The organism is Mycobacterium sp. 1482292.6, from assembly GCF_001672995.1.
In the GTDB taxonomy this organism is placed as follows: domain Bacteria; phylum Actinomycetota; class Actinomycetes; order Mycobacteriales; family Mycobacteriaceae; genus Mycobacterium; species Mycobacterium europaeum_A.
In genome coordinates, this window is sequence record NZ_LZKV01000266.1 from 1 (window position 1) to 41,978 (window position 41,978).

The 41,978-nt window shown below is 67.2% G+C and carries 38 protein-coding genes and 1 tRNA gene; 26 read left to right on the forward strand and 13 right to left on the reverse strand.

What is annotated here, in order from left to right; translation table 11 throughout:
* A partial coding sequence (locus A5624_RS26770) for a DUF222 domain-containing protein (RefSeq protein WP_197519044.1) occupies positions 1-454 on the reverse strand: 454 nt, incomplete at its 3' end.
* A gap of 333 nt (positions 455-787) precedes the next feature.
* Here A5624_RS26770 and A5624_RS26775 point away from each other — a divergent pair.
* The 3 genes from A5624_RS26775 to A5624_RS26785 all read left to right on the forward strand — a co-directional run bounded on the left by A5624_RS26775 (position 788) and on the right by A5624_RS26785 (position 5,899).
* The gene (locus A5624_RS26775) at positions 788-1,939 is read left to right on the forward strand and encodes an exonuclease SbcCD subunit D (protein WP_066873543.1); all 1,152 of its coding nucleotides are present in this window, start codon (positions 788-790) and stop codon (positions 1,937-1,939) included.
* Positions 1,936-4,557 carry an AAA family ATPase gene (locus A5624_RS26780; RefSeq protein ID WP_066873546.1) on the forward strand — a complete coding sequence of 874 codons (2,622 nt, stop codon included), beginning with the start codon at positions 1,936-1,938 and terminating at the stop codon, positions 4,555-4,557. The genes A5624_RS26775 and A5624_RS26780 overlap by 4 nt, the downstream gene beginning before the upstream one ends.
* A gap of 97 nt (positions 4,558-4,654) precedes the next feature.
* Positions 4,655-5,899, forward strand: coding sequence for an alpha/beta hydrolase (locus tag A5624_RS26785; RefSeq protein WP_066873549.1), 1,245 nt, complete (start codon positions 4,655-4,657; stop codon positions 5,897-5,899).
* On the opposite strand, the gene A5624_RS29655 is transcribed toward A5624_RS26785, so the two are convergent.
* From A5624_RS29655 to A5624_RS26805, 4 genes are read right to left on the reverse strand one after another with little or no spacing between them, the layout of a single operon-like run.
* Positions 5,886-7,520, reverse strand: a complete 1,635-nt coding sequence (locus A5624_RS29655; protein WP_197519045.1) for an ABC transporter family substrate-binding protein — start codon at positions 7,518-7,520, stop codon at positions 5,886-5,888. The genes A5624_RS26785 and A5624_RS29655 overlap by 14 nt on opposite strands.
* 52 nt (positions 7,521-7,572) lie before the next feature.
* On the reverse strand, positions 7,573-9,408 hold the full coding sequence (locus A5624_RS29660; protein WP_066873552.1) for an ABC transporter ATP-binding protein: 1,836 nt from the start codon (positions 9,406-9,408) through the stop codon (positions 7,573-7,575).
* A complete protein-coding gene (locus A5624_RS26800) occupies positions 9,405-10,331 on the reverse strand; it encodes an ABC transporter permease (protein WP_066873555.1) in 927 nt (308 codons plus the stop codon). Before A5624_RS26800 ends, A5624_RS29660 begins: the two co-directional genes overlap by 4 nt.
* Positions 10,328-11,305: an ABC transporter permease gene (locus A5624_RS26805; RefSeq protein ID WP_066873628.1), complete on the reverse strand. Its 978-nt coding sequence runs from the start codon at positions 11,303-11,305 to the stop codon at positions 10,328-10,330. The genes A5624_RS26800 and A5624_RS26805 overlap by 4 nt, the downstream gene beginning before the upstream one ends.
* A 213-nt stretch (positions 11,306-11,518) precedes the next feature.
* Here A5624_RS26805 and A5624_RS26810 point away from each other — a divergent pair, with 213 nt between their 5' ends.
* Positions 11,519-12,010 carry a carbonic anhydrase gene (locus A5624_RS26810; RefSeq protein WP_066873558.1) on the forward strand — a complete coding sequence of 164 codons (492 nt, stop codon included), beginning with the start codon at positions 11,519-11,521 and terminating at the stop codon, positions 12,008-12,010.
* Between the two features lie 4 nt (positions 12,011-12,014).
* Here the strand turns inward: A5624_RS26810 and A5624_RS26815 are convergent, their stop codons facing one another.
* On the reverse strand, positions 12,015-12,455 hold the full coding sequence (locus A5624_RS26815) for a PaaI family thioesterase (RefSeq protein WP_066873561.1): 441 nt from the start codon (positions 12,453-12,455) through the stop codon (positions 12,015-12,017).
* Positions 12,456-12,639: 184 nt separating this feature from the next.
* On the opposite strand from A5624_RS26815, the gene cysD reads away from it, so the two are divergent.
* The 3 genes from cysD to A5624_RS26830 are packed head-to-tail and all read left to right on the forward strand — an operon-like array spanning position 12,640 to position 15,966.
* Entirely contained in the window at positions 12,640-13,581 is a 942-nt protein-coding gene (gene cysD, locus A5624_RS26820) for a sulfate adenylyltransferase subunit CysD (RefSeq protein ID WP_156749234.1), read from the forward strand.
* Positions 13,581-15,422: an adenylyl-sulfate kinase gene (gene cysC / locus A5624_RS26825; RefSeq protein WP_066873567.1), complete on the forward strand. Its 1,842-nt coding sequence runs from the start codon at positions 13,581-13,583 to the stop codon at positions 15,420-15,422. Before cysD ends, cysC begins: the two co-directional genes overlap by 1 nt.
* Before the next feature lie 58 nt (positions 15,423-15,480).
* On the forward strand, positions 15,481-15,966 hold the full coding sequence (locus A5624_RS26830) for an RrF2 family transcriptional regulator (RefSeq protein ID WP_066873570.1): 486 nt from the start codon (positions 15,481-15,483) through the stop codon (positions 15,964-15,966).
* A 13-nt stretch (positions 15,967-15,979) separates the two neighbouring features.
* Here the strand turns inward: A5624_RS26830 and A5624_RS26835 are convergent, their stop codons facing one another.
* Both A5624_RS26835 and A5624_RS26840 read right to left on the reverse strand, forming a co-directional pair.
* Positions 15,980-16,369, reverse strand: a complete 390-nt coding sequence (locus tag A5624_RS26835; RefSeq protein WP_066873573.1) for a VOC family protein — start codon at positions 16,367-16,369, stop codon at positions 15,980-15,982.
* Positions 16,370-16,415: 46 nt separating this feature from the next.
* Complete coding sequence (locus tag A5624_RS26840; protein WP_066873576.1) at positions 16,416-16,838, reverse strand: VOC family protein; 423 nt, start codon at positions 16,836-16,838, stop codon at positions 16,416-16,418.
* A gap of 57 nt (positions 16,839-16,895) precedes the next feature.
* Here A5624_RS26840 and A5624_RS26845 point away from each other — a divergent pair, with 57 nt between their 5' ends.
* Positions 16,896-17,774: an LLM class flavin-dependent oxidoreductase gene (locus A5624_RS26845; protein ID WP_066873631.1), complete on the forward strand. Its 879-nt coding sequence runs from the start codon at positions 16,896-16,898 to the stop codon at positions 17,772-17,774.
* Positions 17,775-17,844: 70 nt separating this feature from the next.
* Positions 17,845-18,723 (forward strand): tetratricopeptide repeat protein, encoded by an 879-nt coding sequence (locus tag A5624_RS26850; protein ID WP_066873636.1) that lies wholly within the window; start codon positions 17,845-17,847, stop codon positions 18,721-18,723.
* Here A5624_RS26850 and A5624_RS26855 read toward each other — a convergent pair.
* Complete coding sequence (locus A5624_RS26855; protein ID WP_066873633.1) at positions 18,720-20,444, reverse strand: NAD-binding protein; 1,725 nt, start codon at positions 20,442-20,444, stop codon at positions 18,720-18,722. The genes A5624_RS26850 and A5624_RS26855 overlap by 4 nt on opposite strands.
* A gap of 176 nt (positions 20,445-20,620) precedes the next feature.
* Between A5624_RS26855 and A5624_RS26860 the strand changes: the two genes are divergently transcribed.
* The 5 genes from A5624_RS26860 (at position 20,621) to A5624_RS26880 (ending at position 27,096) form a co-directional block, all read left to right on the forward strand.
* The gene (locus A5624_RS26860) at positions 20,621-21,568 is read left to right on the forward strand and encodes a hypothetical protein (protein WP_156749236.1); all 948 of its coding nucleotides are present in this window, start codon (positions 20,621-20,623) and stop codon (positions 21,566-21,568) included.
* A 136-nt stretch (positions 21,569-21,704) separates the two neighbouring features.
* Positions 21,705-22,652, forward strand: coding sequence for a hypothetical protein (locus A5624_RS26865; RefSeq protein ID WP_156749238.1), 948 nt, complete (start codon positions 21,705-21,707; stop codon positions 22,650-22,652).
* Between the two features lie 84 nt (positions 22,653-22,736).
* A complete protein-coding gene (locus A5624_RS26870; protein ID WP_066873585.1) occupies positions 22,737-25,328 on the forward strand; it encodes a hypothetical protein in 2,592 nt (863 codons plus the stop codon).
* Positions 25,329-25,330: 2 nt separating this feature from the next.
* Complete coding sequence (locus A5624_RS26875; RefSeq protein WP_197519046.1) at positions 25,331-26,098, forward strand: hypothetical protein; 768 nt, start codon at positions 25,331-25,333, stop codon at positions 26,096-26,098.
* The gene (locus A5624_RS26880; RefSeq protein ID WP_082990665.1) at positions 26,095-27,096 is read left to right on the forward strand and encodes a sensor domain-containing protein; all 1,002 of its coding nucleotides are present in this window, start codon (positions 26,095-26,097) and stop codon (positions 27,094-27,096) included. Before A5624_RS26875 ends, A5624_RS26880 begins: the two co-directional genes overlap by 4 nt.
* 25 nt (positions 27,097-27,121) lie before the next feature.
* Here A5624_RS26880 and A5624_RS26885 read toward each other — a convergent pair whose 3' ends face one another.
* A complete protein-coding gene (locus A5624_RS26885) occupies positions 27,122-27,493 on the reverse strand; it encodes a nuclear transport factor 2 family protein (protein WP_066873594.1) in 372 nt (123 codons plus the stop codon).
* A gap of 68 nt (positions 27,494-27,561) precedes the next feature.
* Between A5624_RS26885 and A5624_RS26890 the strand changes: the two genes are divergently transcribed.
* Complete coding sequence (locus tag A5624_RS26890) at positions 27,562-28,098, forward strand: NUDIX hydrolase (RefSeq protein WP_066873597.1); 537 nt, start codon at positions 27,562-27,564, stop codon at positions 28,096-28,098.
* A gap of 141 nt (positions 28,099-28,239) precedes the next feature.
* The gene (locus tag A5624_RS26895) at positions 28,240-28,680 is read left to right on the forward strand and encodes a hypothetical protein (RefSeq protein ID WP_232002343.1); all 441 of its coding nucleotides are present in this window, start codon (positions 28,240-28,242) and stop codon (positions 28,678-28,680) included.
* A 35-nt stretch (positions 28,681-28,715) separates the two neighbouring features.
* Here the strand turns inward: A5624_RS26895 and A5624_RS26900 are convergent, their stop codons facing one another.
* Both A5624_RS26900 and A5624_RS26905 read right to left on the reverse strand, forming a co-directional pair.
* Positions 28,716-29,003 carry a DUF732 domain-containing protein gene (locus A5624_RS26900; protein ID WP_066873600.1) on the reverse strand — a complete coding sequence of 96 codons (288 nt, stop codon included), beginning with the start codon at positions 29,001-29,003 and terminating at the stop codon, positions 28,716-28,718.
* 206 nt (positions 29,004-29,209) lie between these two features.
* Entirely contained in the window at positions 29,210-29,902 is a 693-nt protein-coding gene (locus A5624_RS26905; protein WP_066873603.1) for a glycoside hydrolase, read from the reverse strand.
* A gap of 86 nt (positions 29,903-29,988) precedes the next feature.
* Between A5624_RS26905 and A5624_RS26910 the strand changes: the two genes are divergently transcribed.
* A complete protein-coding gene (locus A5624_RS26910; protein WP_066873606.1) occupies positions 29,989-30,489 on the forward strand; it encodes a nitroreductase family deazaflavin-dependent oxidoreductase in 501 nt (166 codons plus the stop codon).
* A 169-nt stretch (positions 30,490-30,658) separates the two neighbouring features.
* A complete protein-coding gene (locus A5624_RS26915; RefSeq protein ID WP_232002344.1) occupies positions 30,659-31,651 on the forward strand; it encodes an SAM-dependent methyltransferase in 993 nt (330 codons plus the stop codon).
* Positions 31,652-32,262: 611 nt separating this feature from the next.
* On the opposite strand, the gene A5624_RS26920 is transcribed toward A5624_RS26915, so the two are convergent.
* Positions 32,263-32,335, reverse strand: a tRNA-Arg gene (locus A5624_RS26920).
* 126 nt (positions 32,336-32,461) lie between these two features.
* On the opposite strand from A5624_RS26920, the gene argS reads away from it, so the two are divergent.
* The 8 genes from argS to A5624_RS26960 all read left to right on the forward strand — a co-directional run.
* Entirely contained in the window at positions 32,462-34,126 is a 1,665-nt protein-coding gene (gene argS, locus A5624_RS26925) for an arginine--tRNA ligase (protein WP_066873609.1), read from the forward strand.
* Between the two features lie 56 nt (positions 34,127-34,182).
* Positions 34,183-35,541, forward strand: coding sequence for a diaminopimelate decarboxylase (gene lysA, locus A5624_RS26930; RefSeq protein ID WP_197519048.1), 1,359 nt, complete (start codon positions 34,183-34,185; stop codon positions 35,539-35,541).
* Positions 35,542-35,545: 4 nt separating this feature from the next.
* A complete protein-coding gene (locus A5624_RS26935) occupies positions 35,546-36,871 on the forward strand; it encodes a homoserine dehydrogenase (RefSeq protein ID WP_066873615.1) in 1,326 nt (441 codons plus the stop codon).
* The gene (thrC, locus tag A5624_RS26940) at positions 36,868-37,950 is read left to right on the forward strand and encodes a threonine synthase (RefSeq protein WP_066873618.1); all 1,083 of its coding nucleotides are present in this window, start codon (positions 36,868-36,870) and stop codon (positions 37,948-37,950) included. The genes A5624_RS26935 and thrC overlap by 4 nt, the downstream gene beginning before the upstream one ends.
* A 41-nt stretch (positions 37,951-37,991) precedes the next feature.
* On the forward strand, positions 37,992-38,927 hold the full coding sequence (thrB, locus tag A5624_RS26945; protein ID WP_066873644.1) for a homoserine kinase: 936 nt from the start codon (positions 37,992-37,994) through the stop codon (positions 38,925-38,927).
* A 266-nt stretch (positions 38,928-39,193) separates the two neighbouring features.
* Positions 39,194-41,047 (forward strand): transcription termination factor Rho, encoded by a 1,854-nt coding sequence (rho, locus tag A5624_RS26950; protein ID WP_066873621.1) that lies wholly within the window; start codon positions 39,194-39,196, stop codon positions 41,045-41,047.
* A gap of 179 nt (positions 41,048-41,226) precedes the next feature.
* The gene (gene rpmE, locus A5624_RS26955) at positions 41,227-41,457 is read left to right on the forward strand and encodes a 50S ribosomal protein L31 (RefSeq protein WP_066873624.1); all 231 of its coding nucleotides are present in this window, start codon (positions 41,227-41,229) and stop codon (positions 41,455-41,457) included.
* A 99-nt stretch (positions 41,458-41,556) separates the two neighbouring features.
* Positions 41,557-41,978 (forward strand): PCRF domain-containing protein (locus A5624_RS26960; RefSeq protein WP_156749240.1); only part of this gene is annotated, 422 nt, incomplete at its 3' end.

Below are 41,978 nucleotides of genomic sequence, written 5' to 3' on the forward strand. Positions count from 1 at the left end.
TCGCGGGTGGCGGCATGTCGATCCAGCCGGGCAGCTGGTGGTAGAACTTGCGGATCACCGCGACCTGGCCCGCGCCCAGCTCGCCCCGGCGTTGTCCGGCGGCGGTGGCGGGCAGCATCGGGCCCAGCGGTTCGCCGGTCAGGCCGTGGCGCGGGCCCAGATCGCGTGCCTCGTTGAGGCGGCGGGCGGCTTCGGCGCGGCTGATCAGGGTCGCCTCGGCGATGGCGTGGACTGCTGTGCCGCCGAGTTCGACCGACGGTGCTTGGCGGGCCAGGGCATTGATCACGGGGTGCTCGACGGCCGGGATGCGCCGGCGCTGCTTTTCGCAGCGCGCCAACACCGCCAACTGTTGCCGGGGCTTCAGCGCATCGAGGTTCAGCGCGCAGACCTGATCCCAGGCGGCATCGAGCGCGTCGAACGCCGCCTCGACATCCTGCTCATCACTGACACTCACACCCCGAAACTAACGGCACCCACCGACAAAATCGGCCGAGAAATCGCCATAGATTCACACTCGCGCAAATAATTTCGTGGGGGTCACGGTGTCGCACGGTGATCGACCGTGCCAAGGATGTAAGGCCACCTCGCCCAAATCGCCATAGATTCACACTCGCGCAATTCATTTAGAATTCGCGACCGCTCCGGCTCGACGCGCAGCACAGGCCCAGACGATCTCGCCGGATTTCTCGGACCAAGACCTGCCGATCGAGGTCCCGCGTCTTGTCGGTGCGCAGACCTAAACTCTCGATGCCCAGGTAAACACGCACTTCGAAAGGGGGTCGCCGGCATGCGATTCCTGCACACCGCCGACTGGCAGTTGGGCATGACCCGGCACTTCCTCGCCGGTGACGCCCAGCCGCGGTATTCGGCGGCTCGCCGCGACGCGGTTTCCGGTCTGGGCGCCCTGGCGGCCGAGGTGGGCGCCGAGTTCGTCGTGGTGTCGGGCGACGTCTTCGAACACAATCAGCTTCCGCCCAAGGTCATCGGGCAGTCCCTGGAAGCCATGCGCGCCATCGGAATTCCGGTGTACCTGCTGCCGGGCAACCACGATCCCCTCGACGCCTCGTCGGTGTACAGCAGCGCGCTGTTCACCTCCGAGCGTCCCGACAACGTCGTGGTGCTCGACCGGGCCGGCGTGCACCAGGTGCGTCCCGGGCTGGAAATCGTCGCCGCGCCGTGGCGGTCGAAGGTCCCGACCACCGACCTGGTCGCCGACGTCCTCGACGACCTGCCCGCTGCCGCGGGCACCCGGATCCTGGTGGCGCACGGCGGCGTGGACGTCCTGGATCCCGATCGGGACAAGCCCTCGCTGATCCGGCTCGCCACCGTTGACGACGCGCTGTCGCGCGGCGCGGTGCACTACGTGGCGCTCGGGGACAAGCACTCGCTCACCCGGGTCGGCGACAGCGGCCGGGTCTGGTATTCCGGCTCCCCGGAGGTCACCAACTTCGACGACGTGGAAGCCGACCCAGGCCATGTCCTGATCGTCGACGTCGACGAGGCCGACCCGCAACGCGCGGTGTCCGTGACGCCGCGACACGTCGGAAGCTGGCGGTTCGTCACCTTGCGCCGACAGGTCGACTCCAGCCGTGACATCGCCGATCTCGACTTGAACCTCGACCTGATGACCGAGAAGGACCGGACCGTGGTGCGCCTGGCGCTGACCGGTTCGCTGACGGTCACCGACCGCGCCGCGCTGGACGCCTGCCTGGACAAATACGCACGGCTATTCGGCCACCTGCGCACGTGGGACAGCCACACCGACCTGGCGGTGATCCCGGCCGACGGCGAGTTCAGCGATCTGGGCATCGGAGGTTTCGCCGCCGCAGCGGTCGAAGAGCTGGTGGCGACGGCGCGCGAGGAGGACCCCGCCACCGCCGTGGACGCGCAGGCCGCGCTGGCGCTGCTGCTGCGCCTCACCGACCGGGGTGCGGCGTGAAGCTGCACCGGCTGATCCTGACCAACTACCGCGGGATTTCGCACCGGGACATCGAATTCCCCGATCACGGCGTCGTGGTGGTGTGTGGCGCGAACGAGATCGGCAAGTCGTCGATGATCGAAGCCCTGGACCTGCTGTTGGAGGCCCGGGACCGTTCGACGAAGAAGGAAGTCAAACAGGTCAAGCCCACCCACAGCGACGTCGGCTCCGAGGTGTCCGCCGAAATAAGCTGCGGCCCTTACCGTTTCGTCTACCGCAAGCGGTTTCACAAGAAGTGTGAGACCGAGCTGACGGTCATCCGGCCGTGCCGCGAACAGCTGACCGGTGACGAAGCCCACGAGCGGGTCCGGGCGATGCTGGCCGAGACGGTGGATAGCGACCTGTGGCATGCCCAGCGGGTGCTGCAGTCCGCGTCGACCGCCGCGGTGGATTTGTCCGGGTGCGACGCGCTGTCCCGCGCGCTCGATGTCGCCGCCGGCGACAGCGGAGGGTTGTGCGGCACCGAGCCATTGCTCATCGAACGCATCGACGCCGAATACGGGCGTTACTTCACCCCGACCGGACGCCCTACAGGCGAGTGGGCCGCCGCGATCGCTCGGCTGGTCGCCGCCGAGGCCGCGGTTGCCGAGTGCGCGGCCGCGGTCGCCGAGGTCGACGAGCGGGTGGCCCGCCACGCCGTGTTGACCCAGCAGGTCGCCGACCTCTCCCAGCAACGGATCGCGGCCGGCCCGCGGGTGGCCGCCGCGCAGGAAGCCGCCGATAACGTCGCCGCGCTCACCGCGCAGCAGCGCGAAGCCCAGCTGGTCGCCGACGCCGCGGTCGCCACCGCCACCGCCGCGGGCGGCGCCCACACCGCACGCCGGCAACTGCTGGCCGAAATCGACACGCGCGCCGAGGCTGTGGCCGAAACGCAAGCGCAGGCCGAAGAAGCCGCCGCCGCCCAGGCCGCGGCGCATGCGGAGGCCGAAGCGTCCGACGCCGCGCTGCATCAGGCCACCGAGGCCCTGGCCGAGCTGCACCGCCGGGCCGACTCCGCGCGGTGCACGGTCGACCGGCTCGCCGACCGCGAAGAGGCCGACCGGCTGACCGCCAGGTTGGCCAGGATCGACGCCATCGAGCGGGATCGCGAGCGGATCGGCGCCGAGCTCACCACCATCGCGGTCACCGAGGCGGTGCTGCGCCGCATCGAGGACGCCGCGGCCGCCGTCGACCGCACCGGCGACCAGTTGGCGCTGACCTCGGCGGCCATCGAACTCACCGCGGCGGCGGACATTCAACTCATCGTCGGCGGCCGGCAGGTCTCGCTGCCGGCCGGGCAGAGCTGGACGACCACCGCCGCCGGACCCACCGAGGTGACGGTCCCCGGCGTCCTGACCGCCCGGGTCACCCCGGGCGCGAACACACTGGACGTGCACGCCAAACACGCTGCGGCACAGCAGGAGTTGGTCGCAGCGCTGGCGGCCGGCGAGGTGGCCGACCTCGACGCCGCACGATCCGCCGACCAACGTCGCCGCGAGCTGCAGAGCACCCGTGATCAACTCGGCGCCACCCTGGCCGGCCTGTGCGGTGAAGAGCGGATCGAGGAGCTGCGATCGCGGCTCACCCAGCTGCGCGCCGCACACCCCGCCGAGACAAGTGCCGCGCCCGTGGACATCGGGGCCGCACGCGCCGAACTCACCGCGGTGCTTCAGGCCCGCGAGGACGCGTCGACCGAGTACGAGGCTCGCCGTCAGGCCGCTGCCACAGCGGCTACTGCGCTCGCCGAGTTATCCACGCGCGCAACGGTTCTGCAGAACACCTTGGCGACGCAGCGCGCCGAGCTGAACGCCGCCGCCGGCCGGTTGACGGCCGAGCGGGCATCCGCCGGCGATGCGGAACTCGCGGCCTCGGCGGACACGGCGCGCAGCGCGGCGCAGGCCGCCCAGCAACGCGTCACCGAAGTCGCCGAAGCGCTGGCCGCGGCCGCGCCCGATGCGGTCGCCAGCGAATTGGCCGACGCGACAAAGGAAGCCGACTCGCTGCGCGAGCGCTACGAAGGAGCCGCGCGCGCATTGCGCGAGATCACCATAGAACTCTCGGTGTTCGGCAGTGAGGGACGCCAGGGTAAGCTCGACGCCGCACAGACGGAGCGTGAGCACGCCGCCAGCGAGCACACCCAGGTGGGCGGCCGCGCGCGGGCGGCGCAACTGCTGCGCTCGGTGATGACGCGCCACCGCGACACCACCCGCCGTCGATATGTCGAGCCCTATCGTGCGGAACTGCAGCGACTCGGGCGTCCGGTGTTCGGCCCCAGCTTCGAGGTCGACATCGACAGCGACCTGTGCATCCGCAGCCGCACACTGAACGGCATCACGGTGCCGTACGAATCCCTGTCCGGCGGGGCCAAGGAGCAGCTCGGCATCTTGGCCCGGCTGGCCGGCGCGGCCCTGGTCGCCAAGGAGGACGCCGTCCCGGTGGTGGTCGACGACGCGCTCGGTTTCACCGACCCGGATCGCTTGACCAAGATGGGCGAGCTGTTCGACACCGTGGGAACCCACGGGCAGGTGATCGTGCTGACCTGCAGCCCTGACCGCTACGACGGTGTCAAGGGCGCGCACCGCATCGATCTCAGCGCTTAGCCCACGCGGCCGGCCGAGGCCGAAACTGCTGGTCAGAACTGTTCGATGCCATGTCGGCGCCTCGCCTGCAGAATGGGAACATGGTGGGGCCACGCGAATGACGATGAACGCGAAGCGCAGCCGGGTGCAGCAGAAGCTGGCGGAACTGCCCGGCGTGCGACCCGTGCGCCGGCCGATCTCACCGCACAGCGCCGAAGAGTTCGATCTGTACTACGTGCGCGCCGGCCGCAAGTCTTCCAGTCCGGTGGTCATCATCCCCGGGGGTCCGGGCGTGGCGTCGGTGCAGATGTACAAGGGACTGCGGCGGCGCGCAGCGGCGGCCGGCCTCGACGTCATCATGGTCGAACACCGCGGGGTGGGGATGTCGCGGCACGACGACTCGGGCGCCGATCTGCCCCCGCAATCTATGACCGTGAACCAGGTGGTCGATGACGTGGCCGCGGTGCTCGACGACGCGCAAGCGCAGTCGGCGGTCATTTATGGCGCCTCGTACGGCACCTATATCGCCGCCGGAGTCGGGGTGCGGCATCCGCAGCGGGTGCGGGGCATGGTGCTCGATTCGCCGTTGCTGTCCCGGCACGACATCGTGATCGTGCGCCGCGCGATTCGCCGGCTGCTGCTAAAGGGGGACAGCCCCGAAACCGCTTCAGTGGCACCCAAAATGCGCAAGCTGGTCGACGCCGGGATCATGGATGCGGCGGCAACGCAGGTCGTGGCGACGATTTACGGTTATGGCGGGGCCGACCTGCTCGAACGACAACTCGACCTGCTACTCGATGGCCGAAAGTTACTGTGGTGGGCGCTGTCCCGGTTCACCACCCTGGGCAACCTGCCGTTTCGCTACGAGGAAGACCTGGTAAGCCGCATCGCGTTCCGCGAACTGGACTATGCGGCCGAACCCGACGGGCTGCCGCTCGACCCCGCCGTGGCGGAAAGCAAAACGCGCACGCAGCGAGTCACTTTCGAGGACGAACCCTATGACCTGCCGACCGAAATGCCGAATTTCGACTGGCCCACCGCGGTGGTTTCGGGTAGGCGGGATCTCATCACCCCACCGGCGGTCGCCCAACGCGTGGCGTCGCTGCTACCCAATGCGGTGCTGTTGAGCCTGCCGAGCATGGCGCACAGCGCGCTGGACTTTCGCGAGCCCGTCGCGCTCGCCACTGCCGACGCGGTTCGGCGTGGCGACCTGAAAGGGCTTGCCGCGCGGGCGTCGGCGCTGGACGCGCTGCCCCCGCGCCCCGAGGTGCGACTGCTGTGGAAGGCGCTCGGAGCGGCGGCCGTCGTCGAGGGCGCGCTGCCGATCCCGAATCGGCTGCGCCGGCGGCTCAATTCCGCGTGAACCCGATGGCGGTGTAGTCGAGGTCGGCAAGACCGGCCGCACCGAAATTGGCCAGCGTGCCGCGCACCGCGACATCCCCGGGCGACTGCGTCAGCGGAAGGCTGAATCCCTCGGCCCAGATGAGCTTGTCGAGATCGTTGGCCAGCGCCCGCGCCTTGGCCGGGTCGAGTTCTTCCAGGGTGCTTTCGATGGCGGCGTCGATCTGTTCGCTGCCGATCTTGCCGAAATTGCTTTCCCCGTCCGACTTGTAGATCTGGGTCAGCGCCGAGAGCGGGAAGGCGTCGCCGAGCCAACCGAACTGGGCCATATCAAACGCCCCGACGTTGATGTAGTTGGTGAAAAAGCCGCTGCCGGAACGGGAGACGAGTTCCAGCTTGACCCCGATCTGGGCCAGGCTGTGCTGGGCGATCTGGGCGAACTGCCGGCTGCCCTGGGCGTCGTAGAACAAATCGCGGATGACCAGCTGCCGGCCGTCCTTCTCGCGGAACTGGCCGGTCCGCTTCCAGCCCAACGCGTCGAGCTCCCGGCTGGCCGCGGCCGGGTCGTAGGGAACGACCGAGCTGTTGTCCTGATAGCCCTGCTGCCCCGCGACATAGATGTGGTTGCCCAGCGCCACCGGGTTACTGGTCAGGCCGTACTGGACGACTTTGGCGATGGTCTGCCGATCGATGCCCTTGGCGACCGCGACGCGCAGCGCCCGGTCGGACAGGATCGAGCCCGGGGCGCCGTTGAACGTGAAGTGAGACCACGCCGGCGCGGGCGCGCGCCGGATCGAGATCCCCTTGGTGCGCTGGGCGATGGTCAGCTGATCGACGGTGCCGACCCCGGTGGCGTCGATCGTGTTGTTCTGCAGCGCCGGTAGCCGCGCGGCATCGTCGAGCACCAGATAGGTGATGGTGTCCAGCCGGGGTCGCGCGCCCCACCATTTCGGGTTGCGGCTCAACACGATCCGCTGGGTGGTCCGATCCAACGACGAGACGACGAACGGTCCGGCCGACGGTCCGGGACCGTCCAGCTGGCCCTTGTTGAATGCCTCCGGGGTGGCCGTCATGTTCTTGGGCAGCAGCATTCCGTTGCCGGCGAACATGCCGCGCCATTCGGCGTAGGGCTTGGCGAAGGTCATGATGGCCTGCCGGTCGTCGACGCCCCGGGTCACCGAGGCGACGCGGTCCGCACCGCTTGGTCCGGCGATCTCGAAGGTCTTGTCGACACCGCTCAGGGCGTGGATCTGGCTGGCGATGTCCGCCCAGGTGATCGGCGTGCCGTCCGACCACACCGCCTTGGGGTTGATCGTGTACGTAACCACCTGTGGCGCAGTGCCGGTGAGCTCGATGCTGGTGAAGTAGTCGGTGTCGACCGTCGTGGAGCCGTCGGGGCCGATGATGAATGCCCGCGGCAGGGTGGCCTTCATCATCGCCGAGACGTCGGCCGAATTGCCGTCGATGTGCAAGATGTTGAAGTTCGGTGGAAAGTCGGTGAGCGCCAGTCGCAGGTCGCCGCCGTCTTGCAGAGTGGCCGGATCGTGCGGGTTGAGGTCGCTCGTGGAGCCGATCTGCGCGTTCTGGCCCGTTTCGGGAATCAGGCTGACGGCCGGCGAGCAACCCGAGATTGCCAGCATCATCGCGAAACACGCTGACGCGCAGCGGATCCCCCGACGCGCCAGGACCGCCCGGCTAGGCACGTCTGCCCGGATCCGGTTGCGGCACCGCGTTCAGCAGCCGCCGGGTGTATTCGTGTTGCGGATCGGCGAAGACCTGCCGGCTGTTACCCTGCTCCACGATGGCGCCGGCATACATCACCACGACGTCGTGAGCCAGGTGTTTGACGACCGAAAGATCATGGGAGACAAACAGATAAGATAGGCCGAACCGCTCTTGCAGGTCCAGCAACAAATTGATTATCCCGGCCTGGATGGATACGTCGAGCGCGGACACCGGTTCGTCGAGCGCCAGGATCTTCGGCTGCAGTGCCAGCGCGCGGGCGATGCCGATGCGCTGCTTCTGGCCGCCGGAGAATTCGGCGGGGTAACGGACCGCGTCGGCGCGGCGCAGACCCACGATTTCCAGCAGCTCGGCGACGCGCACGTTGGTGCGACCTTTGTCGAACCCATTGGCCCGCAGGGGTTCCGCCAGCAACTCGGACACCGGTAGCCGCGGATCCAGCGACGCGATCGGGTCTTGGAACACGACCTGGATGTCGCGCCGCAGCGCTCGCCTGCGCGCCGTGCTCAACGTGGTGACATCGGTGCCCAGCACTTCGATCGAACCCGACTGGGGGCCGGTGAGTTCCAGGATCTCGTGCAGAGTGGTCGACTTGCCCGAACCCGACTCACCGACGATGCCCAGGGTGCGGCCCTGCCGCAGCTCGAAACTGACGCCGTCGACCGCGCGGACCTCGCCGGCGCTGCGGCGCAACACGCCCTTGGTCAGCCGGTAGGTCTTGGTCAGGTCGCGCACCGCGACGACCACCGAGCCGTCGGCCGATTCCGCTTGGTGGGCTTCGGTGCTCACGCCGTAGATGTCCGCGGCGCTTCGGCCGTCGACTTGCTCGGTGCGGATGCAGGCCGCCCGGTGATCGGTGCCGACGGCAAGCAATTCCGGCTCCTCGAGCCGGCATTCGTCGATGGCCAGCGGGCAGCGCGGCGCGAACGGGCAGCCGGGATCCAGGCCGGCCAGCGACGGCGGCGCGCCGGGGATCGGCACCAGTCGGGTGCCCTGAGCGGCGTCCAGTCGCGGCACCGAACCCAGCAGCCCGACGGTGTAGGGCATCCGCCGGTCCCGGTAAAGGTCACGCACGGAAGCGGATTCGACGACCCGCCCGGCGTACATCACCATCGCCCGGTCGGCGAACTCGGCGACCACACCGAGGTCGTGGGTGATGATCAGCACCCCGGCGCCGGTGATGTCGCGGGCCGTCTTGAGCACCTCGAGGATCTGCGCCTGCACCGTGACATCCAGCGCGGTGGTCGGCTCGTCGCAGATCAACAGGTCGGGGTCGTTGGCGATCGCGATCGCGATCACCACCCGTTGCCGCTCACCGCCGGACAGCTCATGGGGAAACGCTCGGGCGCGCCGTTCCGGCTGGGCGATTCCCACTAGTTCGAGCAGTTCCACCGCGCGCCGGCGGGCGGCCTTCTTGCACGCCCGCGGCTGATGGATCTCGATCGCCTCGGCGATCTGATCGCCGACGGTGTAGACCGGCGTCAGCGCCGACATCGGGTCCTGGAACACCATGCCGACCGTCTTGCCGCGAAACCGCGACATGGCGTCGTCGCCGAGGCCAAGCAGCTCGGTGCCGTGCAACCGGACCGAGCCGCGCACCCGCGCGTACTCGGGCAACAGTCCGATGGCCGCCATCGCCGAAACGGACTTCCCCGAACCGGATTCGCCGACCATCGCGACGACCTCTCCCGGTTCGATGCGATAGCTGATGCCGCGCACCGCGGTCACCGGCGCGCCGCCGGCTCCGAAGGTGACCGCCAGGTCGGTCACCTCGAGCAGCGCGCTCATCCGCCCCCACCCCGCAGCCCCGCGCTGCCGGGGTCGAGCGCGTCGCGCAGTCCGTCGCCGGTGAGGTTGGCGCACACCAGGATCAGCACCAGCACGCCCGCCGGAAACAGAAACACCCACGGAAAGGTGGTCGCCGATTGGGTTCCGTTGGCGATCAACGTTCCCAGCGACACGTCCGGCGGCTGGATACCGAAACCGAGGAAGCTCAGGCCGGTTTCGGCCAGGATGGCCGAGGCGACGTTGAGCGCGGCGTCGATGATCAGGATGGAAGCCACGTTCGGCACCACGTGGCCGAGGATGATGCGACTACTCGATACCCCCATATACCGTGCGGCCCGGATGAATTCGCGTTCACGCAAACTCATGGTCATGCCGCGCACCATGCGTGAGCTGACCATCCACCCGAACCCGGCCAGCAGCAGCACCAGCATCAACACGTTGGCCGAGTTCTTGATTCGCGGCGTCACGATGGCGATGAGGATGAAGCTGGGCACCACCAACAGCAGGTCGACCACCCACATCAAGGCGCGGTCGCGCCAGCCACCGAAATAGCCGGAGATCGCCCCGACGGTGGCGGCGATGCCAGTGGAGATCACCGCGACGCAGACGCCGATCAGCATCGATTTCTGCATGCCGCGCAGGATCTGCGCCAACAGGTCCTGACCCAGCGCGTTGGTGCCCAGCCAGTGCCGCGCGTTCGGCGGCGCCAACAGCGCGGTGAAATCAAGGTCCTCATAGGAGTACGGCAGCACCGCGGGCAGCGCGTAGCAGCCGACGAACAACAGGACCAGCAACGCCAGCGACGCCACCGCGAACCGGTTGCGACCGAACCGCCGTAGCACCAGGGTGCGCCGTGAGGTGAAATCCGCGACTTCGTGGCCCGAAAACCCATGGGCGCCATCGGCATTCGTCTCAGAGGTCATGACACCCGCACCCGCGGATCAAGGGCCGCGTAGAACACGTCCGAGAGCAGCCCGGCCAGCAACACCACCGCCCCGGAGAACAGGGTGATCGCCGCGATGATGTTGGTGTCCTGCGTCGCGATGCCGGCCACCAGCCATTCGCCCATGCCGTGCCAGCCGAAAATCTTCTCCACGAACACCGCTCCGGTGACCAGGCCCGCCACCCCGTAGGCGAACAGGGTGGCCAGCGGGATCAGGGCGGTCCGCAGCCCATGCTTGACCAGCGCGCGCCGGCGGGTCAGCCCTTTGGCGCGCGCGGTGCGAATGAAGTCCTGGCCGAGGACGTCGAGCATCGCGTTGCGTTGGTATCGGCTGTAGCCGGCCGCGGCGGCCAGCGCCAGGGTCAGCGACGGCAGGACCAAGTGGCGCAACCGGTCGAGCAGCTGCGCACCGGCCCCGCCGGTGACCCCCGGTGAGGTCTCCCCGGTGTAGTCGAAGACGTGAACGCCCAGCGCCCAGTTCACCCGCAGCGCACCGAGGATCAGCAGGCTGGCGATCACGAACGTCGGCGTGCTGAGCACCAGCAGCGCCACCAGGGTGACGACGCGGTCGCTGAGTCGATACTGCCGGATCGCGCCCCACGCCCCGGCCGCGATGCCCAGCGCGGTGCCCGCCAGTGAACCGATGACGAGCAGGCGCAGGGTGACTCCGACGCGACGCCAAAGCGTGGTCCCGACTGGCTGCCCGGTGACCGTTTTGCCGAAGTCGCCGCGCACGGCGTGCGAGGCCCAGTGCGCGTAGCGGATCGGTATCGCCTCGTCCAAGCCGAGTGTGTGGGCCTTGGCGTCAATCACGGCCTGCGGCGGCCGCGGGCTGCGCTGCAGCAGGCTGTCGAGTGGCCTGAAGGCCACCGACGTCAGGCAAAACGTGAGAAACGATGCCAGCGCCAGCAGCACAACGTAGTTGAGCAACCGGCGTGCCAGAAATCGAGTCATGCCCGTCCGCACACCCCACGTTGCATTGGGACAGGCTATCGAGCCGGCAGCACGGCGTCGCGCGTTGCGGCGTCGGGTGCGCTCGGTCCGCTTTCGATCCGGTTGATTCTCACCGGTGAATCGCGTGTGATCGGTTGTTAGGATCCACCGCGGCACCGAGGCCGTGCAGCAAACGCGCACGTTTCGGGCCGCGACACTCCCAAGGAGGCTTGCGTGACGGTTACCGATGATTACCTGGCCAACAACGCCGAATATGCGAGCACCTTCGAAGGGCCACTGCCGATGCCGCCGGGCAAACATGTCGCGGTCGTCGCGTGCATGGACGCCCGGCTCGATGTCTATCGCATCCTCGGCCTCAACGAGGGGGAGGCCCACGTCATCCGCAACGCCGGCGGGGTCGTCACCGACGACGTCATCCGCTCGCTGGCCATCAGCCAGCGGTTGCTGGGAACGCGGGAGATCATCCTGATCCACCACACCGACTGCGGCATGCTCACCTTCACCGATGACGACTTCAAGCGCAGCATCCAGGAGGAGACGGGCATCAAGCCCGGGTGGGCGGCCGAGGCGTTCGCCGACCTCGCCGAGGACGTCCGGCAGTCGCTGCGCCGCCTGGAGGCCAGCCCGTTCGTCACCAAGCACGTCTCCGCGCGCGGATTCGTGTTCGACGTGGCCACCGGCAAGCTCGACGAGGTGACGCTCTAGCCGGTCAGCCGACCTTGTAGGTCGCCAGCGCCTTGGCGACCAGCGTCCCCTGCGGGTCGATGATCTCGGCCTCGCAGTTGACCAGCGAGCGGCCGCGCCGCAGCACTCGGCCGACGCCGATGACGTCGGTGGCCCGGGCCGGGGCCATGAAGTCCAGCGCCATGGAGACCGTCACGCCCCGCAATTCGGGCGGCGCCTGCGTTCCGCACCACGCCGCCGCCATGACGGTGAGATCGGCGAGCGTGGCGATGGCGCCGCCGTGGACCATGTCACCGATGGTCACGTTGGACGGGTCCCAGGGCAGCCGCAGCCGCACCTCGTCGTCCTCGAGGCGGTCGGCAACGATGCCGAGCTTGACCACGAAGGGGGACTGGGGGAGGAACTGCGCGATGACGTCGCGACCGCTCGGTGTGGCTGGTCCGGCGGGTTGAGGGGTGGCAGTCATCCGTCCATGCTTTCGCACCCGTCACCGGCGGCAAAAGTACCGCCACGCCTCTTGACGCGATGTGTCCGGTGGCCGCCGCGCGCGCCACCAGGCGTCGGCTCGTCGGCCCGCGGTTGACAGCGCCAACGGGAACTGGTCTTATATTTTGTTAAAGTGCCAAAGTTGGTCAGTTCTGCCAGGTTTAATGAAGGAAGCTATGACCGGTGATCTGAAGGTGGCCCCCGCCGCCGGGCAATACGAGTTGAGCCATCTGCGCTCGCTGGAGGCAGAGGCGATCCACATCATCCGGGAGGTGGCCGCTGAGTTCGAGCGGCCGGTGCTGCTGTTCTCGGGCGGCAAGGATTCCATCGTCATGCTGCACCTGGCGCTGCGGGCGTTCCGCCCCGGGCGGTTGCCCTTCCCGGTGATGCACGTCGACACGGGGCACAACTTCGACGAGGTGATCGCCACCCGCGACGAGTTGGTCGCCGAGCACGGTGTTCGCCTGGTGATCGCCTCGGTCCAGGAGGACATCGACGCCGGGCGGGTCGTCGAGCCACGCCAGGGGCGGAACTCGATCCAGACCGTGACCCTGCTGCGCGCCATCCGGGAGAACAAGTTCGACGCCGCCTTCGGCGGAGCGCGCCGCGACGAGGAGAAGGCCCGCGCCAAGGAACGCGTCTTCAGCTTCCGCGACGAGTTCGGCCAATGGGATCCCAAGGCGCAGCGGCCCGAGCTGTGGAACCTCTACAACGGCCGCCACCACAAGGGCGAGCACATCCGGGTGTTCCCGTTGTCCAACTGGACCGAGTTCGACATCTGGTCCTACATCGGCGCCGAGAACATCGCGCTGCCGTCGATCTATTACGCGCACCGGCGCAAGGTATTTCGTCGCGACGGCATGCTGCTGGCGGTGGACCGCAACATGCAACCGGGTGACGACGAGCCGGTGTTCGAGACGACGGTGCGTTTCCGCACCGTCGGCGACGTCACGTGCACCGGATGCGTGGAATCGCAGGCCGCCACGGTGGACGAGGTCATCGCCGAGACCGCGGTGTCCCGGCTGACCGAGCGCGGGGCCACCCGGGCTGACGACCGCATCTCGGAGGCGGGCATGGAAGACCGCAAACGGCAGGGATACTTCTGATGACAACGCTTTTGCGGCTCGCGACCGCGGGTTCGGTCGACGACGGCAAGTCCACCCTGATCGGCCGCCTGCTGTATGACTCCAAGGCCGTGATGGAAGACCAGTGGGCCGCGGTGGAACAGACGTCCAAGGACCGCGGACACGACTACACCGACCTGGCGCTGGTGACCGACGGCCTGCGGGCCGAGCGCGAACAGGGCATCACGATCGACGTCGCTTACCGCTACTTCGCCACTCCCAAGCGCAAATTCATCATCGCCGACACCCCCGGCCACATCCAGTACACCCGCAACATGGTGACCGGGGCGTCGACCGCGCAGCTGGTGATCGTGCTCGTCGACGCGCGACATGGCCTGCTGGAGCAGTCGCGCCGGCACGCCTTCCTGGCATCCCTGCTGGGCATCCAGCACATCGTGCTCGCGGTCAACAAGATGGACCTGATCGGCTGGGACAGAGAGAAATTCGAGGCCATCCGGGACGAATTCCACGCCTTCGCCGCGCGTCTGGACGTGCACGACGTGGCCACCATTCCGCTTTCGGCGCTGCACGGCGACAACGTGGTGACCAAGTCCGACCAGACACCGTGGTACGAGGGCCCGGCGTTGCTGTCGCACCTCGAGGAGGTGTACATCGCCGGTGACCGCAACATGGTCGACGTGCGGTTCCCGGTCCAGTACGTCATCCGCCCGCATACCCGCGAACACCAGGACCACCGCAGCTACGCCGGCACGGTCGCCAGCGGGGTTATGCGGCCGGGTGATGAAGTGGTGGTGCTGCCGGTCGGCAAGCGCACCCGGATCACCGCGATCGACGGGCCGAATGGTCCGGTGGAAGAAGCGTTTCCGCCGATGGCCGTATCGCTGACCCTGGCCGACGAGATCGACATCTCGCGCGGTGATTTGATCGCCCGCACCCACAATCAGCCCAGGGTGGCGCAGGAGTTCGACGCGACGGTGTGCTGGATGGCCGACAATGCGGCGCTCGAGCCCGGCCGCGACTACGTCATCAAGCACACCACCCGGACCACGCACGCGAAGGTGACCGCGCTCGACTACCGGCTCGACGTCAACACCCTGCATCGCGACAAGAGCGCAACGGCGTTGCAGCTCAACGAACTCGGTCGCATTTCGCTGCGCACCCAGGTGCCGCTGCTGCTCGACGAGTACACCCGCAACCCCAGCACCGGCTCGTTCATCCTCATCGACCCGCACACCAACGGCACGGTGGCCGCCGGCATGGTGCTGCGCGACGCTTCGGCGCAGGCGGCGAGCCCGAACACCGTGCGGCACAAGCCATCCGCCATCGCCGAGGCGCGGCCGCGGGGCAAGACGGTGTGGTTCACCGGTTTGTCCGGATCCGGCAAGTCGTCGGTGGCCATGCTGGTGGAGCAGAAGCTGCTCGAAAAGGGTTCTCTGGCTTACGTTCTCGACGGTGACAACCTGAGACACGGTTTGAACGCCGACCTGGGCTTTTCCATGGCGGACCGGGCCGAAAACCTGCGCCGGCTGGCACACGTGGCGGCGCTGCTCGCCGACGCCGGCAATGTCGTGCTGGTGCCGGCGATCAGTCCGCTGACCGAGCAACGCGAACTGGCGCGCCAAGTGCACGTCGACGCCGGCTTCGACTTCTTCGAGGTGTTCTGTGACACCCCGATCGAGGAATGCGAAAAGCGTGATCCCAAGGGCCTGTACGCCAAAGCCCGGGCGGGGGAGATCACCCAGTTCACCGGCATCGACAGCCCGTATCAGGCGCCAGTGAATGCCGACCTGCGCCTGACCCCGGACGGTACCGTCGAGGAGCAGGCGCAGCGGGTCATCGACCTGCTCGAATCGAGCGGGTAGCACGCCAGGTCAGCCAGGCTGCACCGATATTGTGCCGCCGGGTGGCACAATCCTGTGAGTGCGCATGTCGGCGAAGGCGGAGTATGCCGTGCGGGCGATGATTCAGCTCGCCACGGTGCCCGACGGAACGCTGGTGAAGACCGACGACCTGGCCCAGGCCCAGGGCATCCCGCCGCAGTTCCTCGTCGACATCCTGACCAACCTGCGCACCGACCGGCTGGTGCGCAGCCACCGCGGTCGTGAAGGCGGCTACGAATTGGCCCGTCCCGGCAAAGACATCAGCATCGCCGACGTGCTGCGCTGCATCGACGGACCGTTGGCCAGCGTCCGTGACATCGGGCTGGGCGATCTACCGTATTCGGGTCCGACGGCGGCGCTCACCGACGTGTGGCGCGCGCTGCGGGCCAGCATGCGTTCGGTGCTCGAAGAAACGACGTTGGCCGACGTCGCCGCCGGTGCCCTGCCCAAGCATGTCGCGCAACTGGCCGACGACTATCGCCGGCAGGAAAGCCAGCGGCACGGTACGGCGCGCACCGGCGACTGAGCGAAGTTTCCGCTCAGCCCGCCGATCCGTACGGGCTGGTGAGGATCTCCATGGCATGGCCGGACGGGTCCAGGAAATAGACCCCGCGCCCACCGTGGTTGTGGTTGATCTCGCCGGGACGGTTGGCGCCCGGATCGGCCCAGTGCTGCAGCCCGCGTGAGGAAATCCTGGCGTAGATGGCGTCGAACTCCTGCTCGGACACCAGGAACGCGTAGTGCTGGCGCGGGATGTCCGCGCCTTCCGGGGCGTCGGCGTAGTCGAGACTTACACCGTGCTCGAGTTCGACGACCATGAAGTGGCCGAAGGGCTTTGGGCTGGGCAGGCCGAACAGCTCGGTGAGGAACTCGGCTGATTCTCGTTTATCGCGTGACGCGACGATGGTGTGGTTGAAACTGATGGTCATAGTTCTTTCCAGTCAACCACCGTCCGCCGGGCGCGACAACGCCGCGCTATTTCGGCGCGGTTAGCTCGAGGGCGATGTTGTCGGGGTCACGGAACTCCAGGATGTAGGACGGTCCGATGTCTTTGACCGGCTCATGACCGACGCCGAGTTCGTCGAGATGTGCTGCCGCCGAATCCAATTCGTCTTTGCTGGCGAGCCGGAAGGCAATGTGGTCGAGGCCGACGCGATCCTCGTCGAAGCGGTCCGCGGCCACCGGGCGCAGACCGAGTAGCGTGCCGCCGAGGTCGTAGATCACGCCGCCGTACAGGAAGCTCAACTGGTTGCGGGTGGGTTCATCGGCGTTGTCGGGGACCTCGATCAAAACCGGCCAGCCGAACACGCTCTCGTAGAACTGCCGCGACCGCTCGATATCGGTCACGGTCAGCCGGACATGCGCGATGGAACTACTGGTGAACGCCACTCGGTCCATGGTTCCACTGATGGGCTGCATTAGAAACATGCCAAAATCGCCGTCGTGCAGATTGCGATGACCATGCCGGTGATGGAGCCGGATCTGGATGCGACCGTGCTCGAGACCTGGGCGCGCGCCATTGACGAGGGGCCGTTCTCGTCGCTGTGCTGGGGTGAGCGCATCGCGTTCGACAACCCGGACAACCTGACGTTGCTGGGTGCGCTGGCCGCCTGGACCAAGCGGGTGCGGCTGCTGACCACGGTCATCGTGCCGCAGCTACACGATCCGGTGATGCTCGCCAAGGGGCTAGCGACCGGCGACCTGCTCAGCGGCGGCCGGCTCACCGTGGGCATCGGCGTGGGCGGTCGGCACGAGGACTACCACGCCGTGGGCGCCGATCCGGCGACGCAGACGATGCGCGGCATGGCCGAACGCGTGGCGGTGATGAAGCGGGTCTGGGCGGGGGAGAAGACCTCCGATTCGGTGCTGCCGGTCGGCCCGGCGCCGGTGCAGCCCGGCGGTCCGCCGCTGTTCGTCGGGAGTATCGGACCGAAAACCATCCGCAGCGCGGCCGCGTGGGCCGACGGGCTGGCCGGCACCACCCTGGACCTCGACGTGGCCAAGCAGAACGAGCTGTTCGACGTGACCCGGGCGGCCTGGGCGCAGGCCGGCAAGCCCAAACCCCACCTGATCACTTCGTTCTGGTTCGCCTTCGGCTCGCCCGAGGGGTCCCGCGACCAGATCCACCGTCACCTGCGCCGCTACATGAACTGGATACCGGCCGACTACGTCGACGCGATGGCACCGATGACCGGCTGGGCCGGCAGCGAGGACGAGCTGCTCGACGTGTTGCGCAGGTTCGCCGAGATCGGCACCGATGAGGTCCAGCTGATCCCGACCAGCTCGGATGTCGATCAGCTTCGTCGCGCCGCGGACGTGGCAGCACGGCTCTAGCGTTACGGCAACGCTGCAGGTCAAATCGGGTGAATTGCCGCGCCGACGCGGTGGCGATTTCATTAGCGGCATGACGCAGCAGGAGCTGCCCGCCCCGCTAGCCGTACTGACCGGGCTCATGACCGAGTGCGCGAGCAACGGCGACTACGCCGGGGCCGCGCGGCAGGCGAACGAGCTGGTCACCCTGTGTCGGGCGACGCTGGGCGAGCGGCACCCCACCGTGCTGGAACTCAAGGTGTCGCTGGCCACCGTGCAACTGCGCGCCGGCGACGACGCCGTCGCCTACGAAGAGTTCGCCCGATTGATCCCCGACCTGGTCGAGGTGCTTGGGCGCGATCACCTCAGTACCCTGACCGCTCGCCACCTCCTGGCGGGTCGGCAACAACCGTCGCTGTCAGCGCTCGCCGAGTGGTCGCAGCTTTTCGCCGACGAACAGCGCGTGTTGGGCGCCGAACACGAGAGCGTGCTGGTCGCCCGCGAGAAAATCGCCGAGAAGCGTTGGGAGATAGGCGATTTCGTCGGTGCGCTGGCCGAGGGTGAACACGTACTCGCCGCGCGGCGGCGCGTGCTGGGTGACGACCACGCCGACACCCTGGGCACGCGGTTGATGCTGGCGATCTGGCGGGGCCGCTCCGGTGACGTCCCCACGGCCGTCGCCGAGCTCGAACCGTTGATCGGCGAGCTGCGCGACAAGCTGGGCGACGACCACGTTCACCTGCTGATGGCCCGGCACATGTTCACGCTGTGGGCCCCGGACCTGGCCGGCGTAAAGGACGAGGTCGCGGCGTGGGAGGCGCTGGTCGACGAGGAGGCGCGGGTGCTGGGCGACGAGCATCCGGTGACCGTCGCCGCCCGCCATGAGCTGGCCGGATGGTGCGCCCGGCACGGCCGGCCACCGGACGAATCCGGTGGCCGATCCGCTTCGGCCCGCAGGTGCGCTGAGCGTTAGGTCGCCGCTTTGTCCACCGGACGCTCGTCGGCGGCAGGCTCCTGGGGCGGCTGCCCCTTGCGCAGCGTCTCCAGCAGCTCGCGATACGGCCCCACCAGATAGACGGTGTCGCCGCCGCGCAGCCAGGCGTCGCGACGAGGGTGCAGCTCGACAGGGGTGTCCCGGCGGGTGATCGCGATGACCCGGGTCTGGGTGGACATCTCGAACATGCGCAGCCCGTCGAGTTCGCTGCCGGCCGCCACGTGCATCGCGCCGACCATGAACGAACGCTGCCCGATCGAAAACGTGCCCAGCACCTGCAGGCCCATCGCGGCACCGATGAACCAGGGCGCCGCCAGGTCGACGGTCGAGCGAACGTTCTCAAAGCCGAACCGCTTGGCCACCGCATCGCCGAGGGCGCGGTCGTAGATGCGCAGCACGATGGGCACATCGGGCCGGTTGACCTCGGGCATCACCCGGGGACCCAGCATCTCGCGCAGCACGATTCCGGTCTCGATGTTGACCATGTCGTCCTGGGTCAGCACCGCGACGGCCCGGGCGCGGTCGACGCGGGCCGCCTCGAGTGTCTGGCGCAGCGTTGCGTCCCCGAAGATCACCGGTACGTCGAGTTCGTCTGCGGTGGAGAGGAATCGGTTGTTCTCGTCGCGTTCGATCACCGCGACGTCATATCCGGCGGCGGTCAGGTCGCCGACGACGCGGCTGCCGAACGAGCCCAGCCCGACGACGATGATGTGGTTGCGCAGATGGCGCGCGCGCCGAACCCCGGCCGATTGCAGGAAGCGGCGTGACAGCAGCAAGTCGGCCAGGAATGCGACGAGCAGCGCGGTGGTGGTTACGCCGGAAAACATCAAGGCGACGGCGAAGATTCGCAGCCACGCGGACTGGTGCAGGAAGGTGAATTCGCCGTAACCCACGGTGGTGATGGTCTCCGCGGTGAAGTACATCGCGTCCAGCCAGGACAGTCGCGGCCGCGTGTACGAGAAGTGCACGACGACCGTCGACGCGAGCAACAGACTGAGCGCGAGCAGCATTGCGGGGAAGAGCATGGGATTGACGTCGTCGCGCATCGCCCGCGCGGCGTCGGAAACCCGCCGCATCCATGACTGGCGTGAGCGGGTCGCGGCCGGCCGGGGAGTCTTGATGCCGCGCGCGGCCAGCTCGTCGGCGCTGCCGATCATGGCGGTCCAGTCGCCCTTGCGCACTTCGTGATCTCGTCCGGGACAGGGCACCACCTCGTCGGATCTCGCGGAGTTCGCGCCGTGGATCACGGCCACCGGTGCCAGGTCGCCGTAGATCTCACGAAGGGTCGCGTCGCGCGGCGCCTCGGCCCCCGACACCAGGAATTTGATGCCGGCCGCCTCGACCGGGTGGGTGCTGCTCGCCAGACAGGCTTCGACGACCGACGGCGCCGCGAGGTCGGCGACGTCCAGGATGGCCCCGGGACCGTTGTCGGCGGCCACCGCTCCGCGCAGCACGTCGTTGCCCAGTCGGGCGACCACGCGCACACGAGGATTCGCTTTCCTTGCCAGCAAGGCGATTTCGAGATTCTTCGCGTCGTCGTCCCCGGCGCAGACGATGGCGTGCGCGCGGGCGAGATCGGTGGCGACGAGCTCCTCGCTGTGCAGCTTGACGATGGTGGCACCGGCGCGGTTCAGTTCCTCGGCAATCGTTGTCGCGAGCGCGTTGTCACCGCTGACGATGATGTGGCGGCGCGTGCTCATGTATCCCCACCTCTGCGACATTTGTTGCTACGACTATCGGGCACTGCGTCGATGGATGCCAGCGTGACATGTCCGGACTCCTCTTGAGGGAGATAATGACGCGGATCATCGCTTGACGGCGAAGCTGTGGGACTGATTGGGAGGGTGCGGTGGAGGGTGGGCCGCTGGATTGGTGGTTGGACCGGATCAACTTGCTTATCGACATGACTGGCGATGTCGATCTGGGTGGCTCGGTCACGCTGGATTATTCCGAGGCATCGTTGTCGGTGCTGGAGACCGCGGCGCGCGATCGGTTGGCCGATCCGGCTGAGGCGCTCGAGGACGCAAATCAGTCGTTCACCGCGGGGGTGGTGGCGTATCTGGGTGAGGCCTTGATGCGTGTCGGTGGTGGGCGGTGGGACTGGGTCGCCGAGCCGCCCGCGGGTGTCGCGGTTGATGACCCCGGACTGCGGCGGCGGCTGTCTGAGCATCGTTGGCGGATCGACAGTGCGGGCGAACCCGATGCGACGGGCTTTCCGATCATCCGCCCCGACTCCGAATCGGGGCTGGAGGCGTTGTCGCCGACGCATCTGTTGCTGCAAGCGTTGGCCGATGAGAGTGCGGTGTTGGTGGCCGTGTACGGGCGCTGGCGGCAGGTCGTCCAGGACTATGCCGAGGCGCATCCTGGGTGGTCCCCGGTCAAAGAGCGCACTCTGGCGGATGGTCTGTTCAATGCTCCGCCGCCCTCGACGGTGCTCGATGACTGGCTGGCTCACCAGGAGCAGCATTTCGCCGATTGGGCGGCCCGCAACGGTGGCAACTGGGATTACAGTCCCGACAGCATTAACCGGTTGACCGAGCTCGTATCGCGGAAAGCGCCGACCGTGGCCGCGCTTCGAGATCCGGCTAATCGCGAGTTCGTCGACGGCGCCTGTTACTACCTGGGCGAGATATTGCGGCGCGGCTGCCCCTCGCGTTGGGTGTACCGCGAGTTTCGCGACGAGGGCGACCCGATTACCGCGAACTTTCAACTTCAACTGACCGACGATGCCGGTTTTACCGGTCCGTTCCATTTGCTGTCATTCATGCTCGAGCGTGGCGACCTCGGGCGTCCTCGCGCCTACTACGACGAATGGGTCGGTTGACTTCACTCCGCTGATCCAACAGATCGCGCGCGAAAACCGTTGCAAGGAGGCGCATCGTCGTCGCCGGGCAGTCTGCTGGAAAGCCGACGGGGCCGATTGGGAGGGTGCGGTGGAGGGTGGGCCGCTGGATTGGTGGTTGGACCGGATCAACTTGCTTATCGACATGACTGGCGATGTCGATCTGGGTGGCTCGGTCACGCTGGATTATTCCGAGGCATCGTTGTCGGTGCTGGAGACCGCGGCGCGCGATCGGTTGGCCGATCCGGCTGAGGCGCTCGAGGACGCAAATCAGTCGTTCACCGCGGGGGTGGTGGCGTATCTGGGTGAGGCCTTGATGCGTGTCGGTGGTGGGCGGTGGGACTGGGTCGCCGAGCCGCCCGCGGGTGTCGCGGTTGATGACCCCGGACTGCGGCGGCGGCTGTCTGAGCATCGTTGGCGGATCGACAGTGCGGGCGAACCCGATGCGACGGGCTTTCCGATCATCCGCCCCGACTCCGAATCGGGGCTGGAGGCGTTGTCGCCGACGCATCTGTTGCTGCAAGCGTTGGCCGATGAGAGTGCGGTGTTGGTGGCCGTGTACGGGCGCTGGCGGCAGGTCGTCCAGGACTATGCCGAAGCGCATCCTGGGTGGTCCCCGGTCAAAGAGCGCACTCTGGCGGATGGTCTGTTCAATGCTCCGCCGCCCTCGACGGTGCTCGATGACTGGCTGGCTCACCAGGAGCAGCATTTCGCCGATTGGGCGGCCCGCAACGGTGGCAACTGGGATTACAGTCCCGACAGCATCGGCCGACTCACTGCCCTCGTGCTGCAGGTGACGCCGACGGTCGAGGCTTTCCATGCTCCCGCCAATGCCGACTTCGTCGATGGCGCTTCCTATTACCTGGGCGAAATGCTGCGCCGTGGCCATCCGTCCCGATGGGTCTACCGCGACTTCGCCGACGAGGGCGATTCGATTACCGCCAACTTCAAGATTCAGCTCAACGACGACGCCGGCTTCACGGCGCCATACCATCTGCTCTCCGCCATGGTCAGGCATAAAGATCCCGGCGATACCCGCGCGTACTACGACGAATGGGTCGGCTGAATTCTCAAGCCCGTCAACCTCACTTAGGATCGCGACATCTTGTGCTTCGCCTTCGAGCGCGAAGTCCGACGGGGAGGGCCGCACATGGCTCGGGTTTGGCTGATTTGGCGTCGCGTCGTTGCGACCGCCCTGGTTCTGGTGTTGGCGTCGCTGCTGACGCCCACGCGCCAGGCCATTGCGGATCCCGCACCGAAACTGCCCGGATACTCCGCCGACCAGGATCCGCCGCCGGGCAAGACCCCGCTCACCTATACCTTTCCATCGGCCAATGGCCTCTCTGCGCTACCCGCACCGAGCCGCGCGGCTTTGATCGATATCAATACCAGGGGCAAGTACAAAGCCGGCACCGAACAACACCTCTACAAGAGCTGGCTGGTCTACCAGAACCAACGGGCCCCCGCCGTGGCGAATCCACTGAGCTGGGCGGACTATCGCGACGCTTACGTGCGCGCCTTCAACAATCGCAACACCGGCACCAGCTTCGAAACCGCGCTCGATCAAGAGCTGAAGTTGACGGAGAACGGATACATCCGCAACCGGAAGATCAAGGGCACCTCGATCAACCGCCGCCCTGACTTCCACAACGATCAAGAAATCGTCGAGATCAAGACCGGGGCCGTCGACAAGGCGCAGCTCGAAGACTTCCTACGCATCGCGCAGCAGACCGGCCGTCGCGTGGTGTACATCTTCCCGGACAAGCCGCCGCCGGCCACGCTGCAAGCGATGCTTGCCGCCGGCCAAGGCCTGGGCGCATCCGACCGGCTATTCGTCCGCTATTACCCGACGGTGGGTGTACCCGACCCGTCCGGGAAAGCCGTACTCGCCAGCGGCGGGCAGAACCCCGTGAACGGCGGTGCCGATCAAACCACGGGCGCTTCTCCGGACTCGCCGGCCCAGGCAATCGAACAAGCCTTCGTCTCCGGGCAGGTCAACGCCGACATGGACATTGAACAGGCGGCCCAGGACCCCGAGTCGGTGCCCGAGTCGGTGCCCGTCTCGGCGCCGGCCCCCGCGCCGGGCCAGCAAGCGCCCGGTTCGGCTCCGGCGCCCGCACCGGGCCAGCAGGCGCCCGCCCCGGGGCAGCAAGCTCCCGCCCCGGCACCGCAGGCGCCCGGCCCGGCACCCCAGGCCCCCGGTTCGGTTCCTGCGCCGCAAGCGCCCCGACCAGTTCCGGCTCCGCAAACGCCCAGGCAGGCGGCCGGTCCGATGCCGATCAATCCGGGAGCGGTTGTCGGTCCGATCGTCGACGCCGGAGTGCTGGCGGGCGTGACGGCCGCCAACACCGTCGCCGGCATCATCGGCGCCGCCACGGGCGGCGCTGCCACCGTTTTGGCCAACGTCACGGGTGGGCTGGTCAGCGGCATCGCCGGCGCGGTGACCGGGGGAATCGTCGGTGGCGTGGCCAGCGGGATCGGCGGCGGCGTCGCGAGCGGGCTTGGTGCCGTTACCAGCGGGATCGGTGGCGTGCTCGGCGGCGTCGACTTCTCCACGCTGCAGCTGCGCTACATCTCCGACACCGACCTGAACGGCAACGGTGTGCAGTACTCCTTCGCCGCCAATACGCAAACCGGCGCTGCACCGTCGTTCGGTGGAAATGCCAACGCCTACATGGCTTCCGATTCGTTCTTCGTCTGGCTGGCGCTGCCCACCTCGGCCTTCACGGTGAACCTCAACCCGAACGAACCCGACCGCATCATCGACGCCCAGTTCGGTCGCACCGACGCCGGGCGGATCCTGCTGGAAGCCGACTACACCATGAAGCAGGCCACGGCGAAGCTCGTCGACCCCGCCACGCCGGACGGCCGCCAATTCCTGGACGCGCTGAAAGGCTCCAAATGCTTTTCGCCGCAACGTAAGTGGATCATCCCGTTGCCGGCCAGCGTGTCCACCCAGGGAGACTCGATGTACATCCTGGACGCCCCGCTTGATGTGAAGCTCGAGATCGAGGGAATGGACTTGAAGCCGGGCATCGGCTGCCCCGCCCAGGACGCCGGAATCACCCGCCAAAACGACGATCTGTACCGGACCATGATCCTGCCGAAGATCGTCGACGAGGTGAATCACGCGCCCGAATACGCCGATCTGCGCCGCGTGTATGCGAGCCGGATCGCCGCGGAGTGGTACCGGCAACGCAGCGCCACCAAGGCCACCGCCTACTCGAAAATCGTTGACTCGGGCAACATCGACGCCTGGACGTCGAAGGAACCCTTCAGCCCACAGGAACTGTTCGACCGCTACCGCAAGTCCTTCTACGAAGGAGACGCGACCTACAGCTGGCAGACCGGTGACCGCACCACCTGGAAACTGACTATCGGCGGCGTCGACTTCACCAACATCCCGATGGTCAACATGACGCCGAAGGACTTCGCCAAAGATCACCCCAACCTACCCGCAACCGCAAGTGGTTCGCTGTTCGGCCCGCGGCTGCAGAGTTCGCCGCAACAGAGTTCCGCGCAGCAGGTCTGGCTGGGCGGCCTGACCAGTGCCCGACCCATGAGCCAGGTGTGGAAGGGCGATCCGGGCGTGCTCATTCCCATGCCGAAGTCGGTATTCGGCACGTCGCTGAGTCCGCTCATGTACGCCGCGATCGCGTTGCCGTTGGCCGCCTGGATCGGTGTCGGGGGCGCGCTGTGGTGGCGTCGTAGGCGACCGGCAGGCTTGCCGGGGAGGCGTTGACGATGTCAGACCATTCCCAGGATCCCTTCTCCGATCCCTTCGGCCCCCAACCGGTTTCGCCGTCGCCATCGTGGGGCCCGCCGGCTTCGCCCGGCCTGCCGCCGCCGCGAGCTACGCCGCGACCGCCCGCCGCGCCACCACCGCCCGCGCCGCCGCCACCGTCCATCCGGCCGTCGGCGTCGTCGGCCAAGTCGGCCGTGGGTCTGTCCCCGGCCGCCGTGTTTTTCGGGAGCTATGTGTTCGCCGGCATCGCCGCGCTGTTGTTGGCGGCGGCGATCGCCGTGCTGGTGGCGATTTCGGATTTCCGTGCACGCGGTAGTACGTCGGGGCCGGTGCTGGTCGCGACGGCCGCCGGGTTGATCGTCGTCGCCGCGTTGGTGGTGTCGCTGGGTGTGCTCGACGATCGCGGCCGCAGCCGGGCCAGGATCGTGACGTGGGTCTTCTGCGGTCTCGGATTGGCCGCTGGCGCAGCGGTTTTCGTCGTCGACCCCGGCGGGTCGGTGGCGTGGTTCGGTCAGTTGCTGCAGGTGGGCGCGGTCGCGACGATCATCATTTCGGTCGCCTCCGCGGTGTTGCTCGCGCTGCCGGAGTCCAACGCGTACTTCCGCCAGGGCGGGCCTGCGCCCGTTACCGCATCGACCTTTCCGCAATCCGCTGCCTTCCCGCCGCCCGTCCCGCATCGGCCTCCGCCGTTCGCGCAACCGCCGGCTGGCACCACACCGCCTCCGAGGACGCCCGCGAACGACGCTGACTACGACCCCTTCTCATGACGGCTAGCTGGCCGGGTCCCAGTTGGCCCAACCCCTTCGATCCGGGCGCGCCGCCCCCGCCGCCCGCCCAACCGTCCGCTCGCCCGCCGTCGGACGAGGTGAACACGCTGGCCACACTGTCGGTTGTGTTTGCGTTCCTGCTTGCCCCGGTGGGAATCGTGTTGGGCCACTTCGCCATCAAAGACATTCGCCGGCGGGGCGAGCGCGGCCGCAATCGGGCGCTGGTTGGACTGACGCTGTCGTACGCCTTCACCGTGATCGCCGTGGTTGCGCTGGCGCTGTGGGCGACGCTGGGCAACAGGCAGACGGGCCAGCCGACGGCGCACTCCGGCGCCACCACAGCCGCGGCAAAGCCGAGCGCCACCGCCGCCGCGCCGCCGGAACCGTCGGTGACCCCCGAAGGCCTACAGTCGCTGGTGCTCACCGGGGAAGACGTCGCCGGCCTGATCAAGGCGCCCGGCATGTACGTCAACAAGACCTGGACGCAAACGCACGAACTGCAGCCCGGCGACAGCTTCGATCCCCCGGAATGCACCGAAGCGGTGTTCAACGGCTTGACGGCGTCCTATCGCGACAGCGGTTACCGCGCCATCTACGGCGTCGACCTGGGGCAGCACACCAACGGTTTTCCGCACGGGGTTTCGGAGTTCGTCGCGACGTTCGACAATGCCGCGGCCGCAAAGGGTTTCGTCGCCGGCGCCATCAACCACATCAACGGTTGCGCCGGCAGGCAGTTGACCTACTCGCACGGCGGCATCTCCGGCATCTACAGCGTCGGGACGCCGGTGCAGACCGGCCCGGTGACGTCGGTGCGCAGCACCCTGGGGACCGTGCAGGACAACGGGCGGACCACCGACGTCGTCGGCCAGCACACCAGCGCGCTGCGGGCCCTGGCGGCCAAGGCCAACGTCGTGGTCGACGTCGACGTCATCGGACGTGATCTCGGCGACGACGCCACCACCCTCGTGCAGGGCATCCTGGGCCGTATCCCGAGTTGAGCAGGCTGCCAACAGGATTGGCGGGCTACAGGACCCGAACGTCTGCCGGTGACCAGAACGCGCGCATCGACGTGATCTTGGCGTCCCCGTCGAACGACATCGTCGAAATGGGCGAGATCCGGGTGCGGCTGTCACCGGCGTCGAGCGTCAGATGCCAGAAGAAGGCGGCCTCGCTGCCGCCGATCCGTATTTCGGCGAGTTCGGTGTCCTTCTTCGCGTCCTGAAACCCCGTGTAGAAGGCGCGGATGGCATCATGCCCGCGGCGGATGTCGGAGCCGATCGGGTCCTCGATGGTGGCGTCGTCGGCGTAGAGCGCCACGATGTCGTCGGCGGTGCCCGTGGCGACCAGTGCGAGGTAGCGATTGACGGTCTCGGTGATGGCTTCTGGCGACGGCATAACTTCGGACGCTACTCCTCGCCGTCGCCGCGGTATGAGTTGCGGTATTCCCGGCAATACTGGCGGGCGTGACTTTCATCGAATGCCTGGCGAGCCGGGAGATCTACCGGAACCCGTGGATGGTGCTGCGTGAGGACGACATCCGGCGCCCGGACGGCAGCGAGGGCATCTACAGCGTCGTCGACAAGCCGGCCTATGCGCTCGTGCTGCCTTACGACGGGCATCGCCTCCGGCTGGTCGAGCAGTTTCGCTATCCCCTCGGCGAGCGGCGTTGGGAATTCCCCCAAGGCACCGCTCCCGAATTGGCCGACGCCGAACCGGCCGATCTCGCCGAGCGCGAGCTGCGGGAGGAAACCGGCCTGCGCGCAACGTCGTTCGAGGCACTCGGCCAGCTCGACGTCGCACCGGGAATGACCAGTCAGCGGGGCTGGGTGTTTCTGGCCACCGGCATCGCCGAGGGAGAAGTCGAGCGCGAACATGAGGAGCAGGACATGCGCAGCGCGTGGTTCTCGCGCGACGAGGTCGAGCGGATGATCCGCGAAGGAGTCATCGCCGACGCGCAGTCGGTGGCCGCCTACGGGCTGTTCTTGTTGCGAGCGCGGTGAATCCGCGCGACAGCACCGCGATCGTGTCCGCGCCGAGATCGCGCCGCGTCATCGAATGCCCACCATTGACGCATGCGGCCGGCGTCTCGGGTAGGTGCGATGCTCACAGCCGTCACCACGTTGGTCGTCGGAGCATCCGGCATGTCTGCGAACGCGATGTCGCCCTCGTGGAACGGCAGATACTCGTTGGTGAGGTACGCGGCCAGTAAATCCGGCACCAGCGTCGCGGCGAAACAAGCCGAGCCGACCTTCAGCGCCGACTACGTCTTCACCACCGCGTGCTCGTCGGGCAGATGCGTGGCCACCGCTACCAACGGCCCCGCACCGAAGAACCCGACGTTGCCCCAGCCTTCGCACTACGCGTGGGACGGCGCCAAATGGGTCGAGCGCTTTGACTTCCAATGGGATTGCTATATGGGCGAGGGTGTTCCGAAGGTGTGGGCACCGGCGCGGTCGTGGGCCTTCTACGCACCGCAGGCCGACGGATCGCTGCGTGGCACGTGGCACACCGACATCAGCGGCGGGCCCTGCGGTGGGTCCGTCGAAATGCCGGTGGCGGCGTTCGCCGCCGGACCGGCATGACGGAGACGCCGTCGCGACGACGCCTCAGGGATTGATCAGGGGCAGTAGTTCGATTCCGCGGCGCTCACGATGGCCGTGGCGTCCCCGTAGTTGAAGGAACTGTTCAACCCGGAATGAACGTCGGTGGCCAGCTCGTCCGGGGTCTTGCCCGCGGCGCGATCCGAGCAGATGGCGTGGCCCAGCGAGATCAGCGTGCCTTCGCCGCCCGGCTGCCACACCACGCCGATCTTCTTCAGTTGACCCAGGTATCCGTCATCGTCGGCGGCGGCGACCCCGCTACCTACCGTTAACGCGGCAGCAACGACCGCCGGAATACACAACATGCGCAACCCGCAAACAGCCTTCACGCTCGGCTCCTTCTCCTCAGTGAGGGTGATAACGGCCTCATTATGCGGTGTGCGGTGCGGAGTTGCGCGACGAACAGCAAAAGCTGGCAAACCGGCACTGAGCAACTGTGTCCTGTGTCAGCAATCAAGGGTGACTTCCGTGGCAACGGGCCAACCCCGCTGCCGGGTAACGATTGAGCGGATCAGTCCGTCGGGCCCGAGGTCATGGAGGCGATGTAATAGGTTTCGTGCCCGGTCGGATAGCCGCCGCCGCCGGTCGCGATATGGACGTGGTCATAGTGGTCGGCGGTCTCCGATCCCAGGTCGGCCATCCAGTTGCCGCCGCCGACGCCCGGGTAGATCTTCTGGCGCCAGATCACGTGGTTGATGCCCCATCGTTTCGCGTTCGCCAGGGCGTAGCCGGCGATCTGGTTGCCGAGCTCGATGCCTTCGGGGGAGTGGTAGTTCGGGATCATCACGTCGATGGCCAGCCCGTTGGGATGCCACGGCAACGGGTCCTCGCGGTATCCGTAGATGGTCTTGATCTGGGGGAAGAGGACGGTGATGACGCGGGCGGCCCAGATGGTCTTGACCTGCAACCGTTCTTCGGATCCCACGCTGTGCGGCAGGGCGAGCTGGAATTGCTGGCCGGCGGACGGGGCGGGCGGTGCCAGAGCCGTCAGCGATTCGATCTCGGCCGGACTGGCGGGGCGCGGCCCCTTGGCGGGCGGCGCCGGGGCCGGCGCACTGGTGGTGGGGCTCGGCGCCGCCACGGGCGTCTCGACGCAGCAACGCGTCTTGGTTCCCTGCGCGTGGATCATCGCCGCGGAGACGACGAGCGACGCCGCGACCGCCAGCCAGCGCCCCCGACCCTTGGCGAACACCTTCACGCCCACGACCAGCAGCTTAATGTCGTCTGTGACTCATGGGGCGCGTTTTCACATTGCTTGTTCAGCGCGGGCGAGCGCACCAGAATGACACCATGCCCGGGCGATCATTCGATGACGCGAATGCTTTTCACCGAACGATGCGCCGCTTGGCGTCCACGACGGTGGGTGTGGCGCTTCTTCGCCCGACGGCGCACCACCTCGATCGCCTGGTCGCCAAGGCCACCGGTGGCCGGAGGAGCTTCGCCGAGGTCGCGACCGGCATCCCGGCGGTCATGCTCACCACCACGGGCGCCAAATCCGGTGAGTCGCGCACCGTCGCCGTGTACGGGATCCCGCACCCGGACGGCCTGGCCCTCATTGCGTCCAACTTCGGCGGTACCAGGCATCCGGCCTGGTATCACAATCTGAAGGCCCATCCGCAGGCGACGGTCGCGGTCGGCGGCGACACCTGGCAGGCCACCGCGCGCCTGGCCACGCCACGCGAGCGCGACGAGATCTGGGCCAAGGGCCTCGAGCTGTATCCGGGCTGGCGGAAGTACGAAGTGCGGTCCGGAAATCGGCAGATCGAGGCGTTCGTGCTGACGCGAAGCTGACTGACTCGCACCGTTTCAGCTGGTAGCAAGGGTGCCCCCGGCAGGTGAGAAGTTGGGCGACCTGTCGGAGCGTGCCCTGGCCGAACTGGGCTGCACCTACCAGGGCCGACATACCGGAACTTCGTTCGATTGAGCGAACTGATGCCGCTCGGGCGCGATGCCTGCGAAGATGCGTCTGGAAGACCAGAGCGGATCGAAAGGCTATGCGATGGCTAGGTCTGACGACGACACCTGGGATATATCTGCTAAGAGCGTCGGGTCGACGGCGTTGGGCGCTGCCGGGTCTCGCGCCAAAGAAACCGCCAGCGAACGGCCCCTAGTCCGCGATCCTTACGCACAACTGTTCGTGGAAGTGGCGGATGCTCAGGGCCTCATGTCTCCCCTCTATTCCGACGACGACGTGCTCGCGCGACTCGAAGACATCGATCCATTGCTCGTGCGGCAGTTGATGGCCCAATCGGCCTACGTCGCTTCACGCACGAAGTGGTTCGATGACTTTTTCGCAGCGGCACAAGCTGCGGGCCTTCACCAAGCGGTCATATTGGGTGCAGGGTTAGATACACGGGCATGGCGGCTGCCGTGGGCCAGTGATAGCGCCGTCTTCGAGATCGACCAACCAGAGGTCTTAAAGTTCAAGACGCAGGTGTTGCTTTCCCATAACGTTCAACCGACCTGTCGATATGTCCCGCTCGGGGTCGACTTACGTAAAGACTGGCCGAAAGCGTTGTGCGATAAGGGCTTCAACCCACAGCTGCCAACCGCGTGGACCGCCGAGGGTCTATTGGCTTATCTGCCTGCAGATGCTCAGGACCTGTTATTCGAACGCATCCAAACGTTGAGTAAACAGGGCAGTCGCATCGCCGTTGACGTAACCGGTGCGGAGTTCTTCGAACCGGAGAACCTCACCCGTTTGTCGGCGTGGTTCGGCGGTATGCGGGAATCGTTTCGTCAGGCTGGCACAGAGCTGCCCGACATGCCAGGCATGTGGTTCGACGAGGACCGCAGCGACGTTAGGGAATGGCTACAGGGGCGTGGCTGGCACGTTGACTCAATCAATGTGCACGACCTTATCGCGAGCTACGGTCGTCAAAGGCCCGAGGAGGAGAGGACCGGCATTCCGCTGTGTGACTTTATCTGCGGGGCCCTAGGCGGGGATAGGTAACGGATAGGTCGAATGGCAGCCTTACGCAAGTGCTAGCCAATTTTGCCGATCATGCATTTAGAGGGTTCGTGGCTGACGTCGACGTATGGTCAATTCTTCGGCGACACATATAACCGAATTCAGGAACCGCGTTTCTCTTGCGAACGAGCGGCCGTTGATTTCATCACACCCTCAGCTGAAATTACTCGATCTAGGTAGCTTTGTCCCCCTATGATTTTCCGTCTGCGGACGGTGATGGGAGAGACGTTTAGCTGTTCGGTGGCTTTGGTCGTTGAAATGAGTTGACCTTTGGACTCTTTGATCCCTGAAGATGGCTGATTGAATAGCCAACGCTCTAAGGGTAGATCTACCAGGACCGCCAGTGTTTTCGCGTGATTTGAATTTCCTACCACCGAATTCGGCGCTTACGGGTGGCGCATTATGGCGGTAGCCATTGGGAGAATAGCAGAGTGCGCAAAGTGCGTGAAGTGTCGCGGACACTGGGAAGGCAGGTTCCAGCACACGAATCTAGCTAGGGCAAATGGTGGCCGGATAGGCAGGTCGTACAGGACGGTCGCCGTATCAAGCTTTAAAGCACTGTCTAGCAGGTCTTTCGATTCCGCCAGTTACAGTGCCCCCGGCAGGATTCGAACCTGCGGCCTTCTGCTCCGGAGGCAGACGCTCTATCCCCTGAGCTACGGGGGCGCACCAAGTACCTGTTGCGCCATGGGGCTTTCGAACAAGCACGGACAGACTAACGCATCCAAGCGGCCGCCCCATCACCGCAATGGATTCGGGGTGGGGGCGCACCAGCCAATAGGATGGACGCTCGTGACCCCCGCTGACCTGGCTGAGCTGCTCAAGACCACCGCCGCCGCGGTGTTGGCCGAGCGCGGGCTCGATGCTGCCGCGCTGCCGCCGACGGTCACCGTGGAACGTCCCCGCAATCCCGAGCACGGCGATTACGCCAGCAACCTGGCGCTGCAGCTGGGCAAGAAGGTCGGTGCCAACCCCCGCGACCTGGCCGGATGGCTCGCTGAGGCGCTGGCCTCCGCCGCCGGCGTCGCGTCGGCCGAGGTGGCCGGACCCGGCTTCATCAACCTGCGCCTCGAGGCTTCGGCGCAGGCCGTCGTCGTCACCAACGTCATCGACGCCGGCGACCGATACGGCCACTCCGACGCGCTGGCCGGGCGCAACATCAACCTGGAATTTGTCTCGGCCAACCCCACCGGGCCGATCCACATCGGCGGGACCCGCTGGGCCGCCGTCGGCGACGCGTTGGGCCGGCTGTTGGCCACACAGGGCGCCGCGGTGGTGCGCGAATACTATTTCAACGACCATGGCGCGCAGATCGACCGGTTCGCCAGCTCGCTGATCGCCGCGGCCAAGGGCGAGCCCACCCCCGAAGACGGGTACGCGGGCGCCTACATCAACGACATCGCCGCTCAGGTGCTGCAGAAGGCGCCCGACGCGCTGAGCCTGCCCGACGGCGAGATGCGCGAGACCTTCCGCGAGATCGGCGTCGACCTGATGTTCACCCACATCAAGGAGTCGTTGCACGAGTTCGGCACCGACTTCGACGTCTACACCCACGAAGACTCGATGCATACCAAGGGCTTGGTCGACCAAGCCATCGGCAGGCTGCGCGAGACCGGCAACATCTACGAGAAGGACGGCGCAACCTGGTTGCGCACCAGCGCCTTTGGTGACGACAAGGACCGCGTCGTCATCAAGAGCGACGGCAAGCCCGCCTACATCGCCGGTGACATCGCCTACTACCTGGACAAGCGCCAGCGCGGCTTCGACCTGGCCATCTACATGCTGGGGGCCGACCACCACGGATACATCGCCCGGCTCAAGGCCGTGGCGGCGGCGTTCGGCGACGACCCGGCCGCCGTCGAGGTGCTCATCGGGCAGATGGTCAACCTGGTCCGTGACGGCCAGCCGGTCCGGATGAGCAAGCGGGCCGGAACGGTGATCACGCTGGACGACCTGGTGGAGGCGATCGGCGTCGATGCGGCGCGCTACAGCCTGATTCGCTCCTCGGTGGACACCCCGATCGACATCGACCTCGCGCTGTGGTCGTCGGCGTCGAATGAAAACCCGGTCTATTACGTGCAATACGCGCATGCCCGACTCTCGGCGCTGGCCCGCAACGCGGCCGAACTCGGCCTGGTCCCCGGCGGCGCCGGTTTTGAAGGCCACCTCGAGCTGCTCAGCCACGACAAGGAGGGGACGCTGCTGCGCACCATCGGCGAGTTCCCGCGGGTGCTCGACACGGCGGCCACCTTGCGCGAACCCCACCGGGTGTGCCGGTACCTGGAAGACCTCGCCGGCGACTACCACCGGTTCTACGACTCCTGCCGGGTCTTGCCGCAGGGCGATGAGCAACCGAGCGACCTGCACACCGCGCGCCTGGCGCTGTGCCAGGCGACCCGCCAGGTGATCGCCAACGGACTGGCGATACTGGGCGTCACGGCTCCGGAGCGAATGTGAACGTTCACCCCGCCGGCCCTCGGCACGCCGAAGAGGCCCGCCACGCCGAAAGCCCGCTGCGCCCGCAATCCCCCGAGGAGTTGCTGCTGCTGGCGCCGAACGTGTGGCCGCGCAACACAGTTCGCAATGACGATGGCGTCGCCGCCATCGCGGGCGTTACGGTGAGCGACCTGGCCCAGGAGTACGGCACCCCGCTGTTCGTCGTCGACGAGGACGACTTTCGGTCCCGCTGTCGCGAGATCGCGACCGCCTTCGGTGGCGGCAAGAACGTGCACTATGCCGCCAAGGCGTTCCTGTGCAGCGAGATCGCGCGCTGGATCGACGAAGAAGGGCTGTCGCTCGACGTGTGCACCGGCGGTGAACTGGCCGTCGCGTTGCACGCCAACTTCCCACCGGAGCGGATCACCTTTCACGGCAACAACAAATCCGTCGCCGAACTGACGGCGGCGGTCAAAGCCGGTGTCGGGCATGTCGTTTTGGACTCGATGATCGAGATCGAACGCCTCGATGCCATCGCGGCCGAGGCGGGCATCGTCCAGGACGTCTTCGTGCGTCTCACGGTCGGCGTCGAGGCGCACACTCACGAGTTCATCTCCACCGCACACGAGGACCAGAAGTTCGGCCTGTCGTTGGCCAGCGGTGTGGCCCTGGACGCCGTGGGCAAGGTATTCGAGACCCAGCACCTGCGGCTGGTGGGTCTGCACAGTCACATCGGTTCGCAGATCTTCGACGTCGCCGGCTTCGAAATCGCCGCGCACCGGGTCATCGGCCTGTTGCACGACGCCGTGGAGCGGTTCGGTGTCGACAAGACGGCGCAGATCTCCACCGTGGACCTCGGTGGCGGGCTTGGCATTTCCTACCTCGCCGCCGACGATCCGCCGCCGATGGGTGAGCTGGCCGCCAAGCTGAGCGCGATTGTGCGCAACGAGTCGGCGGCCGTCGGACTGCCGACCCCGCGGCTGGTGGTCGAGCCCGGGCGCGCGATCGCTGGGCCGGGCACCATCACGCTCTACGAGGTGGGCACCGTCAAGGACGTCGACATCAGCGCCACCGCACACCGGCGCTACGTCAGCGTCGACGGCGGTATGAGCGACAACATCCGCACCGCCCTGTATGACGCGCAGTACGACGCCCGGCTGGTCTCGCGGCTCAGCGATGCGCCGGCGGAGTTGGCTCGTGTCGTCGGAAAGCATTGCGAGAGCGGCGATATCGTGGTGCGCGACACCTGGGTTCCCGGCGATCTGCGGCCCGGCGACCTGCTCGGGGTGGCCGCTACCGGCGCCTACTGCTATTCATTGTCGAGCCGTTACAACATGATCTGCCGCCCCGCCGTCGTCGCGGTGCGCGACGGCCGCGCGCGTCTGATCTTGCGGCGCGAGACGGTCGACGATCTCCTAAGTCTGGAAGTGAGGTGAAACTGTGCCCCGTGACGAAAAGCCGGTCGGTGTAGCGGTACTCGGGTTGGGCAACGTCGGCAGCGAAGTTGTCCGAATCATCGAGGACAGCGCCGATGACCTCGCCGCCCGTGTCGGCGCACCCCTGGTGTTGCGCGGCATCGGAGTGCGCCGCGTCGCCGATGACCGCGGTGTCCCGGTCGAACTGCTCACCGACGACATCGAAGAGCTCGCCGCGCGCGACGACGTCGACATCGTCGTGGAACTGATGGGGCCGGTGGAACCGGCCCGCAAGGCCATCCTGTGCGCCCTCGAGCACGGTAAGTCGGTCGTCACCGCGAACAAGGCGCTGCTGGCCACCTCCACCGGCGAGCTGGCGCAGGCCGCCGAAAGCGCGCACGTTGACCTGTATTTCGAGGCGGCCGTCGCGGGCGCCATTCCGGTCATCCGCCCGCTCACACAGTCGCTGGCCGGCGACACGGTGCTGCGGGTGGCCGGCATCGTCAACGGCACCACTAACTACATCTTGTCCGCGATGGACAGCACCGGCGCCGACTACGACACGGCGCTGGCCGAAGCCAGCGCGCTGGGCTACGCCGAGGCCGACCCCACCGCCGACGTCGAGGGCTACGACGCGGCGGCCAAGGCCGCGATCCTGGCGTCCATCGCCTTCCACACCCGGGTGACCGCCGACGACGTCCACCGCGAGGGCATCACCAAGGTCACCCCGGCCGACTTCGAGTCGGCCCGGGCCCTCGGTTGCACCATCAAGCTGCTGTCCATCTGCGAGCGCATCACGACCGACGATGGCCAAGAACGGGTTTCGGCACGGGTCTATCCGGCGCTGGTGCCGCTGTCACACCCGCTGGCCACGGTCAACGGCGCGTTCAACGCGGTGGTGGTCGAGGCGAAGGCCTCCGGCCGGCTGATGTTCTACGGTCAGGGCGCTGGCGGCGCGCCCACCGCGTCCGCGGTGGCCGGTGACATGGTGATGGCCGCGCGCAACCGGGTGCTGGGCAGCCGCGGGCCGAAGGAATCCAAGTACGCCCAACTGCCCATCGCGCCAATGGGTTTCATCTCCACGCGCTACTACGTCAGCATGAACGTCGCCGACAAGCCCGGCGTGCTGTCCTCGGTCGCGGCCGAATTCGCCAAGCGCGAGGTGAGCATCGCCGAAGTTCGTCAGGAAGGCGTCGCGGACGAGGACGGACGACGGGTGGGCGCCCGCATCGTGGTGGTCACCCACAGCGCCACCGATGCCGCGCTGTCCGAAACCGTGGAGGCGCTGGCCGATTTGGATGTCGTGCAGAGCGTGACCAGCGTGCTGCGACTGGAAGGGACCACCCTATGAGCGCCCCGCGCACCGCCGTCCACAAACCGTGGCCGGGTCTCATCGAGGCCTACCGGGACCGGTTGCCCGTGGGCGACGACTGGACCCCGGTCACCCTGCTCGAGGGTGGCACCCCCCTGATCGCGGCGCGTCGGCTCTCGGAAAAGACCGGCTGCAGCGTGCATCTTAAGGTCGAAGGCCTCAATCCCACCGGCTCGTTCAAAGACCGGGGCATGACGATGGCGGTCACCGATGCGCTGGCGCGCGGTCAGCAGGCGGTGCTGTGCGCGTCCACCGGAAACACCTCGGCGTCGGCGGCGGCCTACGCGGCGCGCGCCGGCATCACCTGCGCGGTGCTGATACCGCAGGGCAAGATCGCGATGGGCAAGCTCGCGCAGGCGGTCATGCACGGCGCCAAGATCATCCAGATCGACGGTAACTTCGACGATTGTCTGGAGTTGGCCCGCAAGATGGCCGCCGACTTCCCGACCATCGCGTTGGTCAACTCGGTCAACCCGGTGCGCATCGAGGGCCAGAAGACGGCGGCGTTCGAGATCGTCGACGCGCTGGGAACCGCGCCCGACGTGCACGCCCTGCCGGTCGGCAACGCGGGCAACATCACCGCGTACTGGAAGGGATACACCGAGTATCACCACGAAGGGCTGATCGAGAGGTTGCCGCGCATGCTGGGCACCCAGGCGGCCGGTGCGGCCCCGCTGGTGCACGGCGCGCCGGTCAAGAACCCGGAGACCATCGCGACCGCCATCCGCATCGGCGCGCCCGCGTCGTGGACGGCGGCCGTTGACGCGCAGCAGCAATCGAATGGCCGGTTCCTGGCCGCGACCGACGAGGAGATCCTGGCCGCCTATCACCTGGTGGCCGAGTCCGAAGGCGTGTTCGTCGAACCGGCCTCGGCGGCCAGCATCGGCGGACTGCTCAAGGCCGTCGACGACGGTTGGGTGGCTCGCGGGTCGACGGTCGTGTGCACGGTGACCGGCAACGGCCTCAAGGACCCCGACACCGCGCTGCGCGACATGCCGACCGTGACCCCGCTGCCGGTCGACCCGGGCTTGGTGGTCGAAAAGCTGGGGCTGACCTGACAAATGTGCGCGCTCGCAACGAAGGGCTGTTGATGACCCCGATGCTGCCCGCGGGGCTGGTGGCCAGCGCGGTGGTGTCGGCGTCGAGCGCCAACCTCGGTCCCGGCTTCGACAGCATCGGCCTGGCGTTGAGCCTCTATGACGAAATCACCGTCGAAACAACCGATTCCGGCTTGGTGGTGTTGGTCGAGGGCGAGGGGGCGGGTCAGCTGCCGGTAGGTCCGGAGCACCTGGTGGTGCGTGCCGTGGAATGTGGGCTGCGGGCCGTCGGGGTCCGCGCACCGGGCCTTCTGGTGCGTTGCCGCAACGCCATCCCGCATTCGCGCGGCCTCGGCTCGTCCGCGGCCGCGGTGGTTGGCGGGCTGGCGGCCGCTAATGGCCTTGTCGCACAGGCGGATTCAAATCCCCTCAGCGAGACCCAGCTGATCCAGCTGTCCTCGGAGTTCGAGGGTCATCCCGACAACGCGGCGGCCGCCGTCCTGGGCGGTGCGGTCGTGTCGTGGGTGGACCGCGGTGGTGATCGCCCCGCGTACGCGGCGGTGCCGCTGCGACTGCACCCCGATATCCACCTGTACTCCGCGATTCCCGAGGAACGCTCGCTCACCGCCGAGACCCGCGTGCTGCTGCCCGCGCAGGTCAGCCACGAGGACGCCCGCTTCAACGTCAGTCGCGCGGCGTTGCTGGTGGTGGCGCTGACCGAGCGCCCCGACCTGCTCATGGCGGCGACCGAGGACGTGTTGCACCAGCCGCAGCGCGCACCGGCCATGCCGGCCTCGGCGGAATATTTGCGGCTGCTGCGGCGTCATAACGTTGCGACGACGCTCTCCGGGGCCGGACCATCGCTGATTGCGCTGACCACGGCGTCGGAGCTCCCCTCCGAAGTGGTGGAGTACGGGGCGACACACGGATTTGCCATCACCAAAATGACGGCTGGCGAACCTGTTCGCTGGAGCCCGGGGGTCACCGTCGTCGGTTGATCCACAGCGTGGCCGGAGGGTTTGCTTGCTTCCGACAGGGATGGGGGCTATCCTCGGAGCCGTCCAGCAATCGCAGCATCTGCATCTGCATCCATACTGCCTTGCCGCTAGGACAACACCAATTCTTCTTGTGGACGAGGTTCGCCGTTTACTCCGCCGATCCAGGCGATCACCGTTGCAGAGTCGATGATTGGGCGCACTCGGCAATTGCCTGAATGCAACGAACCCCCCGTATGACCTGATCAGCGGGGGAAGAAAGGAAATCCGTGACTGATACGGACCTGTTCACGGCTGGCGAAAACACTGACGCCAATCAACTGTCGAACGCCGTGACTGACACTCCAGACGCGAAACCCGCCGTCTCGGGAGGTGCACTGTCCACGATGGTGCTGCCCGAGCTGCGCGCGCTGGCCAATCAAGTTGGCGTCAAAGGGACGTCGGGCATGCGTAAGAACGAACTGATCGCCGCGATCAAAGAAGTCCGGGGACAGGCCAATGGCGTTCCGGCCAATGGCACCAAGACCGCTGAGGACAGCGGCAAGTCGGACATCAACGACAACGCCAAGAACGGCACCGACAGCGCAGAAGCGCCGGCCGCCAAGGGCGACCAGAACGGCGCCAGCACCGAGACGCCCCGCCGCGAACGACGCGGCGCCTCCCGCGAGGCCGGTTCGGCCGGCCGCGGCAACGACGAGGCCGACCGCGAGGGCTCGGGCGGCCGTGACGGCGCAGCCACCGGTGAGGCCGAGCGGCGCCAGAAGCCCAAAAACGACAACCAGAACGACGACCGCGGCCAGGACGGCGGCGGCAACGACCAGGATCAGAACTCGGGCGGCCAGCAGGGCCGCGGCGGCTCCAACCAACAGGACGACGACGGCGAGGGCCGTCAGGGCCGGCGGGGACGCCGCTTCCGCGACCGCCGCCGCCGGGGCGAGCGATCCGGCGAGGGTGGCGACACCGAACTGCGCGAGGACGACGTCGTCCAGCCGGTAGCCGGCATCCTTGACGTTCTCGACAATTACGCCTTCGTGCGCACCTCCGGCTACCTGGCCGGCCCGCACGACGTCTACGTGTCGATGAACATGGTGCGCAAGAACGGCCTCCGTCGCGGTGACGCCGTCACCGGCGCGGTCCGCGTGCCCAAGGAAGGCGAACAGCCCAACCAGCGGCAGAAGTTCAACCCGTTGGTGCGCCTGGACAGCGTCAACGGCGGCTCGGTCGAGGACGCCAAGAAGCGTCCCGACTTCTCCAAGCTGACGCCGTTGTACCCCAACCAGCGCCTGCGTCTGGAGACCACCAGCGACCGGCTGACCACCCGGGTCATCGACCTGATCATGCCGATCGGCAAGGGCCAGCGCGCGCTGATCGTGTCGCCGCCCAAGGCCGGTAAGACCACGATCCTGCAGGACATCGCGAACGCGATCACCAAGAACAACCCGGAATGCCACCTCATGGTCGTGCTCGTCGACGAGCGTCCCGAGGAGGTCACCGACATGACCCGCTCGGTCAAGGGTGAGGTCATCGCATCGACGTTCGACCGGCCGCCGTCCGACCACACCTCGGTCGCCGAGCTGGCGATCGAGCGGGCAAAGCGGCTGGTCGAGCAGGGCAAGGACGTCGTCGTGCTGCTGGACTCGATCACCCGCCTCGGGCGCGCGTACAACAACGCGTCGCCGGCGTCGGGCCGGATCCTGTCCGGTGGTGTCGACTCCACCGCGTTGTACCCGCCCAAGCGGTTCCTGGGTGCGGCCCGCAACATCGAGGAAGGCGGATCGCTGACCATCATCGCCACCGCGATGGTCGAGACGGGCTCCACCGGTGACACGGTCATCTTCGAGGAGTTCAAGGGCACCGGTAACGCCGAGCTGAAGCTGGACCGCAAGATCTCCGAGCGGCGGGTCTTCCCCGCGGTCGACGTCAACCCGTCCGGTACGCGCAAGGACGAGCTGCTGCTCTCGCCGGACGAGTTCGGCATCGTGCACAAGCTGCGCCGCGTGCTGTCGGGGCTGGACTCACACCAGGCCATCGACCTGCTGATGTCGCAGCTGCGCAAGACGAAGAACAACTACGAGTTCCTGGTCCAGGTGTCCAAGACGACCCCCGGGATGGACAACGACTAACCCGGTCCGCCGGCGGCCGCGACACATAAACCACGCACCCGACACGCCGCGTGCGATCGTCGTGGTCTATGTCTCGCGCCGGCCACCCACGGGCCGGGAATGCCAGGGGGCGTCCCCGTGTTTTGGGAGGACAGGGGTTGACCTGGCATAATCACGCTCGACACGATCGAAGAGGAATCATGAAAGCTGACATTCACCCCGCCTACGCGGAGACCACGGTGCTCTGCGGTTGTGGCAACACCTTCCAGACGCGCAGCACAAAGGACGGCGGCCGCATCGTCGTCGAGGTCTGCTCGCAGTGCCACCCCTTCTACACCGGCAAGCAGAAGATCCTGGACAGCGGTGGCCGGGTGGCCCGCTTCGAGAAGCGCTACGGCAAGCGCAACGCCGGAGCTGCTGCCGACAAATAGCTCGGATACCGACGCCCGAACTGTGCGACTCCTCGCACGGGCCGGGCGTCGGTTTGCGTTTGCGGCAACGACGGGCGAAACGGGGCAGGAGGTAAGGCAGTGACCAAACCGGTACAGACCATAGACGTGCTGCTGGCCGAGCACGCCGACCTCGAACGCCGGCTGGCCGACCCCGAATTGCACAGCAATCCCGACGAGGCGCGCAAGGCCGGACGCCGGTTCGCCCGGCTGGCCCCAATCGTGGGCACCTACCGCAAGTTGGCGGCCGCCCGCGACGACTTGGAGACGGCGCGAGAGCTGGCCGCCGACGACGCCTCCTTCGCCGCCGAGGTCACGGATCTGGAAGCCCAGGTGGCCGAGCTGGACACCCAGCTCACCGACATGCTGGCCCCGCGCGACCCGCATGACGCCGACGACATCGTCCTCGAAGTGAAATCCGGTGAGGGCGGCGAAGAGTCGGCCTTGTTCGCCGCCGACTTGGCCCGGATGTACATCCGCTACGCCGAGCGGCACGGCTGGAC

What these genes read in the sequence shown, in the direction of transcription:
- A5624_RS29660 (WP_066873552.1), bottom strand. Translation starts at nt 9,408, where the DNA reads ATGAGCGCGCTGCTCGAGGTGACCGACCTGGCGGTCACCTTCGGAGCC.
- A5624_RS26815 (WP_066873561.1), bottom strand. Translation starts at nt 12,455, where the DNA reads ATGACTGCCACCCCTCAACCCGCCGGACCAGCCACACCGAGCGGTCGC.
- A5624_RS26880 (WP_082990665.1), top strand. Translation starts at nt 26,095, where the DNA reads ATGACGGCTAGCTGGCCGGGTCCCAGTTGGCCCAACCCCTTCGATCCG.
- A5624_RS26855 (WP_066873633.1), bottom strand. Translation starts at nt 20,444, where the DNA reads ATGAGCACGCGCCGCCACATCATCGTCAGCGGTGACAACGCGCTCGCG.
- A5624_RS26915 (WP_232002344.1), top strand. Translation starts at nt 30,659, where the DNA reads ATGCGTCTGGAAGACCAGAGCGGATCGAAAGGCTATGCGATGGCTAGG.
- A5624_RS29655 (WP_197519045.1), bottom strand. Translation starts at nt 7,520, where the DNA reads ATGATGCTGGCAATCTCGGGTTGCTCGCCGGCCGTCAGCCTGATTCCC.
- A5624_RS26875 (WP_197519046.1), top strand. Translation starts at nt 25,331, where the DNA reads ATGTCAGACCATTCCCAGGATCCCTTCTCCGATCCCTTCGGCCCCCAA.
- thrC (WP_066873618.1), top strand. Translation starts at nt 36,868, where the DNA reads ATGAGCGCCCCGCGCACCGCCGTCCACAAACCGTGGCCGGGTCTCATC.
- cysD (WP_156749234.1), top strand. Translation starts at nt 12,640, where the DNA reads ATGAAGGAAGCTATGACCGGTGATCTGAAGGTGGCCCCCGCCGCCGGG.
- A5624_RS26845 (WP_066873631.1), top strand. Translation starts at nt 16,896, where the DNA reads ATGACCATGCCGGTGATGGAGCCGGATCTGGATGCGACCGTGCTCGAG.
- A5624_RS26910 (WP_066873606.1), top strand. Translation starts at nt 29,989, where the DNA reads ATGCCCGGGCGATCATTCGATGACGCGAATGCTTTTCACCGAACGATG.
- A5624_RS26775 (WP_066873543.1), top strand. Translation starts at nt 788, where the DNA reads ATGCGATTCCTGCACACCGCCGACTGGCAGTTGGGCATGACCCGGCAC.
- A5624_RS26835 (WP_066873573.1), bottom strand. Translation starts at nt 16,369, where the DNA reads ATGACCATCAGTTTCAACCACACCATCGTCGCGTCACGCGATAAACGA.
- A5624_RS26800 (WP_066873555.1), bottom strand. Translation starts at nt 10,331, where the DNA reads ATGACCTCTGAGACGAATGCCGATGGCGCCCATGGGTTTTCGGGCCAC.
- A5624_RS26850 (WP_066873636.1), top strand. Translation starts at nt 17,845, where the DNA reads ATGACGCAGCAGGAGCTGCCCGCCCCGCTAGCCGTACTGACCGGGCTC.
- A5624_RS26895 (WP_232002343.1), top strand. Translation starts at nt 28,240, where the DNA reads ATGTCTGCGAACGCGATGTCGCCCTCGTGGAACGGCAGATACTCGTTG.
- cysC (WP_066873567.1), top strand. Translation starts at nt 13,581, where the DNA reads ATGACAACGCTTTTGCGGCTCGCGACCGCGGGTTCGGTCGACGACGGC.
- rpmE (WP_066873624.1), top strand. Translation starts at nt 41,227, where the DNA reads ATGAAAGCTGACATTCACCCCGCCTACGCGGAGACCACGGTGCTCTGC.
- A5624_RS26885 (WP_066873594.1), bottom strand. Translation starts at nt 27,493, where the DNA reads ATGCCGTCGCCAGAAGCCATCACCGAGACCGTCAATCGCTACCTCGCA.
- thrB (WP_066873644.1), top strand. Translation starts at nt 37,992, where the DNA reads ATGCTGCCCGCGGGGCTGGTGGCCAGCGCGGTGGTGTCGGCGTCGAGC.
- A5624_RS26805 (WP_066873628.1), bottom strand. Translation starts at nt 11,305, where the DNA reads ATGACTCGATTTCTGGCACGCCGGTTGCTCAACTACGTTGTGCTGCTG.
- A5624_RS26840 (WP_066873576.1), bottom strand. Translation starts at nt 16,838, where the DNA reads ATGGACCGAGTGGCGTTCACCAGTAGTTCCATCGCGCATGTCCGGCTG.
- A5624_RS26785 (WP_066873549.1), top strand. Translation starts at nt 4,655, where the DNA reads ATGACGATGAACGCGAAGCGCAGCCGGGTGCAGCAGAAGCTGGCGGAA.
- A5624_RS26870 (WP_066873585.1), top strand. Translation starts at nt 22,737, where the DNA reads ATGGCTCGGGTTTGGCTGATTTGGCGTCGCGTCGTTGCGACCGCCCTG.
- A5624_RS26900 (WP_066873600.1), bottom strand. Translation starts at nt 29,003, where the DNA reads ATGTTGTGTATTCCGGCGGTCGTTGCTGCCGCGTTAACGGTAGGTAGC.